The following is a 45,973-nucleotide window of genomic DNA, read 5'->3' on the forward strand; positions in this document are numbered from 1 at the left end:
TTTTTATTCATCCGGCCCCCACCGATATATACACCCGGAGCTTAACACTCTTTCCCTACCCGCCGCTCTTCCGATCTGGGGGCCCGTAACACGTCTTCGTGTACCGGGCCCCGCGGCGTTTCTCTCATGGCCGTCCAGGCGGCCTGCCTCGGTCCGTCAGGCGGACTTGCGGCTGTCGCGCGGATGTACGGCGATGTTCATGGCGCCGGACCGGAGGACCGCCAGCCTCTCGGCCAGCACCTCCTCCAGCTCTTCGCGGGTGCGCCGCTCCATGAGCATGTCCCAGTGCGTACGCGCCGGCTTGCCCTTCTTCTCCTCGGGGCCGTCCCCGTCCACCAGGAGTGCCTGGCTTCCGCAGACCTTGCACTCCCACTCCGGCGGAATCTCCGCCTCGACCGAGAAGGGCATCTCGAAACGATGCCCCTTCTCGCATGCGTACTCCACCGCCTGGCGCGGGGCCAGATCGATGCCGCGGTCGGTCTCGTAGCTGGTCACCACGAGGCGCGTGCCGCGAAGAGCTCGCTCACTCATGAATCGTGCCTCCCGGGCTTGTCGCCCACAGGACAGGTGTCGCTGTCGTCGTCATCCGGTCAACGTCCGGTCGGCGGTAAAGATTCCCGTTCCGGGTCATGCGTCGCCCGTCGTGCCGCCCCTTTTTGTACCCACCAGTGCCCGTTTTGTCACATCTGGCATGAGATGTCACTCAACGTCTTCACCAAGTCAGTACGCAGTAACGGTCCGCCTGGCAGGCCAAACGCGTACACTACCGCCCTTTCACTCCCGCGTCTAAATCCGTCTCTGAATCCGTCCCTAAATCCGGTCCGGAACGGGATTGCCCGCGGCCGCCACCGCGCGCCGTACCGGCACCCGCGCCAGGAGCGCGAAGCCGACACCGAAGAAGATCACCAGGGAGATGATGGCATCCCGATAGCTCCCGGTCAGCTGATACGCGAGACCGAACACCAATGGGCCCAGCCAGCTCAGCCCGCGGTCGCTCATCTCGTACGCCGAGAAGTACTCCGCCTCCTTGCCGCGCGGGATGAGATGCGAGAACAGCGAGCGCGACAGCGCCTGGCTGCCGCCGAGGACCAGACCGATCGCCGCCGCCAGGCAGAAGAAGAAGACCGGCGCGCCGGCCGGCAGGAAGTAGCCCGCCGCCAGGATCGCCGTCCACAGCGCGAGCGAGCCCAGGATCGTCCGCTTCGCGCCGTACGAGCGGGCCATCCGGCCCATTCCGAGCGCTCCCGCCACCGCGAGCACCTGGACGAGCAGCACCGCCGTGATGAGCGTCGTCTGGTCCAGGCCCAGCTCCTCGGAGCCGTACACCGAGGCCTGCGAGATCACCGTCTGGATGCCGTCGTTGTAGATCAGGTACGCGAGGAGGAAGGACAGCGTCAGCGGATGGCGGCGCATGTCCTTGAGCGTGGCCCGCAGCTGCTTCCAGCCGCTGCCCAGCGCGCCCTCACCGCCCTCGCCGGCGCCCTCGCCCGCACCGGCGGCGGTGCCGGCGCCCGTACGCGCGATCCGCCGGTCGCGCAGCCGCCGCAGCGGCACCACGGTGAACGCGCCCCACCACAGTCCGGCCGAGGCCAGACAGATCCGCACCGCCATGCCCTCCGAGAGGCCGAAGGAGTCGTGCGCGGAGTAGACGACCAGATTGAGGACGAGGACGAGCGCCCCGGAGGTGTAGCCGAACGCCCAGCCCCGCGAGGAGACCGCGTCCCGCTCCTCGGGCTCGGCGATCTGCGGCAGATAGGCGTTGTAGAGGACCATCGACACCGAGAGCGCCGCGTTCGCCACGATCAGCAGGAACGCGCCGAGCAGATAGCGCTCCCCGCCCAGGAAGAACATCCCGGTCGTCGCCGCCGCGCCCACGTACGCCGAGGCCGCGAGCAGCGGCTTCTTCCGGCCCGAACGGTCCGCCGCCGCGCCCACGAGGGGCATCACCAGGACCGCCACGACGATCGAGGCGGAGACGGCGTACGCGAAGAGGGAACCGGCCCGCACCGGTATGCCCAGCGGGTGGACGAAGCCCTCCGGGTCCGCCGCCGCCTTCGCGACCGAGGTCAGATACGGCCCCAGGAAGACGGTGAGGACGCTCGTCGAATAGACCGAGCAGGCGAAGTCGTAGAAGTACCAGCCGCGCTGCTCGCGGCGCCGCTCTGCCGGATCCGCCGCGCGGCCGTCCGGCTGCCCGGACCTGTCGCCGGTCGTGTCACCGCTCGTGTCGACGTCGGTCAAGGCCGCGCCCCCTCGCTCGTTCTCGGTGCTGTGGTTGTCGCCGCTGAGGTTCCCCGTGGTGGTGCGCACGCTCAGTGCCACAGACCCCGGTCGGTGAGAACGCCGCGGAGCGTCTCCAGATGATCGGTCATGATGCCGTCCACGCCAAGGTCGAGGAGGGCGTGCATGCGTTCCGGCTCGTTGATCGTCCACACGTGGACCTGGAGCCCACGCGCGTGTGCTTCGCGCAGGAAGCGGCGGTCCACCACCGGGATGCCGGACTGGCTCTCCGGGACCTGGGCGGCGACCGCGCCCGCGCGCAGCGGTACGGGAATGCCGAGGGAGCGCAGCCGAAGGGCGGCGATGCCCGTCATGCCGTACGAGGTGGCGAGCCGCGGTCCGGCGAGCTTCTGCGCCCTGGCGATCCGCGCCTCGGTGAAGGAGCTCACGCAGACCCGGTCCCAGGCGTCGGTCCGGCCGATCAGGTCGATGAGCGGGGCGAGGGCCGACTCGGCCTTCATGTCCACGTTCCAGCGGGCCTCGGGGAACTCGTCCAGGAGGTCCTCGAAGAGCGGCAGCGGCTCCTTGCCCGCCACCCGGGCCTCCGCGACCGCCGCCCACGGCAGATCGCGGATCCGGCCGCCGGCGTCGGTGACGCGGTCGAGGGTCGCGTCGTGGAAGGCGACGAGCCGCCCGTCCGCGGTGGTGTGCACATCGGTCTCGAAGTAGCGGTAACCGACCGCGGCGGCCCGCCGGAAGGCGGCCGCCGTGTTCTCCAGACCGTCCGCCGTGCCGCCGCGGTGGGCGAACGGCAGCAGCGGGGCGGGATGGTCGAGATAGGGGTGTCGTACGCGGTTCACGGGCGCAGTATGGCCTGTTCAGGTGACGCTGGGGAGTCTTGATTTCCGCCGGAAACCTGCTCAGGTGTGCTGGAGCCCTGCTCGAATGTGCCGGAATCCTGCCCGGGTACGGCGAACCGGGCGAGGAAGAACTGGGCGAGCGGGCCGATGGACAGGGCGTACAGGACGGTGCCGACCCCGAACGAACCGCCGAGGAGGAAGCCGGTGACGACCACGGCGATCTCGATGGCCGTGCGCACCAGCCGGATCGAGCGCCCGGTCAGGCGGTGCAGACCCGTCATCAGGCCGTCACGCGGGCCCGGGCCGAAGCGGGCCGCGATGTAGAGGCCGGTCGCCATGCCGTTGAGCACGATGCCGAGCACCATCAGCGCGATCCCGGCCGGCAGCCGGTCCGCCTCCGGCACCAGGGCCAGGGTGCCGTCCATCGCGAGCCCGATGACGAACACGTTGGACACCGTGCCGAGCCCCGGCTTCTGCCGGATCGGGATCCACAGCAGCAGCACCACGGCGCCCACGATGATCGACACCACGCCGATGCTCAGACCGGTCAGGTCGGCCAGGCCCTGGTGCAGCACCCCCCACGGCTCCAGACCGAGCCCGCCGCGCACGAGGAGCGCCGAGCTGATGCCGTAGAGCGCCAGACCGGCGTACAGCTGGACGAGTCGACGGGTGAGGTGCCGGCCCCGGAGACCGGAGGCGATGGACACAGGAAGGCCCCCCTGTTGTTGGTGTGTGCCGTGACATACATGCAGTCCGCCGGCAGGCCTGGGTGGTGCCGGTGGACTGACTCATGACACTCTGTGGCGGGGGAGCAAGCGCCAACCATGGCCAATTCGCGGAAGGTGGACTGATTTCCATGGCTCAGTGGACTTCGGCGGTGGGGCCCGCCCAGCTCGCCCGGCAGCTTCAGGCCCAGCAGCCCCGGCCCACCGCGCCCGGCGCCCGCAAGCCGCCCGCCTACCGCGCCCTCGCCGACGGCATCCGGCTGCTCGTCCTCGAAGGCCGGGTCCCGGTCGCCGCCCGGCTGCCCGCCGAGCGCGAGCTGGCCCTCGCCCTCACCGTCAGCCGCACCACCGTCGCCGCCGCCTACGAGGCGCTGCGCACCGAGGGCTTCCTGGAGTCCCGGCGCGGCGCCGGCAGCTGGACCGCCGTCCCGGCCGGCAACCCGCTGCCCGCCCGCGGACTGGAACCGCTGCCCCCGGAGTCCCTCGGCTCCATGATCGACCTCGGCTGCGCCGCCCTGCCCGCGCCCGAGCCCTGGCTCACCCGCTCCATCCAGGGAGCCCTGGAGGAGCTGCCGCCGTACGCCCACACCCACGGCGACTACCCGGCCGGACTGCCCGCGCTGCGGCGGATGCTCGCCGACCGCTACACCGAGCGCGGCATCCCCACCATGCCCGAGCAGATCATGGTCACCACCGGCGCGATGGGCGCCATCGACGCCATCTGCCATCTCTTCGCCGGGCGTGGCGAGCGGATCGCCGTCGAGTCCCCCTCGTACGCCAACATCCTCCAGCTGATGCGCGAGGCCGGCGCCCGGCTCGTCCCGGTCGCCATGGCCGAGGGCCTGGGCGGCTGGGACCTGCCCCGCTGGCGCCAGGTGCTGCGCGACGCCGCGCCCCGCCTCGCGTACGTCGTCGCCGACTTCCACAACCCCACCGGCGCCCTCGCCGACGAGGACCAGCGCCGGCAGCTCGTCGAGGCGGCCCGCTCGGCCGGCACGGTGCTCGTCGTCGACGAGACGATGACCGAGCTCTTCCTCGACGACGACGTGGACATGCCCCGGCGGGTCTGCGCCTTCGACCCGGCCGGCGCCACCGTCCTCACCGTCGGATCCGCCAGCAAGGCCTTCTGGGCGGGCATGCGGATCGGCTGGGTGCGCGCCGCGCCCGACGTCATCCGCGCCCTGGTCGCCGCCCGCGCCTACGCCGACCTGGGGACCCCCGTCCTGGAGCAGCTCGGCGTCAACTGGCTGATGCGCACCGGCGGCTGGGAGGAGGCCGTCACGCTGCGCCGCGCCCAGGCCCGCGAGAACCGCGACGCCCTGGTCGCCGCGGTCCGCAAGGAGCTGCCCGACTGGGAGTTCGAGGTGCCGCGCGGCGGGCTCACCCTGTGGGTGCGCACCGGCGGCCTGTCCGGCTCGCGCCTCGCGGAGGCCGGCGAACGCGTCGGCGTCCGGGTGCCGTCGGGCCCGCGCTTCGGCGTGGACGGGGCCTTCGAGGGCTATGTCCGGCTGCCGTTCACCGTCGGCGGCCCGGTCGCCGAGGAGGCTGCCGTCCGGCTCGCCGCCGCCGCGCGCCTGGTGGAGTCCGGCGCGGGGGCCGGCGCGGAGCCGCCGAGGTCGTTCGTGGCGTAGGACGTGCGGACACGCGAGGGCGGCCGCACCCGAGACGGGGTGCGGCCGCCCTCTTCGGCGTACGTACGGCTCTCGTTCAGCCCTCGGCCGGGACGGGGGAGGGGAGCGTGGCCGGGCCCGGCTCCTTGCGGAACGTGGGGGCCGTGTCGGTGTCCAGGTCCTGGCCGAGCTCGCGGGCCGGGTCCGCAGCGAGCTCCGGCTCCCGCTCCCGCTCCGGCTCCGGCTCCGGAGCCACCGGGCCGGGAGCCGAGGCCGAGGCCGAGCCCGGGACCGAGCCCGAGGCCGTACCGACCGCGGCGACGGACGCCGTGCGGCGCTCCGGCAGCAGCTCCAGGACCGCCCGGCGGTGGGCCTCGCTGGTCGCGTCGTCGTACGGGTCGGGCGTGGCCGGCACCTGGAGGCGCAGCACCGGGCCGGCGCCGAGGCGCGCGTACCCGCGGCCGGGCGGCACGTCCGGCACCGGGGTGGTGTGCGGCGGGGCGCCGAGCACGGCGGCGATCCGGTCCGGCGCGGCGGGCCCGAGCACGATCCGGGCGCGGGTGTGCGTCCGTACCGTCTCGCTCAGCGAGTCCAGGCTGTCGAACTGCTCCGCGACCACGACCGTCACCGACGCGGCCCGGCCGTGCCGCAGCGGCACCTGGAGCAGGTCCTGCGGGTCGGGGCGGCCGCCCGCGGCGGCGAGGTGGCCGAGGACGCTGGGCCGGTCGAGCAGGATCCACAGCGGCCGGCGGGTGTCCTCGGGGGTCGGCTGACCGGCCTGCCGCGCCCGGTTCGCGGCGATCAGCCGCCGCTCCGTCTCGTGCGCGGCCCACTCCAGGCTGGCCAGCGCACCCGCCAGGCCGCACTCGACGGCGAGCACGCCGTCCCGGCCGACCAGGCACGCGTACTCGCCGGTGCCGCTGCCCTCGATCACCAGGACGTCGCCGTGCGGCAGCGCCTGGAGGGCGATCGAGCGCAGCAGGGAGCTGGTGCCGCCGCCCGGCTGCCCGACGGCGAGCAGATGCGGCTCGGTGGAGCGGGGGCCGGTGCGCCAGACGACGGCCGGGGCGTCCTCGGTCCCGTCGGAGGCGCGGACCGGCACGGTGCGCTGCACCGCGTCGGCGTCGGTGAAGCCGAGCACCGTCTCGCCCGGCACGGTCACGAAGCGCTGGGCGGCGATGGTGGTGGGCAGCGCGGGCAGTACCCGCAGGGTGAGCCGGTTGCCCTCCTCGTCCCAGTCGAAGAGGTACTCGCGGCCCCGGCCCGACTTGGCGTGCAGCAGCTGCTCGATCCGGGCCCGGGCGGCCGGCTCGCCGTCGGTGAAGTACGGGGGGTAGGAGATCCGCAGGCGCGTGAGACGCCCGTCCTCGTCGAAGGCGTAGTCCCCGAAGACGGCGGCCCAGTCGCCGCCGTGGGCGAAGAGCGGCTCGGGGTCCTCCGGCAGCGAGAGATACGGCACCAGTGCCTCGTAGAGGCCCTTGAGCCGGGCGATCTCCGCGTCGTCGGGCCCGGTCTTGACGACCGGGCGCTCACGTCCCAGCCAGGCGGCCGCGCCCATCAGCACCACGAGGGCGAGGAGCGGGCCGTACGGCACGAGGGCGACGACCAGGATGCAGGCCGCGACCAGGAACAGCGTGGGACCGCGCCGCTCCTTGGGGGTCGCGGCCCACTTGGCGCGCGCGGTCGCGGCCAGCTTCCGCAGACCACGCGAGACGGTGATCAGCGGATGGAGCACGTCGGTGGCGCTGTCGGCGGCCGTTCGCGCGATCTCGCGGCTGCGCGCGAGCTGCACGCTGCCGCTGCTCAGGATGCGGGGGAGAGGGCGCCGGGCCACGTCGTACTCCTGAAGGGGTGGAAGGGGTGGAGGACGGTCAGAACTTGATCCCGCCCAAGAGGCTGGCGAGGCTCTGGCCGCCGGCGGTGATGCTCGGGGCGATGGCGGTGCCCGCCAGGTAGAAGCCGAAGAGCGCCGAGACGAGCGCGTGCGAGACCTTGAGTCCGTCCTTCTTGAAGAACAAGAAGCAGACGATGCCGAGAAGGACGACCACTGAGAAGGACAGGATCATGAGGTGTTCTCCTGGTTGAGGGGACAGTCACCTTGAGTCCTTCCAGGTTCACAGCAAGTATCTATGTGACTAAAGGTGCATATGGGTGAATCTGTGGCGTTTTCACTTGACCGGCGGACGCCGGGTGCTTCTCCGGGTGGCGAAACGTGCCGGCTGCGGTAGTGCGCCGGTCCGGCACGGACCGCGATCATCCTTGCCGCGGACGGGGCCCCTCATGTCGTGCGCCGGGCAGTACCCTGTCGATTCACTCGTACGGCCGCCGTCGCCGTGCGAGTGACGCGCAACTGGAGCAGGTCGGGCAAGGAGAGGCGGGCAGCAGGATGAGTGAGCGGGAGACCCCGGACCAGGAGACCCCGGACGCCGAGGTCGTCGAACTGGCCGGCAAGGTCTTCGGCCTGGCCAGGACCGGTGACGCGGCGGCCCTCGCCGCGTACGTCGACGCGGGCGTCCCGGCGGACCTGAGCAACGAGAACGGCGACTCGCTCGTCATGCTCGCCGCCTACCACGGGCACGCCGACGCCGTCACCGCCCTGCTCGACCGCGGTGCCGACGCCGACCGCGCCAACGACCGCGGCCAGACCCCGCTCGCCGGTGCCGTCTTCAAGGGCGAGGACGCCGTGATCCGCGCCCTGCTGGCCGGCGGCGCGAATCCGGAGGCAGGAATTCCGTCCGCGGTGGATACTGCGCGGATGTTTGGGAAGACGGAACTCCTGGAGCTGTTCGCGACCCAGGTGAACGAGGGCTGAACCCCAGGTGAGACGGCGCCGTAAATGTGGTCGCGGTGGCGAAATGGGTGGGTCATCATGACGTCGGGCCCGCAGGGGGCCACCGACGAGAGGCAGAGGAAGATGGTCACTGGCAAGCGCAGGACGACGGGCGGCCCGACATGTTGCCGCACGGCCTAGGCGAACAGCCTGCCCCGGTTCATCCCGGGATTCCCCCCGGTCGTGTCGACAGCTTGATGTGAGGCGTCTTCCATGTTCGATCCAGTCATAGCGCCGAGCGGCACCCTGCTCGGTCTGCTGCAGAGGGGCCGCGGCGACGGCACCCTCCACGCGCTCGCCGCGCCACGTGCCGAGGCCCTCGCGGCCCTCAACCACTGCGTGCTCGACGACCCCCGCCACGACTGGCGGGTCGAGAACCGCTCCCTCTACTACGCCCGGCTCTACCTCGACCTCGCCGGAGGCCTGGAGGAGATCGAGGCGCACCTCTTCGGCGCCGAGGACCACCTCGACACCGAGGAGTCCCGGACCGGGCTCGCGCTCGCCGTCCTCGGCCACCTCGCGTCGTACGGACGCCGGGACGCCCTCGCACTGCTCCGGCGGTACGCGGCGGGCGGCGCCAACTGGGCCTGGGCCCTGGACGAACTCGCGCTGCGCGACGACGACGCGGGCCTGCGCGCCCTCGCCGAACCCGTGCTCGCCCGCTTCCCGCGCACCCCCGAGGGCGAGGCCGAGCTGGCCGCCACCGTCCGCGACGCCTACGAGCCCCGGCCCTGGCGCCTGTGGGCCGAGGACCCGCGGCCCGAGGTCGGCGCGCGGCTCACGGCCGCCCGCGAGCAGGGCTCCTTCGACCGCTGGCAGCGCCAGCTGCGCCCGACCGGACCCCGGCCCGGCTGGAGCGTCCAGGCCGTCCTCGACTGGGCCCAGGAGGGCTTCGAGCGCGGGGCCGAACTGCACGGGCCCGCCGCCCGCTGCCTGGTCGCCGTCGCCGGACCCGAGGACCGGGTCACGATCCTCCTGGCCGCCCGCAGCGGCCCGGACGGCGCCCGCTGCGCCGCCCTGCACTACCTCGCCGAGGCCGGGGACCCCGCCGTCCTCGACCTGGTCGAGCACGCCGTCGCCGACGGCTCCCGCACCGTCGCCGACGCCGCCGTCGCCGCGTACGGCCGGATGTGCGGCGAAGCCGCCGTCGATCGCGCCCGCGGCTGGATCCACCGCCCCGACGAGCTCGGCGCGGCCGCCGCCGGGACGCTCGCCTGCCGCGGCGGCTCCGAGGACTCCCCCCTCGTCCTCGGCGCCCTCCGCGAGACCGTGCGCTCCCAGGGCCCCGACGCGCCCGCCCTCTATCCCCTCGTCGACGGCACCGGCCGCCTCGGCATCGCCTGCGCCGCGCCCGTGCTGCGCCACATCTACCGCGAGACCGCGTCCTCCCAGCTCCGTGGCCGCACCGCGCAGGCCCTCGCCGCCACCGACGCCGGCTTCGCGACCGGATTCGCCGTCGAGTGTCTGTGGGACTGCGAGGAGACCACCCGCGAGGTCGCCGCACAGCACGCCGAGACGGGCGACGCGCGCGTGGCCGAACGGCTGCGCCGGCTCGCCGCCGACCCCGCCGAGGAGGCGGAGGTCCAGACGGCGGTGCGCAACCGGATAGGGCCGGACCTCGACCTTCCGGTCTGAGGCGGCCGCGCTTCCGCGCTTCCGCGGTACGACGGGGGTGGCCGGTGCCGGCCACCCCCGCGCGCGTGCCGGGGCACTGCCGGCGGGGCCGGGGTGCGGGGCTTGGGGGACACAGGTCCGGGCCGCCGGGCCGCAGGTGGGCCTGGGTGGGTAGGCGCCTGGCCGGAGGTACGTGCGGCGTGCGCGCCTCGGGTGCGGGGACAGCGCGGGCGCTGGGCGGCCGGGCCGCCGGTCGCCTTGGGCGGGTGCCTGGTCCCGGCGGTACGCGACGGCGCGCCGCGCGCCGGCGGGCCGGCGGTGGTCTCGGGCCGGTGGGTGCCTGGCCGGCGGCACCGCGCGCGCCGGAGTGCGCGCCGGGCGCAGGGACGGCGCGAGGCCGCGGGCCGGTCGGGCGGCCCAGCGGGGGAAACGCTCATGGGACGTTTTCCGGACGTCCAGATCCACTTTGACGGGGACACGCCGGGTCCGACGACAACACGGGTATGCGTGTCGTCATCGTCACCGAGTCCTTCCCGCCCGATGTCAACGGTGTGCCCACACGGCCCTGCAGACCGCCCGCCACCTCGTCCGCCGCGGCCACGCCCCCCTCGTCGTCGCCCCCGCGGTCCCCGCGGCCGCCCCGGGAACGGACGCCGACGCGCCCTGCCCCGTCGTCCGCGTCCCCTCCCTGCCGCTGCCCGGCTACCCCCAGGTACGGGTCGCCCTGCCCAGCCGCCGCGTGGCCGCCGCCATCGCCGCGCACCGGGCCGACCTCGTCCACCTGGCCAGCCCCTTCGTCCTCGGCGTGCGCGGCATGACCGCCGCCACCCGGCTCGGCCTGCCCGCCGTCGCCGTCTACCAGACCGACCTGGCCGGCTACGCCCGCACCTACATGGGCGCCGGCGAGTCCGCCGCCTGGCGCCGGCTGCGCGCCGTGCACGGCGCCGCCGACCGCACCCTCGCCCCCTCCACCGCCGCCGTGCGGGACCTGGAGGCGCACGGCATCGGCCGGATACGGCTCTGGCGCCGCGGCGTCGACACCGAACGCTTCCGGCCCGGACTGCGCGACGAGGACCTGCGCCGCGAACTCGCCCCCGACGGCGCGACGATCGTCGGCTACGTGGGCAGGCTCGCCCCCGAGAAGCGCGTCGACCTGCTCGCCGGGGTGTGCGGCCTGCCCGGCGTCCGGGTCGTGGTGGTCGGCGACGGCCCCAGCGAACCAGGCCTGAGGGCCGCCCTGCCCGGCGCCCTCTTCCTCGGCCGGCGCACCGGGGCCGACCTGGCGCGGATCTACGCCTCGCTCGACGTGTTCGCCCACACCGGCCCGTACGAGACCTTCTGCCAGACCGTCCAGGAGGCCATGGCGAGCGGCGTGCCCGTGGTCGCCCCCGCGGCCGGCGGCCCCCTCGACCTGGTCGACCACGGCGCGACCGGGCTCCTCGTCCCGCCCTGCGAGCCCGACGCGCTGCGCGCCGCCGTCGCCTCGCTGACCGAGGCGCCCGCGCTCCGCGCCGCGTACGGCAGAGCCGGCCGGGCCGCCGTCGAGCTGCGCACCTGGGAGGCGATCGGCGACGAACTGATCGGCCATTACCGGGAGGTGCTGCGCGAGCGGACGGCGGTGGCGGCGTGACGGGCCACGTGCGGGAGGCCCGGGTGCCGGGCACGGGTGCCGGCGTGGACGCGGGCGGGGGCATGACCCCGGGCGTGTCCGGGGTCAGGGACGCCCACGGGCCGCGTGGGCCGGGCGACGGCCGGGAGACCACGATGCCCGGCGCGGGCGTGGGGGTGGGCGCCGACGGCGGCTCCGCCGCGGGCCGGGGCGCCGGCGGAGGGTTGCGGATCGTCCGGCTCGCCAACTTCGTCACCCCCACCTCCGGCGGCCTGCGCACCGCCCTCGACCGGCTCGGCCGCGGCTACCGGGCGGCCGGCCACGAGCCCGTCCTGGTCGTGCCCGGCGACACCGCGAGCGACATCGACACCGCCCAGGGCCGGGTGATCACCCTGCCCGGACCCGAACTCCCCGGCACCGGCGGCTACCGCGTCCTCACCGACCGGCGCCGGGTGCGCCGGCTCCTGGAGGAGCTCGCCCCCGACCGCCTGGAGGTCTCCGACCGCACCACCCTGCGCTGGACCGGCGAGTGGGCGCGCCGCGCCCGGGTGCCGTCCGTGATGGTCTCCCACGAGACCGCCGACGGAGTGCTGCGCACCTGGGGCGTGCCGGGCGCGTTCGCGGAACGGGCCGCGGACCGGCTCAACCGCCGTACCGCGTGGGCCTATTCGAGGGTCGTCTGCACCACGGAGTGGGCGGAGCGCGAGTTCGTACGGATCGGGGCCCGCAATGTCGTCCGCGCCCCGCTCGGGGTCGACCTCGACCACTGCCGGCCCGGGCGCCGGTCCGCGGCGACCCGCGCCCGCCACGCGGCGGGGGAGCGGGTCCTCCTGGTGATGTGCTCCCGTCTCTCGGTCGAGAAGCGCCCGCTGCTCGCCCTCGACGCCCTCGCCGAACTGCGCGCGCACGGCGTGCGGGCGGCGCTGGTGGTGGCGGGGGACGGGCCGTCGCGGCCCGCCATGGAGCGCCGTGCGGAGGAACTGCGCCTCCCGGTGCGCTTCCTCGGCCACGTCGCCGACCGCGACACCCTGGCCGACCTCCAGGCCGCCGCCGACGTCTGTCTGGCCCCGGGCCCCGCCGAAACGTTCGGCCTCGCCGCCCTCGAAGCCCTCGCCTGCGGCACCCCCGTCGTCTGCAGCGCCTCCTCCGCCCTCCCGGAGGTCGTCGCCGACGCCGGCACCTCCGCCGCCGACGACCCCACCTCCTTCGCCCAGGCCCTCCGCACGGTCCTGTCCCGCCCGGAGGCCGAGCGCCGCACCGCGGCCCGCACCCGCGCGGAACTGTTCTCCTGGCCCCGCGCCACCGCCGCCTTCCTGGCGGCCCACGACGCCGCGCCGACGGACGCCCCGCGAGCGGAACGGGAGAGCGCGCGATGACGACGCACCCGAACGAGACGTCGCCCGGCGGCCTGTCGGCGTCCGGTGCGGGCACGGTGCGGGCCGTCAGCCGATTCGTCGTGCTCGGGGACTCCTTCAGCGAGGGCGTGGGCGACCGGGTCGCGGCGCGGTGGCGTGGCTGGGGGGCGTTGCTCGCCGAGGGGCTGCGGAACGGCGGCGAGGCGGTCGGGTTCACCAACCTCGCGGTGAGCGGGGCGCAGAGCCACGACGTGGCCGAGACGCAGCTGGCGGCGGCGCTTGCGCTGCGGCCGGAGCTCGCGTCCGTGGTCGTCGGGGTCAACGACACCTTGCGGCGCACCTTCGACATCGGGCTGCTCGCCCGCCGCCTCGACCGGGTGTGCGCGGAGCTGGCGGGCGCCGGGGCCGTACTGCTGACGGCGTGTCTGCCCGATCCGGGGCGGATGCTCGGACTGCCCCCGCCGCTCGCCCGGCCGCTGGCGCGGCGGCAGCGGGCGGTCAACGCCGTCGTGCACGCGCTCTCCGAGCGGTACGACGCCGTGCACCTGCACCTGGACGCGCCGGTCTGGACCGAGGACCGGGCGCTGTGGAGCGCCGACCGGCTGCACCCGGGGGAGCGCGGGCACCGCGCCGTCGCCGGGGCGTTCCACCGGCTGCTGCGGGACCGCGGGCTCGCTCACGGTGCGCCGCCGTCGCCCGAGCCGGAGCAGCCCCCGCCGACCCGTACGGACGCCGTGCTCTGGCTGGCCACCGCGGGCACCGCATGGGTGGTGCGCCGGTGCGGCGACCTGCTGCCCCAGCTGCTCGCCCTCGCCGCCGCCGAGCTGCGCCACTCCGCCGCCGGCACCGGCGCGGTTCTCGACGCCCGCGCCGAGAAGGACCTGGGGCGTGCCTTGCGGGCGATGACCAGGCCCTAGGGCGTGTCCGGCGGATCAGGGCCGGGTCCGCGGCGCCTGGCACGGCACCTCGCCGCTTCCCCTCGGCCCTGGCGGGCCTGGGGAGACCCCACCCCGAAGCGCCCCGATAGCTCCGCTATCGAGACGCTCCGCCGCCTTGCGATGCTTCCCCTCGGCCCTGGCGGGCTGGGGAGACCCCATGGACCAGACGCCGCGGCCTGTCCGTCCCTGATCCACCGGACACGGCCCAGGCACGAGGGCCCGGGGTCCGGGGGGAGCCCCCACGGCGGAGCGTCTCGACGGCCGCGCCCGCCGGGGCGCTCCGGCGCCGCGCGGCGTTCCCCGCGGCGCCCCGCCGGGTCGGGGGACGCCTCGACCACCGCGGCCCTGGCGGCCCTCGCAGGCCGCCGGGCGCCTCGATCCCCTCGGCCCTGGCGGGCCGACGACGCCCCGCGCCCCTTCCCGCCCCGATCCGCAAGCCCCGCCCCCACAATGAGGGCATGACCGGACGCTGGGAGTTCTGGATCGACCGTGGCGGCACCTTCACCGACGTCGTCGGGCGGCGCCCCGACGGGCGGCTCGTCACGCGGAAACTGCTGTCGCACGACCCGGCGCGCCGCCACGACGCCGCCGTCGCCGGCATCCGGCTGCTGCTCGGGCTCGGGGCCGACGAACCCGTACCCGCCGAGCGGATCGCCGTGGTCAAGATGGGCACCACCGTCGCCACCAACGCCCTCCTGGAGCGGCGCGGCGAGCCCACCCTCCTCCTGATCACCGCCGGGTTCCGGGACGCCCTGCGCATCGCGTACCAGAACCGGCCGCGCATCTTCGACCGCCGGATCCTGCTGCCGGAGGCGGTGTACGAGCGGGTCGTCGAGGTTCCCGAACGCGTCGACGCCCAGGGCCGCGTCGTCACCCCGCTCGACGAGGACGCCGTCGCCGAGGCCCTGGCCGCCGCGTACCGCGACGGGCTGCGTTCGGCCGCCGTGGTCCTGATGCACGGCTACCGGCGGCCCGACCACGAGGCGCGGGTCGCGGAGCTCGCCCGCGCCGCCGGGTTCCCGCAGGTCAGCTGTTCGCACGAGGTCAGCCCGCTGATCAAACTGGTGCCGCGCGGGGACACCACCGTCGTCGACGCCTATCTGTCGCCGATCCTGCGCCGTTACGTCGACGAGGTCGCCCGCGAACTCGCCGGGATCCGGCTGATGTTCATGCAGTCCAACGGCGGGCTGCGGGAGGCCGAGCACTTCCGCGGGAAGGACGCGGTGCTCTCCGGCCCGGCCGGCGGGGTGGTCGGGATGGCCCGTACCTCCCGGCAGGCCGGGCACGACCGGGTCATCGGCTTCGACATGGGCGGCACGTCCACCGACGTGTCGCACTACGCGGGCGAGTTCGAGCGCGAACTCGGCACCCAGGTCGCCGGGGTGCGGATGCGCGCGCCGATGATGAGCATCCACACCGTCGCCGCGGGCGGCGGCTCCGTCCTCCACTACGACGGGCAGCGCTACCGCGTCGGCCCCGACTCGGCCGGCGCCGTGCCCGGCCCCGCCTGCTACCGCCGTGGCGGCCCGCTCACCGTCACCGACGCCAATGTGATGCTGGGCCGGATCCAGCCCGCCCACTTCCCGGCGGTGTTCGGCGAGCACGGCGACCAGCCGCTCGACGCCGACGTGGTGCGGGAACGCTTCACCGCCCTCGCCGCCGAGATCGGCGGGGGCCGTACGCCCGAGGAGGTCGCGGCCGGCTTCCTGGAGATCGCCGTCCTCAACATGGCCAACGCCGTCAAGAAGATCTCCGTGCAGCGCGGCCACGACGTCACCCGTTACGCCCTCACCTCCTTCGGCGGCGCCGGCGGGCAGCACGCCTGCGCCGTCGCCGACGCGCTCGGCGTCGACACCGTCCTCGTACCGCCGCTCGCCGGAGTCCTCTCCGCGTACGGGATCGGGCTCGCCGACGCCACCGCGATGCGCGAGCAGTCCGTCGAGGCCGAACTCGACGTGCCCGGCACGCCCGAGCGTGTCACCCGCCTGTGCGCGGAACTCGCCGACCGCACCCGGCAGGAGCTGCGCGCCGACGGACTGCCCGAGGAGGCGATCAGCACCCACGCGCGCGTGCTGCTGCGTTACGCCGGCACCGACGCGAGCCTGCCGGTACCGCTCGACACAGCGGAACGGATGAAAACCGAGTTCACAGCCGTCCATCGGGCGCGCTACGGCTTCACCATGGACCAGCCGATCGTCGCCGAGGCCGTCTCGGTCGAGGCGGTCGGCACCGCAGGACCGCACGGCCCCGTCGACGTGCCCCACGGCACGCGTGACGGCGACGCCCTCGCGCCGCGCGCAACTGTCACCACGTACAGCGGCGGCAAGCCCGTCCCCACCCCGCTGCACCGCCGCGAGGACCTGCGCCCCGGTGACGCCGTCACCGGCCCCGCGATCCTCGCCGAGGCCGACGCCACCACCGTCGTCGACCCCGGCTGGCGGGCCACGGCCACCGACACCGGCCATCTGCTGCTGCGCCGCGTCACCCCGCGCCCCGCCCGCACCGCCGCCGGAACCGACGTCGACCCGGTCCTCCTGGAGGTGTTCAACAACCTCTTCATGGCCATCGCCGAGCAGATGGGCGTGCGCCTGGAGAACACCGCCCACTCCGTCAACATCAAGGAGCGGCTCGACTTCTCCTGCGCCCTCTTCGACCCCGAGGGCAACCTCATCGCCAACGCGCCCCACATCCCCGTCCACCTCGGCTCCATGGGGGAGTCCATCAAGGAGGTGCTGCGCCGCGACAAGGGCGACCTGCGGCCCGGGGACGTCTACGCGGTCAACGACCCGTACCACGGCGGCACCCACCTGCCCGACATCACCGTCGTCACCCCCGTCTTCGACCCCGGCGGCACCGAACTGCGCTTCCTGGTCGCCTCCCGCGGCCACCACGCCGAGATCGGCGGCATCACCCCCGGCTCCATGCCCGCCTTCAGCCGCACCGTCGACGAGGAGGGCGTCCTCTTCGACAACTGGCTGCTCGTCCGCGACGGGCGGCTGCGCGAGGCGGAGACCAGGGCTCTGCTCACCGGCGCCCCGTACCCCTCGCGCGACCCCGACACCAACCTCGCCGACCTGCGCGCCCAGATCGCCGCCAACGAGAAGGGCATCGAGGAACTGGGCAAGACCGTCGACCAGTTCGGCCTCGACGTCGTGCACGCGTACATGCGGCACGTGCGCGCCAACGCCGAGGAGTCCGTCCGCCGCATCGTCGCCCGCCTGAAGGACGGTTCCTGCCGCTACGAGACCGACGGCGGCGCGGAGATCCGGGTGACCGTCACCGTGGACCGCGCGCGGCGCTCCGCCGTGCTCGACTTCACCGGCACCACGGCCCAGCTGCCGGGCAACGCCAACGCGCCCACCTCCGTGGTGATGGCGGCCGTCCTCTACGTCTTCCGCACCCTCGTCGCCGACGACATCCCGCTCAACAGCGGCTGCCTGGAACCCCTCGACGTACGCGTCCCGCCCGGCTCCATGCTCGCCCCCGCCCACCCGGCGGCCACCGTCGCCGGCAACGTCGAGACCTCGCAGGCCGTCACCGGCGCCCTGTACGCGGCGCTCGGCGTCCAGGCGGAGGGCTCCGGGACGATGAACAACCTCACCTTCGGCAACGACCGCGTGCAGTACTACGAGACGATCGCCAGCGGCTCCGGCGCGGGCGACGGCTTCGACGGCGCCGACGCCGTACAGACCCATATGACGAACTCCCGGCTCACCGACCCCGAGATCCTGGAGTGGCGCCACCCGGTCCGGATCGACGCCTTCACCGTCCGCGAGGACAGCCGCGGCCCCGGCCGCTGGCACGGTGGCGCGGGCGTCGAGCGCCGCATCCGCTTCCTCGAACCCATGACGGTCGCCCTGCTCACCGGCCACCGCAGGATCCCGCCGTACGGCATGGCCGGCGGCGCACCCGGCGCGCTCGGCGCCAACACGGTCGAGCGCGCCGACGGCACGGTCGACCGCCTGGCCGGCGTCGACACCACGGAGGTCGGCCCCGGCGACGTCCTCGTCGTCCGCACCCCGGGCGGCGGCGGATACGGCCCGCCGCCCCTGTGACGGGTGACGCGCCGGAGACGTGACGGGCGTCACAGGCCGGGCGGGCGGCGCTGGCGGAGCCGGCGGACCGGGCGAGGGCGCCCGGCTCGCAGGGCCGAGCCGGTACCCGCGCCCGCCCCGTCCGCCCGGCGCGCGGCCCCCGCCGAGGGGCGCGCACCCCCGGTCGTATAAGCGCCGTTTCGACCGTTGTCAGTGCGAGGACCTACTCTGTGCACCGTGACTTCGCCTGCCTCGACGGACCTCGTTCCGCCCCAGCTCAGCGCGGGGCCGCGGCCCGCGCAGGGTCCGGCCGCCGACGAAGGGCTCGCGCGGCGGCTTCGCGCGCTCGCGTGCACCGCTCCGCTGCACGATCTCGACGCGCGCAAGGTCAACCTGGCCGGCGAGTACTCGGTCTACGCGATGGCCGAGGTCGCCCTCGCCGCGATCGACCTGGTCACGCTCAACATGGACTTCGACACCGGCGCCGACCACGAGCAGATAATCGCCCGTCTGCTGCCCCGCGTCGCCGCCCAGGCCCCTCAGCGGCCCGCCGCCGAGCACGAGCGGGTGGCCCGCTGGGTCCTGGAGAACCTGATCAACGTCGGCAGCGTCGACCGCGGCTTCCGCGCGGTCTACGGCACGTTCGGCGCCGACGGCGTCTACACGCGTCGCGACTATGACTTCAAGCTCATCGAAGAGGTCCCCGGCTACGGGGGCGGGGTCTATCTGCGGACCACCGACGAGGCGGTCAACGTGCTCGTCGGCGCGCTCGACACCGACGTCACCAGCGCCCAGATCGCCGCCGAGGTCAAGCTGGAGGTCCTGATCAGCCGGGGCCGCCTCGCCGACGCGCAGCTCGCCGCCGAGCAGGCCCGCTACCGCACCGTGCAGTACGCGGAGACCCTCCGGAAGACCCTGGAGGCCACCCGACGCAACGTGCGCGCGGTCGACTGGCTCAACGCCGTGCCCGACATGATCGCCGAGGCGCTCGACCACGTCGCCGACCGCTACCGCCACGAGAACGCGATCCTCACCAACATCCGCAAGGCCCGCGACGAGGCCGAGGCAGCCACCGACGCCAGGACTGCCGAGCACAAGCGCCGCGCCGCCGAGCTCGTCGACATCGTCAAGGACTGCATCCGGCGCCACACCCAGCTCCAGTCCCGCCTCCTGGAGGCCGGCCCCCTGTTCCGCGCCGAACAGGACCGCCAGGCCTTCGCCGCGCCCACCTCGTACACCGGACTCGATCTCTACGGGCAGCTGGTGGCCCCGATCCTCCCGCTCCCCGTCGAGCAGGCGGGCCGGGTCACGGACGCCTTCTTCGCGCGCGGCACCGGACTGCGCACCCCCGCCGCCGTCCGCGTCGGCGACCTGGTCGACCTGCTGCTCACCCCGCCCGTGGAGCGCCAGCACCTGGGCGCCGAGATGCCCGAGCCGGACCTGATCGCCACGCCCGACGACAGCCGGTTCAGCGACGAGCAGCTGGCCGCCGCGATGCAACTGCTCGACCTGGAGCACGACGCCCCGCGCCGCCTTTCCGGGCTGCTCGCCGAGGCCCGCCGCGGCGGCGACCCCGACCTGGCCTACCTGGTCGCGCTGCTCGCCGTCCACGCCGCCAGCCCCCCGGTCGGCACCGCCTACCGCCAGGGCGAGGAGCGGCTGCTCTTCGCCGTCGACGACGGCACCCCGCTCGACGACCCCGAGTTCGGCGGCGCCGACCTCATCGTCGGTACCGCCCTCCTCGACGCCCTGGGCATGGCCGCCGACCGCACGGAGGCCTCGTGACGCCGTCGGTACCGGAGGACGACACCTCCGCCGAGCCCGTCCGCACCCCCGGGCCGCGCGTGGCCCGGGTGGTCGTCGCGCGCCCGAGCGCCGCCGCGCCGGTGGAGACGCCGCACGGGGACGGGCCGCGGGCCGCCGAGGCCGCCGAGGCCGACGCGGCGGCGGAGCCCGTGGCCGGGAACGGCTTGCGCGTCCGGGCCGTCGACGTCGGTGTCCCGGCCCCGCCCGTGACCCGGATCCACGTCCGGCCCGTACCCCTGACGCGGAACGGGCGCCCCGCGGCCGGTCCGGCCGCCACCGTGCCGGCCGTCGCCGTCACCCCCGTACGCCTCCCGCTGCCCGTCCCCCGGCCTGGGGCCCGTACGGAGCCCGAGGCCTCTGCCCCGTCCGAGCCCGAAGCCCGTACGGAGCCCGAGGTCCCCGCCCAGGCCCGGCCCGAGGCCCGTACGGAGTCCGAGGCCTCCGCCCAGGCCGGACCCGGGGCCCGTACCGAACCCGAGGCCTCCGCCCCGTCCGAGCCCGAGGCCCGTACGGAGCCCGAGGTCCCGGCCCAGGCCGGGCCAGAGGCCCGTACGGAGTCCGAGGTCCTCGCCCAGGCCGGACCCGAGGTCCGTACGGAGCCCGCCATCCCCGCCCAGGCCCGGCCCGAGGCCCGTACGGAGCCCGAAGTCCTCGCCCCGTCCGAGTCCGAAGCCGTCACCCCGACCGACCCCGCGACACCGCACCGCCGCACCGAGGAGCCCCAGCCGTGAGCGAACACCACGTCGAGCACGCCGACGCGTGGAGCGAGCCGGAGGCCCCCCGGACGCCGGCCGCGCCCGCCGCGCTGACCCCCGCCGACGCGGCCGACGCCGCGCGCCTCGTGTCCTTCGGGCTCCAGCCCAAGCTGCTGCCCGCCCGCGACCACGAGTACGCGGAGCTGCTCCGGCGCTACCGCGAGGACACCGGCTTCGCCCGGCTCGCCGACGCCGTCGCCACCGGCCTCGGCCTGGTCGTCCTGGAGGTCTCGCCGCGCGCCGGCATGGCCGTGACCGCCGGCGAGGACTCCGTCTTCGCCGTCCGCATGGGCGACTACGCCCGCCGGGCCTCCACCGACTCCGGCGACCGCTTCCTGCACGGCCTGGCCCATCTCGCAGTCGCCGCCATGGCCTTCCCGCGCCCCGAGGACCTCGCCGACGACGGCTACATCGGCCGGCTCACCGTCAACGGCGTCGACGCCTTCGTCCGCCAGGCCTGCCGCCGCCTCGAAGAGCGCGCCGAGCAGGACGGCGAGAACACCGACCCGGCCACCGACGCCCCCGGCCTGGAGGCCGCCTGGCGGATCTACGCCCGGCGCAGCGCCACCGGCGCCACCAAGGACGCCCGCCGCCTCGCCGGCTCCACCACCGGCATCGTCGGCAAGGCCGTCGCCTTCCTCACCGACTCCGGCTTCCTCCAGCGCACCGGGGACGAGTCCGGCGGCTCCTACCGCACCACCGCCCGCTACCAGCTCCAGGTCCGCGACATGGCCGGCAGCGCCGCCCTCGCCGAACTCGTGGAGCTCGGCATCGTGCCCGTCAGCGACGGCTCCGCGACCCTCCTGCCGCCGCCCGAGGGCGACGACCTGGAGATCGCCGCCGACGCCGGCCTGCCCTTCCACGCGTAACCGCCCCGCGTAACCGCCACGCGTAACCGCCCCGCGTAACCGACCACTCCCAGCACGAGAGTCCGCCGCAATGTACGAGCTGTCCCGGGTCCGCCTCTACTCCATCGGCCCGGCCGGTGCCCGCTACGCCGACACCGTCCTCGACCTGCGCGGGGTCGGTGCGCCGGTGCCCCACCCCGCGCCCACCCAGGCGGAGTTCTTCGAGGAGGAGCCGGTCGGCCCGCCGCGCCGCCCCGCCCCCGCCGGCGTGCTCTTCCTGGAGAACGGCGGCGGCAAGTCCGTCCTGCTCAAGCTGATCTTCTCGGTGATGCTCCCGGGCCACCGCAACACCCTCGGCGGCGCCAGCTCCGGCGTGCTGCGCAAGTTCCTGCTCGCCGACGACTGCGGCCATGTCGCCCTGGAGTGGCAGCACACCCTCACCGGCGAGCTGGTCGTCGTCGGCAAGGTCAGCGAGTGGCGCGGCCGCCAGGTCTCCAACGACCCGCGGAAGTTCGCCGAGGCCTGGTACTCCTTCCGCCCCGGCCCCGGCCTCAGCCTGGACAACCTGCCGGTCGCCGAGGCCACCTCCGTGCGCCCGCCCGCCGAGGGCGCCTCCGGCGCCACCGGCCGCCGCCGCACCATGAAGGGCTTCCGCGACGCGCTCACCGAGGCCGGCAAGGCCTACCCGCATCTGGAGGTGTCCTGGGAGGAGATCCACGACCGCTGGAACGAGCACCTCGGCGAGCTCGGTCTCGACCCCGAACTCTTCCGCTACCAGCGGGAGATGAACGCCGACGAGGGCGAGGCCGCCGGCCTCTTCGCGGTCAAGAAGGACTCCGACTTCACCGACCTGCTGCTGCGTGCCGTCACCGACACCCGCGACACCGACGGCCTCGCCGACCTGGTCAGCGGCTTCGGCAACAAGCTCGGCCGGCGCGCCGAACTCACCGCCGAACGCGACTTCACCGCCGGCTCCGTCGACCTCCTCGGCCGGATCGTCGAGGCCGCCGGGACCCGCGCCCGGGCCCGTGACGTGCACGCGGGCGCCGAGCGCCGCACCCGTACCCTGGCCCGCCGGCTCTCCGCCCGCGCCGCCGGGGAGCGCGGCCGCACCGCCGAGCTCGCCGAGCAGGTCACCCACGCCTCCCACGCCGTCGCCGAGGCCGAGACCGCGCGCGGCCGCAGTGCCCTCGTCGCCGCCGAACTCGCCTACCGGCACGCCTCGCTGGCGCTGACCGCCGCCGAGAAGGGCGCCGCCGCCCAGCGCCGCGAGCTCACCGACGCCCGCACCCTGCACTCCGCCTGGCAGGCCGCCGAGTCCGTGCTGCGCCACCGCGCCGCCGGCGACCGCTCCGCGCGGGTCGCCGCCGCCATCCGCGAGGCCGAGCGGGACGCCGCCCCGGCGCTCGCCGCCCGTGCCAAGGCCGCCGCCGATCTCGTACGGGCCCTGGCCTCCGCCGCAGAGGAGGGCGAGCGGCAGGCCGCCGAGGAGGAGGAGCGCTCCGCCGCCCTCCAGGAGGCGGGCGAGGCCGCGCACCGCGATGCCACCGCCGCCGCCACCGACGCCCAGCGCGCCCGCAGCGAGGCCGGCCATCTGCGCCAGCGGCTCGCCGAGGTCGAGCAGGAGACCGCCGAGGCCGTCCGGGCCGGCTGGCTCGACGACACCGCGCCCGACGCCGACCCGGCCCGCGCCGCGCTCGCCGCCAGCGACGCCGAGAAGACCACCGTCGCCGCGTGGGACGCCGCCCGTGAGGCCGCCCGCAGCGCCGGTGAGCGGGCCCGCGAGGCCGCCGCCGCCGAGTCCCGTGCCGAACTCGCCGCCGCCCGCGCCGCCGACGCGGCCGAGGCCGCCGAGAACGCCTACGACGCCGAGCGCCGTGCCGCCGAGTCGCTCGCCTCGGACCCGCGCCTCGCCGAACTGCTCAGCCTGCCGGGCGCGACGCCCGACGCGGGCGGCTCGCCGCTGCCCGGCCAGCGGGCGCGGACCTCGGGCACGGGTCGTGCCGAGGACGGCGTCGGTCGCCACGGTGCCGCCGGCGGCCCGGGTACGGGCTCCGCAGCTGCTGGCGGCCCGGCCGCCGGCGGCGTGGACGCTCCCGGCACCTCGGCCGGTGGCGCGCCCGCCCGCGGCGCGGCCTTCGGCCTCGCGGCAGGGCCCGCAGCCGGCACGGACCCGGCCGGCGTCGCCGGCTCGGCGGGGACGGCGAGCGGCAGCGCCGTGGCCGGCAGCACCGGGGCGGGCAGCGCCGGTGCCACCGGCGGCACGACGGCCGACGCCGTCGGCGGCCCGGGTACGGGCTCCGCAGCTGCCGGCGGCCGGTCCACCGGCGGTGCCGTGGACGCTCCCGGCACCTCGGCCGGTGGCGCGCCCGCCCCTGGCGCGGCCTTCGGCCTGCGCCAGGGGGCACAGGCGGCGCCCGGCGCCCCCGGCCCCCTCACCGTCACCGAGTTCGACCGCTACGCCGACGAACTGCGCGGCCTGCTCGACGGATCCATCGCCTCCGCCGAGCGCCAGCTCTTCGACCTGCGCACCGCCGCCGCCGACGACAACCGCATCCTCGGCGCCCTCGGCGACGGCGGGCTACTGCCGCCGGGCCCCGACGTCCTCGCCACCGTCGAGTACCTCGGCGAGCACGGCATCCCGGCCCTGCCCGGCTGGCGCTACCTCGCCCAGGCCGTCGACCCCGCCGACCACGCTGCCGTCCTCGCCGCCCGCCCCGAGCTGGTCGACGGCGTCGTGATCACCGATCCCGTCTCCTACACCCGCGCCCGCGAGGTGCTCGGCGGCGCCGCGCTGCTGCCCCGCTCCACCGTCGCCGTCGGCACCGCCGCCGCCCTGCTCGCCCCGGTGCCCGCGCCGGAGACCGGCCAGGAGACGGACGTCTTCCTCGTCCCGCCGAACCCGGCCATGCACGACGAGCACGCCGCTGACGAGGAGCGCCAGGCGCTGCGCCGCCGCGCCGCCGCCCGCGACGAGGAGATCCGCACCCTCGCCGCCCGGCTCACCGGTGACCGCTCGCTCGCCGCCCGGATCGGCGCCTGGCGCGCCGACTGCCCGCCCGGCATGCTCACCGAGCTCGCGTCCGTCGCCGCCTCCGCCCGTACGGCCGCCGAGGCCGCCGACGCCGCCCTCGCCGAGGCCCGTACGGTACGGGCCGAGGCCGACGAGGCCGCGGCCGACGCCACCCGGGTCCGCGACGAGCGCCAGGAGGCCGCCCAGCGCGCCCGCCGCGCGGCCGACGCCCTGGCGGGACTCGCCTTCCGGCTGCGCGAGCGCTCCGCCTGGCAGGCCAAGATGCGCGAACTCGCCGACGAGGCCACCGAGTCCGAGGCCCGCGCCCAGACCTGCCTGGAGCGCGCCCGCGCCGCCGACGAGGACCGCCGCGCCGCCCAGCGCGCCGCCGACGACGCCCACCGCACCGCCCGCGCCCTGCGCGCCGAGCGCGCCGAGATCGCCGGCGCCCCGGAGAACCTGCCGGAGGCGGACGCCGACGCCCCGCGCGTCGCACTCCCCACCCTCCGCGAGGCCTACCGGGCCGCCTCCCAGGTGTACGAGAAGGTCGGCGTCGGCGCCGACCTGCGCGCTGAGCAGGCCCGCGCCGAGAGCGACGAGTCCGCCGCCCTCGCCGAGCTCGACCGGCTCACCAACAAGGTCCGCACCCGCGCCGAGCAGCTCCTGGAATCCACCGACGGCGCCGACGGCCCGTCCCGCCAGGCCGCCGCCGCCCGCGCCGAGGCCCTGGTGCAGAAGCTGGAGACCCGCGCCTCCGAGGCCAGCGAGAAGCTGGGCCGGCTGCGCGGCGAGGCCGAGCGCCTCGCACCCGAGGACGGCGAGGCGCACACCGAACTCCCTGAGGAGCTCATCCCGGCCGACGCCGACCACGCCCAGACCCTGCTCCGTACCGCCACCGGTGAACTCGCCGCCCGCACCGACGCCCTGGAGGCCGCGCGCGCCGCGCACACCGGCCTGCTCCAGGCCCACCGGGCCGCCGAGGACGCGGCCGGCGGCTTCGACGAGACCGCGGCACTCCTGCGCGACCTGCTGCGCGACCACACGGAGGAGGAGCAGGAGCAGCCCGAGCCGTACCCGGGCCCGCTGGCCGAGGCCCGCAACTCGGCGGCCGAGGCCCGGCGTTCGCTGCGCGGCTGCGCCGCCGACCTGTCGGCCGCGGACGCCGCCGTCCGCGAGGCCGGCGACATCCTCGTACGGCACGCCAACGCGACCCGCTTCGAGCAGGTCCGCACCCCGGCCCGGCAGCAGATCCGCGAACTCCCCGCCGCCGCGCTGCCCGAGCACGCCGCCAAGTGGGCCGAGGCGTTCGCGCCGCGGCTGCGGGTGCTCACCGACGAACTGGCGCAGCTGGAGCGCAACCGCGACTCGATCGTGGACCGGCTGCGCGGCCTGGTGGAGTCGGCGCTCACCACGCTCCGCTCCGCCCAGCGCCTGTCCCGGCTGCCCGAGGGCCTGGGGGAGTGGTCGGGCCAGGAGTTCCTGCGCATCCGCTTCGAGGAGCCCGACCAGGCCACCCTCACCGAGCGGCTCGGCGAGGTCATCGACGAGGCGACCCGCGCCGCCGTCAGGAAGAACTCCGACCTGCGCCGGGACGGCATGTCCCTGCTGCTGCGCGGCGTCCAGGCCGCCCTCGAACCCAAGGGCATCGCCGTCGAGATCCTCAAGCCGGACGCGGTGCTGCGCGCCGAGCGCGTTCCCGTCGGGCAGATGGGCGACGTCTTCTCCGGCGGCCAGCTGCTCACCGCCGCCATCGCCCTCTACTGCACGATGGCCGCACTGCGCTCCAACGACCGGGGCCGGGACAAGCACCGCCACGCGGGCACACTGTTCCTCGACAACCCGATCGGGCGCGCCAACGCCACGTATCTCCTCGAACTCCAGCGGGCCGTGTCGGACGCGCTCGGCGTCCAGCTCCTCTACACGACCGGTCTGTTCGACACGACCGCGCTCGCCGAGTTCCCGCTGGTCATCCGGCTGCGCAACGACGCGGACCTGCGGGCCGGCCTGAAGTACATCAGCGTGGAGGAGCACCTGCGGCCGGGTCTGCCGCAGCCGAGCGCCGAGGGCGAGACGATCCACGGCGAGATCACGGCGACCCGGGTGTTCCGCCGTACGCCAGTGGAGACGGCGCCCGGGGCCGAGGGCTAGACGCCGAGGTCCAGTCGCCGACGACGCGGCTCCGCACATGACGGCGGCCCGGTCCTCCCTTCAAGGAGGACCGGGCCGCCGGCCGTTCGTGCACCGTTCGCGGTCCGCCGCTCAGGCGGCGTCGGTGAGCACCCGCCCCTCGGGGGCGCGCTCCTTCTCGGTACGTGCCTTCGTGCCCGAGCGGCCACGCTCCTCGCGGCGCCGCTCGCGCCGCAGCCCGCGCTCCGCGCTGCTCGGCTCCGACACGACCCCGTGGCGCTGCCGCCACACCTGGCGGGTGATCCAGACGTCGAGCACGCTCCACGTCGCCACCACCGTGCTCGCCACCGCCGCGACGGTCACCGGGAACGCGATCCACGATCCCGTGACCGAGCAGAAGAACGCGACCATCCCCAGGATCAGCGTCACCGACGTCAGCAGCACCGCGCGCACCGCGGCCCGCCGCACCGGATCGGGCATCCTGCGCAGGCCCTTCTCGTCGTCCACCCACAACTGCCGCACCGGCCGCGGCTCGTGTCCCATCGCGCCCTCACTCCCCACACGAATGTCCCCAGGGTGACTGCTGCCCGGCTTGGGCCGCTTTACGCGGACACAACCCCCCAGGTACAGGATGACGTACGCATATGGGAAAAGGTTTCGCCGGGCCCCTTTCGTAACCCTCTCGCGACCCGCCCGCGTTCCCTCACCCCCTTCCGGAACAGACAGTTCCAGCCAACTGCGCGAAGACAGAAAATGCCGCACTGTCAGGTGTCCTACGCCACACTGCCGGAACCCAACTCCCCGAATACCGGGACATCTCATGATCAAGACTCACTCGACCGGCTGAAAATCGCCCGGACACGTCTTCGAGATGGCTGTGATGCAGTAGTAGGCTCGCGCGCGGTTTGTTGAAGACGAAGGTTGACGCCGCGTGTTGACGCCGGGGCGTGACGACGTGAGACATGACGACGTGAAGAGCCCCCGCGACCACGGGGGCCGAGCTGGGGGAGGCCATGCGCTTTCGCGGGAAGTCCATCCGCAGGAAGATCGTGGCCCTGTTGCTCGTGCCGCTCGTCTCCCTCTCCGGACTGTGGGGATTCTCGACCGTCCTGACCGGGCGTGAGGCACGCCAGCTCCTCGACGTCGGCTACATCGTCGAGAAGATCGGCTACCCGATCGAGGACACCGCCCGGGTCATCCAGAAGGAACGACGCCAGTCCCTGGTCTACCTCGCCGACCCGCGCGCCGCCGACGCCCAGACCCGGCTGCGCGAGCAACGCGAGGCCACCGACCGGCAGATCGAGCTGATCCGCCGCAACGCCGCCGAACCCGGCGTACGCGGCGACATGAACCCGGTCACCGCCCAGCGGCTCGACTCGTTCCTCACCGCCCTCGACGGGCTCTCCTCGCTGCGCCGCTCCGTGGAGAACCGCGCCATCGGCCGGATGCAGGCGCTCGAGTTCTACAACCGGCTCGTCGACCCCTGTTACGGCTTCCTCATGACGCTCCACGCGCTGGAGAACGTCGAGATGGACAAGCAGGGCCGCGCCCTCGTCGGCGTCACCCGCGCCCGCGAACTCCTCGCCCGCGAGGACGCCCTGATCGCCTCCGCGCTGATCGCCGAACGCGTCACCGCCGAGGAGGCGCGCCTGGTCACCGACCTCGTCGCCGGCCGCAAACTGCTCTACGAGACCAATCTCGAGGTCCTGCCCGGCGCCGAGCGCGACCGCTTCGAGAAGTACTGGTCCGGCGCCGCCACCGCACCGCTGCGCCGGGCGGAGGAGGCCTTCATCACCGAGGGCGCCACCGACCGCCCGCACTCCGTCACCGCCGAGCGCTGGCAGGAGCAGTCCGGACCGGTCCTCGACAGCCTGGCCCGCGACAACTACGCGGCCGGCGACCGCTTCAAGGACCGCGTCCAGCCCGCCGCGTACAGCGTCCTGCTCAAGGCGGGCGTGGCCGGCGTCCTCGGCTTCGTCGCCCTCCTCGTCTCCGTCATCGTCTCCGTCCGCGTCGGCCGCAGCCTCATCCGCGACCTGCGCCGGCTGCGCAAGGAGGCCCAGGAGGTCTCCGGCGTCCGGCTGCCCAGCGTCATGCGTCGGCTCGCCGCCGGCGAACACGTCGACGTCGAGACCGAGGTGCCCCATCTGCGGTACGAGGAGGACGAGGTCGGCCAGGTCGGCCAGGCCCTCAACACCCTCCAGCGCGCCGCCGTCGAGGCCGCCGTCAAGCAGTCCGAACTGCGCCGCGGGGTCTCCGAGGTCTTTGTCAACCTGGCCCGCCGCAACCAGGTCCTGCTGCACCGCCAGCTGACCCTGCTCGACACCATGGAACGGCGCACCGAGGACACCGAGGAACTCGCCGACCTCTTCCGGCTCGACCACCTCACCACCCGTATGCGCCGGCACGCCGAGGGCCTGGTGATCCTCTCCGGCGCCGCCCCCTCCCGCCAGTGGCGCAAGCCCGTCCAGCTCATGGACGTGGTCCGCGCCGCCGTCGCCGAGGTCGAGGACTACGAGCGCATCGAAGTCCGCCGGCTGCCCCGGCTCGGCGTCGGCGGCCCCGCCGTCGCCGACCTCACCCACCTCATCGCCGAACTCCTCGAGAACGCCACCGTGTTCTCGCCGCCACACACGGCCGTGCAGGTGCTCGGCGAGCGGGTCGCCAACGGCTTCACCCTGGAGATCCACGACCGCGGCCTCGGCATGAACCCCGACGCCCTGCTCGACGCCAACCTCCGGCTCGCCGAGACCCCCGAGTTCGAGCTCTCCGACACCGACCGCCTCGGCCTGTTCGTGGTCAGCCGCCTCGCCCAGCGCCAGAACGTCCGCGTCTCGCTCCAGCCCTCCCCGTACGGCGGCACCACCGCGGTCGTCTTCCTGCCGGCCGCGCTGCTCACCGACGCCCCCGAGACCCAGGGCGCGGGCTTCCGCCTGGACCGCAAGACCCCCGACCGCACGCCCGGCGACCGCGGCGCGCTCGACCGCACCGGCCCCGACGGCCTGCCGTCCCGCCGCCCCGCCCTCACCAAGGTGCCCGACCCGGCCCTCGAACCGGCCGGGCCGCTCCTCGACGGCCCCGTCGAGCTGGAGGCCCCGCTGGGCGCCGCAGGCATCGACGGCCTGCTCGGCGGCGCGGGCGCGGCCGACCTGCTCGACTCCGACAGCGAGCGCGGCGGCCTGTTCCGGGCCCGCGAGCACCGCCGCCGCGGCGAGCAGCACCAGCCGTCCCCGGAGCACTCCGGCGGCCGCGGCGACACCGACGAGACCCCCGCCCGCCCCGTACCGCTGCCGCGCCGCCGCCCGCCGACCCTCGTCGTCGACCACGGCCGGCGCCTGGACGAGGACGGCCGCGCCCACCCGGCCGGCGGCGACACCGGCGAGGACCGGGCAGGCGCCCGGCCGGACGACACCATGGAACTGGCCCGGGTGCGGCCCACGCCCACCCTCGTGCCCGTGCCGGAGGAGGGCCCCGCCCCCTTCGCCGGGCTGCCCCGCCGGGTCCGGCAGGCCAGCCTCGCGCCGCAGCTGCGCACCACCGGCGAACGTGCCTCCGGCGAACGCGCCACCGGGGAACGCACCGACGACCGGCCGGCCGGCCAGGCCGGACCGGACGCCGCCGACGGCGGACCCGACTCCTTCGAGCGCGACGCGGAGGCGGTGCGCAGCCGCATGGCCTCGATGCAGCGCGGCTGGCAGCGCGGCCGCCGGCAGAACGCCGAGACGACAAGACCCGGAACGACAGCACCAGGAACGACACCCGAGGGGGACGGTCGATGACCGCACCGAACGCCGCAGCCCACAGCTCCGCCCACGGCAACGGGGAGCTGAACTGGCTCCTCGACGAACTGGTCCAGCGCGTCGGCTCCATCCGCAAGGCCCTGGTGCTCTCCAGCGACGGCCTGGCCACCGGCGCCTCCGGGGACCTCTCCCGCGAGGACGGCGAGCACCTCGCCGCCGTCGCCTCCGGCTTCCACAGCCTCGCCAAGGGCGTCGGCCGCCACTTCGAGGCGGGCAGGGTCCGCCAGACCGTGGTCGAGCTGGAGGACGCCTTCCTCTTCGTCACCGCCGCCGGCGACGGCAGCTGCCTGGCCGTGCTCGCCGACGCCGACTCGGACGTCGGCCAGGTCGCGTACGAGATGACCCTCATGGTCAAGCGGGTCGGCGCGCACCTCGCCACCGCGCCCCGGACCGGGCTGCCCACCGGAGGATGAGGAGAGGGGGGACGGCATGACCGACGCAGCCGCAGACCAGTCCCGCGCAGAGCAGTCCCGCGCAGACCAGTCCCGCGAGGAGCCGCTCGCCCGCTGGTTCGACGACGAGGCGGGCCCGGTGGTCCGCCCGTACGCCATGACCCGCGGCCGCACCAGCGCCGCGACCCGCCATCGGCTCGACCTGATCGCCCTGGTGGTGCTCGACCCGGCCGCCGACGACCCGGGCCGTGACCAGACACTGTCCCCCGAGCATGTGGAGATCGTCGAGCGCTGCGCCGGGCAGCCGCAGTCGATCGCCGAACTCGCCGCCGGACTCGACCTCCCCGTAGGGGTGGTACGGGTCCTGGTGGGCGATCTCGTCGACGACGAGCTCGTGCATGTGACCCGCCCCGTTCCGCCGGCCGAGCTGCCGGACGTGAGCATCCTTCGCGAGGTGATCAATGGCCTTCGGGCGCTCTAGCTCCACCCGCAACCGGCCGCCGGTCGAACCGGTCACGCTGAAGATCCTGGTCGCGGGCGGCTTCGGGGTCGGCAAGACCACCCTGGTGGGCGCGGTCAGCGAGATCCGGCCGCTGCGCACCGAGGAGATCCTGAGCGAGGCGGGCCGGCCGGTCGACGACCTGAACGGCGTGGAGGCCAAGTCGACCACCACCGTCGCCATGGACTTCGGCCGGATCACGCTCCGCGAGGACCTGGTCCTCTACCTCTTCGGGACCCCCGGCCAGGACCGCTTCTGGTTCCTGTGGGACGAGCTCGCGCAGGGCGCGCTCGGCGCGGTCGTGCTCGCCGACACCCGGCGCCTGGAGGACAGCTTCGCCGCCATCGACTACTTCGAGCGGCGGGGCATCCCGTTCACGGTCGCCGTCAACTGCTTCGAGGGCGCCCGGCGTTACGCGCCGGAGTCGGTCCGGGGCGCGCTCGACCTCGACCCGGAGGTCGAGCTGGTGATGTGCGACGCCCGCGACCGGGAGTCCGTGAAGAACGTCCTGGTCGCGGTCGTCGAGCACGCGCTGGTGCTCGCGGACGACCCGAAGGCGCTCACGCCCTGAGGGGGCGGGTGCGCTGCGCTCAGCGCACCGCCACCACCGCCGAACCGTGCCCGAACAGGCCCTGGTTGGCGGTGATCCCGGCCCGGGCGCCCGGCACCTGCCGCGCGCCCGCCTGCCCGCGCAGCTGCCGGGTCAGCTCGCAGACCTGCGCGATGGCCTGCGCCGGCACCGCCTCGCCGAAGGACGCGAGCCCACCGCTCGGATTGACCGGGATCCGGCCGCCCAGGGCGGTGGCCCCCTCCCGCAGCAGCTTGGCGCCCTCGCCGGGTGAGCACAGGCCGATGTCCTCGTACCACTCCAGCTCAAGGGCCGTGGACAGGTCGTACACCTCGGCGAGCGACAGGTCCCCGGGCCCGAGCCCGGCCTCCTCGTACGCGGCCCGGGCGATCGACGCACGGAAGCCGTGCGGCGCGGGGGAGACGGCGGCGGCCGAGTCGGTCGCGATGTCCGGCAGGTCGAGGACCGCCTTGGGGTATGTCGGGGTGACCGTCGACACCGCGCGGATCCGCACCGGATCCGGGTGCCCGTGCCGCCGCGCGAAGTCCAGGCCCGCAAGGACGAGGGCGGCCCCTCCGTCGGAGGTCGCGCAGATGTCGAGCAGCCGCAGCGGATCGGCGACGACGGCCGAGGCCGCCACCTCCGCCGCGCTCACCGGTGTGCGGTAGCGGGCCAGCGGATTGAGCGCGCCCGCCGCCGCGTTCTTCACCTTCACCTGGGCGAAGTCCTCGGGCGTGTCCCCGTACAGCGCCATCCGGCGGCGCGCGTAGAGCCCGAAGTAGGCCGGATTCGTCGCCCCGAGCACCCGGAAGCGCAGCCAGTCCGGGTCGTCCGGCCGGTCGCCGCCGGCCGGCGCGAAGAAGCCCTTCGGCGCCGCGTCCGCGCCCACCACCAGGACCGCGTCCGCGAGCCCGGCGAGGATCTGCGCCCGGGCCGCGCCGATCGCCTGCGCGCCGGACGCACAGGCCGCGTAGACACTGGTGACCCGCGCGCCCTGCCAGCCGAGCGCCTGCGCGAAGGTCGCGCCCGCCACGTAACCGGGATAGCCGCCGCGTACGGTGTCCGCGCCGACGACGGAGCCGATGTCGCGCCAGCCGAGCCCGGCGTCGGCGAGCGCGGCCCGGGCCGCCGCGACGCCGTACGAGACGAAACTCCGGCCCCACTTGCCCCAGGGGTGCATGCCGATCCCGAGGACGGCGATGTCGTTCATGCCGCACCCCCTTCGGACAGTCCGTCCGCGACGGGGCGCCAGTGCCAGGTGGTCCAGATGTGCTCGTCGTCCTCGTTGAGCACCCCCGGCACGAGCTCGACCTCGGCGCCGACCGCCAGATCGGCCGTCCGGACCCCGGGCGCCGCCTGCCCGAGCACGACCATGGCCTCCGCCTCCAGCTCCACCGCGATCAGGGTGTACGGCTCCCAGGGCGCGTCCGGGTCGGAGACGTACGGCGCGGGCGGCCGGTAGCGCCCGTCGGTGTACGACCAGATCCGGCCCCGCCGGGAGAGCGGGAGCTCGGTCAGCGCGCCGCCGCCCGGGCAGCCGGGATTGCGGCACCAGTCGTCCTGCCGGGGGAAGAACACCGAGGCGCAGGCGGTGCAGCGGGTCCCGAGGAGCCGGAACTCCTCGTCGGGGACGGGCCCGTCGGCGTCCTCGGTGAACCAGCCGGCCACCACCGGCCTGCGCGTCCGTGCCATCTCAGGTCCCCTCCCGCGATGCAGCAATCTGACGAAGCGTCAGAAGTGTGCCACGGCCACGGACCTCCGGGCCACCGGGAAGTCGAAGAAGGTCGACGGGAACGGCTCCGGCTTGAAGGTGAAGTGCCACCACTCCTCGGGCAGGTTGACGAAGCCCTGCGCGGCGAGCGCGTCCCGGAGCAGGTCCCGGTTGGCCCGCTGCACGCCCGTGATCCGCGGATCGTCGGTGTGGGAGAGCGTGTCGAAGCAGTCGAAACCCGTGCCCATGTCCAGGGAGTTGTCCGGGAAGCGCTGCTCCTGCGGTGCGAAGCACGGAACCTGGGGCTCGCCCGGCACATACGGACGGGTCGGCGCGGCCGGCAGCGGCACCACCGTCAGGTCCACCGTCGAACCCCGGCTGTGCCCCGACTTCTCCGCGATGTACCCGTCCGCGAACAGCCGGTCCTTGTCCACCAGCGGGTAGAACTCCTGCTTCATCCGCTCGTCGGCCAGGTCCTTCGCCCAGCGCACGAAGTGGTCCACGGCCCGCTGCGGGCGGTAGCAGTCGTACACCTTCAGGGTGTAGCCGCGGGCGAGCAGCCCGGTCTGCGCCCGATGCAGCGCCTCGGCGGCCGGCCGGGTCAGGATGCACAGCGGCTGGTGGTAGCCGTCGATCCGCTCGCCCACGAAGTTGTGCTCCGTGGTGTAGCGCATCTCCTGAAGGATCGTCGGGTCCACCCGGTCGAGCGCCACGAACTCCCGCGGGGCCTTCGGCTCCGGAGCGGCACTGGCCGAGGGGACGGCGGCGGTGACGGCGAGCAGCCCGGCGGCGGCGAGTGCGCCGAGGGCACGTCCGGTGCGTCGAATCAGTCGTCTCATGACTCCCGTCTCTACCAGCAACAGCAGCGCCGGGAAAGGGAGATCGCGTACGGTCGCCCTCGTGACCGACTCCCTCGTGACCGACTCCGCGCCGCACTCCCACTGCTCCTCCTGCGGTGCCCGCTACCGGGACCCCGCCGGCTGGCCCCGCACCTGCCCCGCCTGCGGCACCACCGCCTACCGCAACCCGCTTCCGGTCGCCGTCGCCCTGCTGCCCGTCACCGATGCGGACGCCGGGCGCACGGGCCTGGTCGTCATCACCCGCACCATCCCGCCCCAGGCCGGCCGGGTCGCCCTGCCCGGCGGCTTCATCGACTTCGACGAGGACTGGCAGACGGCCGTGGTCCGCGAGCTGCGCGAGGAGACCGGCATCGAGGCCTCCGCCGCCGACGTCCGCCTCGCCGACGCCCTCAGCTCCCCGGCCGGCCACCTCCTCCTCTTCGGCCTCCTCCCACCCCGCCCGGCCACCGCTCTCCCGCCCTCGACCGCCACGGACGAGACCACCGGCCACCACCTCCTCCACGCCCCGGAGGAACTGGCGTTCCCGCTGCACACGGAGGCGGTGCGGCGCTTCTTCGCGGGGGTGTACGGGTAGGGGGCGGGGGTTGTGGGGGAGGAGCGGGTACGGCGCCCGGGCGCGCCGAAGCCGGCGGCCTGCTCCGGCCGAGCGGTCGCCCCTGCCGGGGGTGACGCTCCGGCAGGCCGGCAGGGATGGCGTTGTGCTCGGGACCGCGGGGGCCCGGCCGGGAGGCCGGAGCCGCCTCGTGTCCCGGGCCGGGGCCGGGGGCCGGTCCGGGTGGGCCCGGGGCTTCCGGCCTCGGCCGTCCCGGTCTGGCCCGCCAGGCGGCCCTGACCCGCCCCACACCCCCGCCCCCTTCAGGGGGCCTACGCCCCCAGCCCCCTCACCCGCACCGGAAGCTCCGCCTCCGTCACGCCCTCGTCCGTGACCCGCTCCACCACCACCCGGCCGCCTGCGAGCCGCGACTGGTAGCGCTCGATCTCCGCGGTCGCCCAGCCGTCGCCGGTGTCGCGGACCACCAGGCCGCCGCCGGTGCGGCCCGGGGCCGGGGCCCAGACCTCCAGGACCGGCTCCTCCTCGCCGTCCTCACCCCGTACCGGGATCACCGAGCCCGCGCGGGCGAGCACCGGCACCCGGGAGAGCGGGGCGTCGAGAAGGACCTGGCCGGGGCCCTCGTACGCCTCGCCGGTCGCCGTGTCGTACCAGCGGCCGCGCGGCAGCCGTACCGCCCGCTGCTCCGCGCCCCGCGAGAGCACCGGCGCCACGAGCAGCGAGTCGCCGAGCAGGAAGGCGTCCTCGCAGTCGCGCAGCGCCCGGTCCTCCGGGGCGCCCCACCACACCGGCCGCACATAGGGCGCGCCCGTCATCCGGGCGAGCCGCGAGAGGGTCACGAAGTACGGGCGCAGCCGCTCCCGTTCGGCGAGCGCCACGCGCGCGTGCGCGAGGACCGCGGGACGGAACTCCCACGGCTCGCGCCGCCCCGCGTCGATCGTCGCGTGGGTACGGAAGAACGGCAGCCAGGCCCCCAGCTGGTACCAGCGCAGGAACAGCTCCGGCGACGGGCTCCCGTCGAACCCGCCCACGTCGGGACCCGAGTACGGCACCCCGCAAAGCCCCAGGCCGAGCACGAGCGCCAGCGAGGCCCGCAGCCCCGGCCACCCGGTCGACACGTCGCCGGACCAGGTACCGCCGTACCGCTGCATGCCCGCCCAGCCGGACCGCGAGAAGAGGAAGGGCCGCTCCTCGGGCCGCAGTCGGCGCAGCCCCTCGTACCCCGCGCGGGCCATCGTCAGGCCGTACACGTTGTGCGCCTCGCGGTGGTCGCCGCCGCGGCCCTCCAGGGAGTGCCGGGCCGAGCGCGGCAGCGTGCGGTCGCCGAAGGCGGTGAAGGACACCGGCTCGTTCATGTCGTGCCACACCCCGGAGAAGCCCTGCTTCAGCCGCTCCTCGTACAGCCCGCCCCACCAGTCCCGCGCCGCCGGATCGGTGAAGTCCGGGTAGGCGCACTCCCCGGGCCACACCACCCCGCGCACCTCCTCGCCCCGGTCGTCCCGCACGAAGGCCCCGGCGGCGCGCCCCGCGTCGTACACCGGATCGCCCGGCTCCGCCTTCACCGCCGGGTCGACGATCGACACCAGCCGCACGCCCCGCTCGCGCAGCTCGTCGGCGAGCCCCGGCAGATCGGGGAACCGCTCCCGGTCGACGGTGAACACCCGGTGCCCGTCGTAGTGGTCGATGTCCAGGTGCAGCACGGACAGCGGAAGGCCGTGCGCCCGGTAGCCGTCCACGACCCGCCGCACCTCGCGCTCGCTGCCGAAGCCCCAGCGGGCGTGCTGCGGGCCGAGCGCCCAGGACGGCGGCAGCGCGGGCGCGCCGGTGAGCGCCGCCCAGCCGTGCAGCACGCGCGCGGGGGTGCCGACCACCACCCAGCAGCGCAGCGGGCCGCCGTCCATCCGCACCTCGCTGGTGCCGGGCCGGTCGTGGCCGGAACCGGCGCCCTCCTCGCCCTCGGCGAGCAGCACGCGCCCGTCCCAGGAGTTGTCGTAGAACGCCAGATGCGTGCCCGCGTCCGCGACCACCAGCTGCACCGGCATGGTGATGTAGAGCGGGTCGTCGTCCGGCCCGAAGGCCCCCTTGGGGTCGGTGTTCCACAGCCGGTACGAGCCGTCCCGCAGCCGCGGCCCCGAGGCCCGCCCGCCGAGCCCGAAGAAGCGCGCGTCGGCCGGCGCCTCGCTGCGCTGCACCCAGCGCGCCGCTCCCGACGCCGCAGCGCCCTCGCGCACCGGCTCCCACCACCGCGGCGGCAGATCCCGGCGCAGCACCACCCCACCGGGCGTGCGCACCTCCACCGCCCCGTGCCGGGACACCGCGACCGTCACCCGCTCCGACACCACCCGCCAGCCGCCGTCGGTGTCCGGCTCCAGGACGGCCCGCGGGTCCGGCTCCGGCGGTTCGTCGGCCAGCGCGTACGAGGGCAGCGGCCCGGCCCCGTCCCAGCCCCAGAACACCGTGCCGCCCGCCGACACCGAGATCCGCAGCTCCGAACGGGCGAACCGGACGATCCCACCGCCCGGTGCCGGTTCCACCTCGCCCACCGGACCCGGCACCCGCGCCCGCTCCGCCCCCCTGCGCGGCAGCGCCCGCGCGTCCGTCCGCCGCTGCCGCCACGCCGCGCGCACCGCCCGCCACCCCTGCACCGAACCCATCACCCTCACCGAGCGCACCAGCTCACGACCGTCCATGCAGCTCAGCCTGCCATCCACGACAGCCCGCGCGCGGTTCGTTCAACTGCCGTTCACCCATGGTCAGAGCACATGTTCAGCCATCGGACCATGGGCGGGGAGGCCCAGGCACGCCCTGGACCGAAAGAGGATCACATGGCATCGTCCCTGTCAGCCGCGTCACGCGCACACCCCAGCACGTGCGCGCGACACACGCAGACCCGCGTAACGCCAGGGAGCCGATCCATGACATCGCAGACCGAGCCGCTGTGGCAGCCCGACGAGGACCGCATCGCCGCGGCCGCCGTCACCCGCTTCCAGGCCTGGGCGGCCGAGCGCCACGGCGCGCCCGCCGAGGGCGGCTACGCGGCCCTGCACCGCTGGTCCGTCGAGGACCTCGAAGCCTTCTGGGCCGCCGTCGCCGAGTGGTTCGACCTCCGCTTCGCCACCCCGTACGAGCGGGTCCTCGGCGACCGCTCGATGCCCGGCGCCGCCTGGTTCCCGGGCGCCACCCTCAACTACGCCGAGCACGCGCTGCGCGCCGCCGAGCAGCGCCCCCATGACACGGCCCTGCTCCATGTGGACGAGACACATGAGCCGCGCCCCATCAGCTGGGCCGAGCTCCGCCGCCAGGTCGGCTCGCTCGCCGCCGAGCTGCGCGGCCTCGGTGTCCGCCCCGGCGACCGGGTCAGCGGCTATCTGCCGAACATCCCCGAGGCCGTCGTCGCCCTGCTCGCCACCGCCGCCGTCGGCGCCGTGTGGACCTCCTGCGCCCCCGACTTCGGCGCCCGCAGCGTCCTCGACCGCTTCCAGCAGGTCGAGCCCGTCGTCCTGTTCACCGTCGACGGCTACCGCTACGGCGGCAAGGAGCACGACCGCCGCGACACCGTCGCCGAGCTGCGCGCCGAACTGCCCACGCTGCGCGCCGTCGTGCACATCCCGCTGCTCGGCACAGCGGCCCCCGAGGGCGCCCTGGAGTGGTCCGCGCTGACCGCCGCCGACACCGAGCCGGTCTTCGAGCACGTGCCCTTCGACCACCCGCTGTGGGTGCTCTACTCCTCCGGCACCACCGGCCTGCCCAAGGCGATCGTGCAGTCCCAGGGCGGCATCCTGATCGAGCACGTCAAGCAGCTGGGCCTGCACTGCGACCTCGGCCCCGAGGACGTGTTCTTCTGGTACACCTCCACCGGCTGGATGATGTGGAACTTCCTCGTCTCCGGCCTGCTCACCGGCACCACCGTGGTCATCTACGACGGCAGCCCGGGCTACCCGGACACCGGCGCCCAGTGGCGGGTCGCCGAGCGCACCGGCGCCACCCTGTACGGCACCTCCGCCGCGTACGTGATGGCCTGCGCCAAGGCCGGCGTGCACCCCGGCCGGGACTTCGACCTGTCGAGGGTGAAGTGCGTGGCCACCACCGGCTCGCCGCTGCCGCCCGACGGCTTCCGCTGGCTGCACGACGAGGTCCGCGAGGACCTGTGGATCGCGTCCGTCAGCGGCGGCACCGACGTCTGCTCCTGCTTCGCGGGCGCCGTCCCCACCCTCCCGGTGCACATCGGCGAGCTCCAGGCTGCCTGCCTCGGCACGGACCTGCAGTCCTGGGACCCGTCGGGCAAGCCGCTGACCGGCGAGGTCGGCGAACTCGTCGTCACCAACCCGATGCCGTCCATGCCGATCCGCTTCTGGAACGACCCCGACGGCAGCCGCTACCGCGACAGCTACTTCGAGATGTTCCCCGGCGTGTGGCGGCACGGCGACTGGATCACGATCACCGACCACGGCTCGGTCGTCATCCACGGGCGCTCCGACTCCACCCTGAACCGTCAGGGCGTCCGTATGGGGAGCGCCGATATCTATGAGGCCGTGGAGCGTCTCCCGGAGATCCGCGAGTCCCTGGTGATCGGTCTGGAGGAGCCGGACGGCGGCTACTGGATGCCGCTCTTCGTGCACCTCGCCGACGGCGCCGCCCTGGACGAGGAGCTGATCGGGCGCATCAAGAGCACGATCCGGACCGAACTCTCCCCGCGCCATGTCCCGGACGACATCATCGAGGTCCCCGGCGTCCCGCACACCCTGACCGGCAAGCGCATCGAGGTCCCGGTCAAGCGCCTCCTCCAGGGCACGCCGATGGCCAAGGCGGTCAACCCCGGCTCGGTCGACAACCTCGACCTGCTGAGCTTCTACGAGGAGCTGGCCCGCACCCGCAAGTAACCCCGGACACACCAGGAGAGGGCCCCGCACACCGTGTTCGGTGCGCGGGGCCCTCTCCTGTCCTCACTAGCCGCCGTACGTCGCCTGCGCGTCGCCGAGCACGGCGGCGAAGTCCGCCGCGAGCCGTTCCGCGTCCACCGGCGCGAGGGCGGCCGTCGTGATGCGTACGCCGGTGGGCGCCGCGATCCGGAACCGGGCACCGGCCGCCACCCACCAGCCCTGCGTCCGCAACCCGTTCACCACCGCCGACTCGTCGCGCACCGGCACCCACACGTTCATCCCGGCGCCCTCCGCACTGCGGATGCCGTACGAGCGGAGCGCATCGGTCAGCGCCCGGCGCCGCTCCGTGTACGCGGCCTCGCCGGCCGCCACCAGCCGGGCCGTCGCCGGATCGGTGAGCAGCCCGACGACCGTCTCCTGCAGGACGTGGCTGACCCAGCCTGAGGTCATCAGCATCCGCCCGTCGTGCCGGGCGATCGTCACCGGATCGCCCGCGACGCCGGCCCACCGCAGATCGACGCCGAGCCGCTTGGAGACCGTGCGCACCTGCGCCCAGCGGTCCAGGCCCGCCGCGGCCAGGGTGGGCGCGGCCGGGCCTTCGAACTCCGCCGTGTAGTCGTCCTCGACGACCAGCACCTCGGGGAACTCCCGCAGCAGCCCGGCCAGCGCGTCGCGGCGCGCGGGGGAGAGGGACGCCCCGGTGGGGTTCTGCGCGCGGGGGGTGCACACCACCGCCCGCACTCCGGCCTTCAGGGCGGCGCGCAGTGCGTCCGGGGTGATGCCCTCGCGGTCCACGGCCATCGGCACCATGCGCAGGCCCAGGGCCGGGACCAGGTCGAGGAGATGGTGGAATCCGGGGTCCTCCACCGCCACGGCGTCACCCGGCCGGAGCTCGACCGAGAGCAGCCGGGCGATGCAGTCGAGCGCCCCGTGCGCGAAGCTCACCCGCCCGGTCGGGACGCCGTCGCGGGCGTACCAGCGGCGGGTCAGCTCCTCCAGGACGGCGAGCCGGGGCGCGGCCCGGTGCGAGCCGAACACCGGGCGCACCTCGGCGGGCGGGTGGAGGACGGGCAGGAACGCGGGGTCGGGGTGCCCGCCGGCCAGGTCCACCAGGCCCTCGGGCACGCGTGGCGGCCGCCGCGAGGCCACCGAGGGCGCCTCCGCCACCACCGTGCCGCCGCGCCCGCGCGTCACCACCAGACCGCGCTGCCGGAGCTCCTTGTACGCGGTCGCCACCGTGCCCGGACTGACGCCGAGGTCGTCCGCGAGCCGCCGCACGGGAGGCAGCGCGTCGCCCGGCGCGAGCTCGCCCTCGGAGATCCCGCCCTCGACGGACGCGGCAATCCCCTTGGCCGTCGTCCCACTGATCGAATATTGTGTTGCCACGTACTGAACTATGTATCAATACATAACTCGCGTCAAGGGGGAACCGAGTGAGCCGCCCGACTCCATGGCACCGCACCGCGCTCGACCGCATACCCGGCGGCCGCGACGGCCGCCGCATGCTGATCGTCAGCATCATCGACAAGACCGGCACCGGCCTCTGGGCCGGCTGCACCGCCCTCTACTTCACCTATGTCTCCGGCCTCGGCCTCGGCCAGGTCGGCCTCCTCATGACCGTCTCCGGCGGCGTCGGCATCGCGGGCGCCCCCCTCGCCGGCCGGCTCGCCGACCGCTACCCCCTCGTCCGCGTCATCGCCGGCACCCAGCTCATGCGCGGCGCCGCCCTGCTCGCCCTCCTCACCACCGACAACTTCCTCCTCCTCACTCTCTACTCCGCCCTCGGAGCCCTCCCCGACCGCGCCGGCAGCGTCCTCATCAAGCTCTACGCCGCCCGCCTCGCCGGCCCCGAACGCGTCCGCTACCAGGCCATCCAGCGCACCACCGTCAACATCGGCTGGTCCATCGGCGGCCTCGGCGCCGCCGCCGCGCTCGCCACCGGCAGCGTCCACGCCTACCCCGTGCTCCTCGTCGGCAACGTCCTCTCCTACGGCGTCATCGCCGCCCTCACCCTCCGCTGCGCCGAACCCCCGGCCCCCGCCCGCCCCACCCCGGCCGAGGACATCACCGGCGCCCCCGCGCCACGCCGCGCCAACCCCTGGCGCGACCGCACCTTCCTCGGCTACACCGCCACGGACGCCGCCCTCTACCTCGACGACACGATCCTCCAGGTCGCCGTCCCGCTCTGGATCGTCCACGCCACCGCCGCCCCCGTCGGCCTGGCCCCGCTCCTCCTCGTCCTCAACACCGTCCTCGTCGTCCTCTTCCAGGTCCCCCTCGCCCGCTTCGGCGCCAGCACCCCCGCCGCCCGGCGCCTGCTCATCCCGCTCTCCGGCCTCTTCGTCGTCGGCACCCTGGCCCTCGCCGCCTCCGCCGCGGGCGGCCGCGCCCTCGCGATCAGCGCCCTCGTCGTCGCCGTCATCGCCCTCACCTTCGCCGAGATCATCCACGCCACCGCCTCCTGGGAACTCTCCGTCGCCCTCGCCCCCGCCGACGCCCAGGGCACCTACCTCGGCGTCCACGGACTCGCCCAGTCCACCCAGCGCTTCGCCGGACCCCTCCTCGTCACCGCCGTCATGACCGCCGGCCCCCTCGCCTGGCCCGTCCTCGGCCTCGCCCTCGTCGGCGCCGGAGCCGCCCAGCACCGCCTGATCCGCGACCGCGTCACCCGGCCCGAGCCCACCCCGGCGTCACTGTCAGTGCCCACGGCTACGGTGAGTGAGTAGTCAGTCACAACGACGGCAGCACCCAGGGGGACTCATGACCGAGAACCGCAGCACCCACCGCACCACCACCGCGGCCCTCCGCCGCGCCCTGCGCCGCGAAGTCGCCGGCACCGTCGCCCTCCTCGCCGACGAGGAGGACTTCACCGCCATGCGGCAGTACACGACCTTCGCCTTCGACGACCACGGCCGCTACCTCGCCCAGGTCGAAGCCCTGCTCAAGACCCTCGCCGCCCGGGGCGGCCCCACCGCCGTCGCCCTCTTCGACCCCGAGGACTACGCCGACCACTGCACCGCCACCGGCCTCGACCCCGACCACCCCACCAGCCGCGGCCACTACACCGCCGAACGCGCCGCCACCGGCCCCCGCGTCCCCTACACCGGACAGCCCCTCGCGGACCTCGTCCGCACCCTTGTCGACACCGCCGTCCGCCACGCCACCTGGGAGTACGCGACGATGCTCCTCACCGACGCCGGCCCCTGCGCCGACTGCGGCCAGGACATCGGCCGAGCCGCCTTCGACCGGGCCTCCCACCTCCTGCTCGGCCTCCTCGACGCCGCCGGACCCGGCACCCACCACCTCGTCTGCAGCGTCCCCGCCGAGGACGACCAGCTCATCGCGGCCCTCCACACCACCCGCGACACCACCGGACCCGCCCGCCTCGACACCTCCCAGGGCGCCGAGTTCCTCAGCGTCCTCGCCGCGGGCATCGCCCTCGGCAACCCCGGCGGCGTCGTCCTGCGCACGACCGTCCCCGGCGCACCCGACCGACTCCACGGCTGGCGCCTCCACGACGGCCGGCTCCACCCCCTCACCGAGGCCGAGGTCTTCGACGCCTACTGCACCGACGCCCGCACCGGCGAACCCATCGCCCCCGAACCCCACGTCGACTACCGCGCAGGCTTCCCCCTCACCCACCCCGACGACCCGCACCCCCACTGACGCCGAAGGGGCTTCCCCCGCCACCACGTGGCAGGGAAAGCCCCTTCGACCTCTTGGACGACTACTCGCCCGACAGCACCGCCTGCGCCGCCATCCGCGCGTCGTGCGCGGTGTCCGCGGCACGCGCCGCGGCCGCCGCACGCTCGCACTGCGCCAGCGTGTACTTCGCCAGCGTCGCCCGCACATACGGAATCGACGCCGCACCCATCGACAGGGAGGTGACACCCAGACCCGTCAGCACACACGCGAGCAGCGGATCCGACGCGGCCTCGCCGCACACACCACAGCTCTTGCCCTCGGCCTTGGCCGCCTCGGCGGACAGCGCCACCAGGTCGAGCAGCGCCGGCTGCCACGGATCCTGCAGCCGCGACACCGCGCCCACCTGACGGTCGGCCGCGAAGGTGTACTGCGCCAGGTCGTTCGTGCCGAGCGACAGGAACTCGACCTCCTGGAGGATCGAACGCGCCCGGAGTGCGGCGGACGGAATCTCCACCATCGCACCGAACTTCGCCCGCAGCCCCGCCTCACGGCACGCGTCGGCGAACGCCTTCGCATCCGTGCGGTCGGCCACCATCGGCGCCATGACCTCCAGATACACCGGCAGACCCTCGACGGCCTTCGCCAGCGCCGTCAGCTGCGTCCGCAGCACCTCCGGGTGGTCGAGCAGCGTCCGCAGACCCCGGACACCGAGCGCCGGGTTCGGCTCGTCGGCCGGCGTCAGGAAGTCCAGCGGCTTGTCCGCACCCGCGTCGAGCACCCGCACGACCACCCGGCCCTCGGGGAAGGCCTCCAGCACCTTGCGGTACGCCTCGACCTGCTTCTCCTCCGACGGCGCCTTGGCGCTGTCGTCCAGGAACAGGAACTCCGTACGGAACAGACCCACACCCTCGGCACCGGCCTCCACCGCCGCCGGCACGTCCGCGGGACCGCCGACGTTCGCGAGCAGCGGCACCTTGTGCCCGTCCGAGGTCGCGCCCGGACCGCTGGAGGCGGACAGCGCCGCCTTGCGCTCCTCGGCCGCCCGGGTCAGCTCCGCCTTCTTCTCCTCGCTCGGGTCCACGAAGATCTCGCCCGTGGAACCGTCCACCGCGATGATCGTGCCTTCGCCGAGCTCACCCGCACCCGGCAGCGCGACCACGGCCGGCACACCGAGCGCACGCGCCAGGATCGCGCTGTGGCTGGTCGGCCCGCCCTCCTCGGTCACGAAACCCAGGACGAGCGCCGGGTCGAGCAGCGCCGTGTCCGCCGGCGCCAGGTCCCGCGCGATCAGTACGTACGGCTCGTCGCTGTCCGGCACACCCGGCATCGGTACGCCGAGCAGCCGGGCCACGATCCGGTTCCGCACGTCGTCCAGGTCGGCCACCCGGCCGGCCATGTACTCACCGGCACCCGCGAGCAGCTCCCGGTAGTGCGAGAACGCGTCGTAGATACCGCGCTCCGCCGTGCTGCCGACCGCGATCCGGCGGTCCACGTCGGCGATGAGCTCCGGGTCCTGCGCGATCATCGCCTGCGCCTCGAGAACCGCCTGGGCCTCGCCACCGGCCAGGTTGCCGCGCGCAATCAGGTCCGCGGCCACAGCCTCCACAGCCTGACGGGCGCGCCCCTGTTCGCGCTCCGCCTCCTCGGTGGGAATCTGCTTGGCCGGCGGCTCCAGGACCGCCGTGCCCATGTGCCGGACCTCGCCGATCGCCACCCCATGGCTGACACCGACGCCTCGCAGCGTTGTCTCCATCTCACCGTCTCCGATAGAGCGGCGGCCGGGCCGCCGCGTTGAATGTCGCCTGCGTGCTCGTCAGAAGGACGAGCCGACGGTCAGCTCCAGGAGAAGAGCTGGTCGCCGGCCTTCACGTCCCCGTCCTCACGGACATCGGCGAGGGAGTCGACGGTGGCCTCCAGCGCCACGACGGGACAGACGGGCGACTTGCCGGCCTCTTCGACCGCGGCCGGGTTCCAGCGCACCATGGCCTGCCCGCGCGTCACGGTGTCCCCCTTGCTCACGAGGAGCTCGAAGCCCTCGCCGTTGAGCTGCACGGTGTCGATCCCGAGGTGGACCAGCACCCCGTGGCCGTCGGCGTCGACGACGACGTACGCGTGCGGGTGCAGAGAGACGACGACCCCGTCGACGGGCGAGACGGCCTCGGACGGCTCGCGGACGGGGTCGATGGCGGTACCGGGCCCGACCATCGCACCGGAGAAGACCGGGTCGGGCACTGCGGCGAGACCGATGGCGCGTCCAGCGAGTGGCGACGTCACGGATGTCATGGGAAGCCTCCCAGGGGCGGAGATATTCGGCGCCGTCACTACCTGTCCTGGACGGCGTACTGTTCAGAAGCGTATGTCATGGGTAGTCCGGGTTCTGCCCGGGACGTACCGGTTGGCAGACCTAGCGACCACCCGGAAACGGTTTGCTTCCAGTGGTGGTGGGATGTACTGTCGTACTCCCTGTTGACCCCAACGCGGCTTTGAGTCGTGGGTCGGCAGCACCTATCAAGCCAGATCCTAACCCCAGTGGTCTACACCTCTGCGTGCTCGCAGGGGGAGTGGTCAGGGGGAGCGGAAAAGCCTGGTAGTGTTTGACCCCGCCGAAGGAACCCCAGGTGAATATCTGGAAAAGGGACCGGAAAGCACCGAGGAAATCGGATCGGAAAGATCTGATAGAGTCGGAAACGCAAGAACGAAGGAAGCGCCCGGAGGAAAGCCCGC

At 74.6% G+C, this 45,973-nt stretch carries 32 protein-coding genes and 1 pseudogene; 19 read left to right on the forward strand and 14 right to left on the reverse strand.

Annotation, left to right across the window (positions count from 1 at the left end):
* Positions 1-156 precede the first annotated feature (156 nt).
* The 4 genes from AB0C73_RS33990 to AB0C73_RS34005 form a co-directional block, all read right to left on the reverse strand.
* Entirely contained in the window at positions 157-531 is a 375-nt protein-coding gene (locus AB0C73_RS33990; protein ID WP_026278069.1) for an RNA polymerase-binding protein RbpA, read from the reverse strand.
* Positions 532-810: 279 nt separating this feature from the next.
* The gene (locus AB0C73_RS33995; protein ID WP_362537440.1) at positions 811-2,241 is read right to left on the reverse strand and encodes an MFS transporter; all 1,431 of its coding nucleotides are present in this window, start codon (positions 2,239-2,241) and stop codon (positions 811-813) included.
* Positions 2,242-2,312: 71 nt separating this feature from the next.
* Complete coding sequence (locus AB0C73_RS34000) at positions 2,313-3,080, reverse strand: glycerophosphodiester phosphodiesterase (RefSeq protein ID WP_362537442.1); 768 nt, start codon at positions 3,078-3,080, stop codon at positions 2,313-2,315.
* Positions 3,077-3,787 (reverse strand): hypothetical protein, encoded by a 711-nt coding sequence (locus AB0C73_RS34005; protein ID WP_362537444.1) that lies wholly within the window; start codon positions 3,785-3,787, stop codon positions 3,077-3,079. The genes AB0C73_RS34000 and AB0C73_RS34005 overlap by 4 nt, the downstream gene beginning before the upstream one ends.
* 149 nt (positions 3,788-3,936) lie before the next feature.
* Here AB0C73_RS34005 and AB0C73_RS34010 point away from each other — a divergent pair, with 149 nt between their 5' ends.
* Positions 3,937-5,436 carry a PLP-dependent aminotransferase family protein gene (locus AB0C73_RS34010; protein ID WP_362537445.1) on the forward strand — a complete coding sequence of 500 codons (1,500 nt, stop codon included), beginning with the start codon at positions 3,937-3,939 and terminating at the stop codon, positions 5,434-5,436.
* Positions 5,437-5,512: 76 nt separating this feature from the next.
* Here AB0C73_RS34010 and AB0C73_RS34015 read toward each other — a convergent pair whose 3' ends face one another.
* Positions 5,513-7,249 carry a hypothetical protein gene (locus AB0C73_RS34015; RefSeq protein WP_362537447.1) on the reverse strand — a complete coding sequence of 579 codons (1,737 nt, stop codon included), beginning with the start codon at positions 7,247-7,249 and terminating at the stop codon, positions 5,513-5,515.
* Between the two features lie 37 nt (positions 7,250-7,286).
* Positions 7,287-7,481 carry a hypothetical protein gene (locus tag AB0C73_RS34020; RefSeq protein WP_362537449.1) on the reverse strand — a complete coding sequence of 65 codons (195 nt, stop codon included), beginning with the start codon at positions 7,479-7,481 and terminating at the stop codon, positions 7,287-7,289.
* Positions 7,482-7,801: 320 nt separating this feature from the next.
* Between AB0C73_RS34020 and AB0C73_RS34025 the strand changes: the two genes are divergently transcribed.
* From AB0C73_RS34025 to AB0C73_RS34070, 10 genes and pseudogenes are all read left to right on the forward strand, one after another.
* Entirely contained in the window at positions 7,802-8,227 is a 426-nt protein-coding gene (locus AB0C73_RS34025; RefSeq protein WP_362537451.1) for an ankyrin repeat domain-containing protein, read from the forward strand.
* Positions 8,228-8,458: 231 nt separating this feature from the next.
* Positions 8,459-9,880, forward strand: a complete 1,422-nt coding sequence (locus AB0C73_RS34030; RefSeq protein ID WP_362537453.1) for a HEAT repeat domain-containing protein — start codon at positions 8,459-8,461, stop codon at positions 9,878-9,880.
* 482 nt (positions 9,881-10,362) lie between these two features.
* Positions 10,363-11,489, forward strand: a pseudogene (locus tag AB0C73_RS34035) (glycosyltransferase family 1 protein).
* Between the two features lie 134 nt (positions 11,490-11,623).
* Positions 11,624-12,844 (forward strand): glycosyltransferase, encoded by a 1,221-nt coding sequence (locus tag AB0C73_RS34040; protein ID WP_362537496.1) that lies wholly within the window; start codon positions 11,624-11,626, stop codon positions 12,842-12,844.
* A gap of 56 nt (positions 12,845-12,900) precedes the next feature.
* Positions 12,901-13,740, forward strand: coding sequence for an SGNH/GDSL hydrolase family protein (locus tag AB0C73_RS34045; protein WP_362537498.1), 840 nt, complete (start codon positions 12,901-12,903; stop codon positions 13,738-13,740).
* A 479-nt stretch (positions 13,741-14,219) separates the two neighbouring features.
* Positions 14,220-17,816, forward strand: coding sequence for a hydantoinase B/oxoprolinase family protein (locus AB0C73_RS34050; protein ID WP_362537455.1), 3,597 nt, complete (start codon positions 14,220-14,222; stop codon positions 17,814-17,816).
* A gap of 216 nt (positions 17,817-18,032) precedes the next feature.
* Positions 18,033-19,580 (forward strand): hypothetical protein, encoded by a 1,548-nt coding sequence (locus AB0C73_RS34055; protein ID WP_362537457.1) that lies wholly within the window; start codon positions 18,033-18,035, stop codon positions 19,578-19,580.
* Positions 19,577-20,332, forward strand: a complete 756-nt coding sequence (locus AB0C73_RS34060) for a hypothetical protein (protein ID WP_362537459.1) — start codon at positions 19,577-19,579, stop codon at positions 20,330-20,332. Before AB0C73_RS34055 ends, AB0C73_RS34060 begins: the two co-directional genes overlap by 4 nt.
* Complete coding sequence (locus AB0C73_RS34065) at positions 20,329-21,225, forward strand: hypothetical protein (RefSeq protein ID WP_362537461.1); 897 nt, start codon at positions 20,329-20,331, stop codon at positions 21,223-21,225. The genes AB0C73_RS34060 and AB0C73_RS34065 overlap by 4 nt, the downstream gene beginning before the upstream one ends.
* A 70-nt stretch (positions 21,226-21,295) precedes the next feature.
* Complete coding sequence (locus AB0C73_RS34070; RefSeq protein ID WP_362537463.1) at positions 21,296-26,365, forward strand: hypothetical protein; 5,070 nt, start codon at positions 21,296-21,298, stop codon at positions 26,363-26,365.
* A gap of 111 nt (positions 26,366-26,476) precedes the next feature.
* On the opposite strand, the gene AB0C73_RS34075 is transcribed toward AB0C73_RS34070, so the two are convergent.
* Entirely contained in the window at positions 26,477-26,887 is a 411-nt protein-coding gene (locus tag AB0C73_RS34075) for a hypothetical protein (RefSeq protein ID WP_362537465.1), read from the reverse strand.
* Positions 26,888-27,357: 470 nt separating this feature from the next.
* On the opposite strand from AB0C73_RS34075, the gene AB0C73_RS34080 reads away from it, so the two are divergent.
* Genes AB0C73_RS34080 through AB0C73_RS34095 form a run of 4 tightly spaced genes read left to right on the forward strand, consistent with a single transcriptional unit; the run spans position 27,358 to position 31,606 of the window.
* The gene (locus AB0C73_RS34080) at positions 27,358-30,123 is read left to right on the forward strand and encodes a nitrate- and nitrite sensing domain-containing protein (protein WP_362537467.1); all 2,766 of its coding nucleotides are present in this window, start codon (positions 27,358-27,360) and stop codon (positions 30,121-30,123) included.
* Complete coding sequence (locus tag AB0C73_RS34085) at positions 30,120-30,557, forward strand: roadblock/LC7 domain-containing protein (RefSeq protein WP_362537469.1); 438 nt, start codon at positions 30,120-30,122, stop codon at positions 30,555-30,557. The genes AB0C73_RS34080 and AB0C73_RS34085 overlap by 4 nt, the downstream gene beginning before the upstream one ends.
* Before the next feature lie 16 nt (positions 30,558-30,573).
* Positions 30,574-31,017, forward strand: coding sequence for a DUF742 domain-containing protein (locus AB0C73_RS34090; protein WP_362537471.1), 444 nt, complete (start codon positions 30,574-30,576; stop codon positions 31,015-31,017).
* Positions 30,998-31,606 (forward strand): ATP/GTP-binding protein, encoded by a 609-nt coding sequence (locus AB0C73_RS34095; protein WP_362537473.1) that lies wholly within the window; start codon positions 30,998-31,000, stop codon positions 31,604-31,606. Before AB0C73_RS34090 ends, AB0C73_RS34095 begins: the two co-directional genes overlap by 20 nt.
* Positions 31,607-31,625: 19 nt before the next feature.
* On the opposite strand, the gene AB0C73_RS34100 is transcribed toward AB0C73_RS34095, so the two are convergent.
* From AB0C73_RS34100 to AB0C73_RS34110, 3 genes are read right to left on the reverse strand one after another with little or no spacing between them, the layout of a single operon-like run.
* Complete coding sequence (locus AB0C73_RS34100) at positions 31,626-32,813, reverse strand: lipid-transfer protein (RefSeq protein ID WP_362537474.1); 1,188 nt, start codon at positions 32,811-32,813, stop codon at positions 31,626-31,628.
* Complete coding sequence (locus AB0C73_RS34105; protein ID WP_362537476.1) at positions 32,810-33,295, reverse strand: zinc ribbon domain-containing protein; 486 nt, start codon at positions 33,293-33,295, stop codon at positions 32,810-32,812. Before AB0C73_RS34105 ends, AB0C73_RS34100 begins: the two co-directional genes overlap by 4 nt.
* A gap of 39 nt (positions 33,296-33,334) precedes the next feature.
* Positions 33,335-34,153 carry a M15 family metallopeptidase gene (locus AB0C73_RS34110; protein WP_362537478.1) on the reverse strand — a complete coding sequence of 273 codons (819 nt, stop codon included), beginning with the start codon at positions 34,151-34,153 and terminating at the stop codon, positions 33,335-33,337.
* Positions 34,154-34,214: 61 nt separating this feature from the next.
* Here AB0C73_RS34110 and AB0C73_RS34115 point away from each other — a divergent pair, with 61 nt between their 5' ends.
* A complete protein-coding gene (locus AB0C73_RS34115; RefSeq protein WP_362537480.1) occupies positions 34,215-34,748 on the forward strand; it encodes an NUDIX domain-containing protein in 534 nt (177 codons plus the stop codon).
* A 290-nt stretch (positions 34,749-35,038) separates the two neighbouring features.
* Here the strand turns inward: AB0C73_RS34115 and AB0C73_RS34120 are convergent, their stop codons facing one another.
* Positions 35,039-37,414, reverse strand: coding sequence for a glycoside hydrolase family 31 protein (locus AB0C73_RS34120; protein ID WP_362537482.1), 2,376 nt, complete (start codon positions 37,412-37,414; stop codon positions 35,039-35,041).
* A 225-nt stretch (positions 37,415-37,639) separates the two neighbouring features.
* On the opposite strand from AB0C73_RS34120, the gene AB0C73_RS34125 reads away from it, so the two are divergent.
* Positions 37,640-39,604 (forward strand): acetoacetate--CoA ligase, encoded by a 1,965-nt coding sequence (locus AB0C73_RS34125; RefSeq protein WP_362537484.1) that lies wholly within the window; start codon positions 37,640-37,642, stop codon positions 39,602-39,604.
* Positions 39,605-39,670: 66 nt separating this feature from the next.
* On the opposite strand, the gene AB0C73_RS34130 is transcribed toward AB0C73_RS34125, so the two are convergent.
* A complete protein-coding gene (locus tag AB0C73_RS34130; RefSeq protein WP_362537485.1) occupies positions 39,671-40,990 on the reverse strand; it encodes an aminotransferase class I/II-fold pyridoxal phosphate-dependent enzyme in 1,320 nt (439 codons plus the stop codon).
* A gap of 47 nt (positions 40,991-41,037) precedes the next feature.
* Between AB0C73_RS34130 and AB0C73_RS34135 the strand changes: the two genes are divergently transcribed.
* Together AB0C73_RS34135 and AB0C73_RS34140 are read left to right on the forward strand one after the other, a co-directional pair.
* Positions 41,038-42,330, forward strand: a complete 1,293-nt coding sequence (locus AB0C73_RS34135) for an MFS transporter (protein ID WP_362537487.1) — start codon at positions 41,038-41,040, stop codon at positions 42,328-42,330.
* Between the two features lie 34 nt (positions 42,331-42,364).
* On the forward strand, positions 42,365-43,270 hold the full coding sequence (locus AB0C73_RS34140; protein WP_362537489.1) for a hypothetical protein: 906 nt from the start codon (positions 42,365-42,367) through the stop codon (positions 43,268-43,270).
* A gap of 61 nt (positions 43,271-43,331) precedes the next feature.
* Here AB0C73_RS34140 and ptsP read toward each other — a convergent pair whose 3' ends face one another.
* Positions 43,332-45,002 carry a phosphoenolpyruvate--protein phosphotransferase gene (gene ptsP / locus AB0C73_RS34145; protein ID WP_362537491.1) on the reverse strand — a complete coding sequence of 557 codons (1,671 nt, stop codon included), beginning with the start codon at positions 45,000-45,002 and terminating at the stop codon, positions 43,332-43,334.
* Between the two features lie 80 nt (positions 45,003-45,082).
* On the reverse strand, positions 45,083-45,532 hold the full coding sequence (locus tag AB0C73_RS34150; protein ID WP_362537493.1) for a PTS glucose transporter subunit IIA: 450 nt from the start codon (positions 45,530-45,532) through the stop codon (positions 45,083-45,085).
* Positions 45,533-45,973 lie beyond the last annotated feature (441 nt).

The organism is Streptomyces sp. NPDC048623 (genome assembly GCF_040650755.1).
In the GTDB taxonomy this organism is placed as follows: domain Bacteria; phylum Actinomycetota; class Actinomycetes; order Streptomycetales; family Streptomycetaceae; genus Streptomyces.

Bases quoted from the DNA above. Each gene is read 5' to 3' on its own strand.
- AB0C73_RS34100 (WP_362537474.1), bottom strand. From the start codon at position 32,813: ATGAACGACATCGCCGTCCTCGGGATCGGCATGCACCCCTGGGGCAAG.
- AB0C73_RS34075 (WP_362537465.1), bottom strand. From the start codon at position 26,887: ATGGGACACGAGCCGCGGCCGGTGCGGCAGTTGTGGGTGGACGACGAG.
- AB0C73_RS34125 (WP_362537484.1), top strand. From the start codon at position 37,640: ATGACATCGCAGACCGAGCCGCTGTGGCAGCCCGACGAGGACCGCATC.
- AB0C73_RS34080 (WP_362537467.1), top strand. From the start codon at position 27,358: ATGCGCTTTCGCGGGAAGTCCATCCGCAGGAAGATCGTGGCCCTGTTG.
- AB0C73_RS34020 (WP_362537449.1), bottom strand. From the start codon at position 7,481: ATGATCCTGTCCTTCTCAGTGGTCGTCCTTCTCGGCATCGTCTGCTTC.
- AB0C73_RS34040 (WP_362537496.1), top strand. From the start codon at position 11,624: ATGCCCGGCGCGGGCGTGGGGGTGGGCGCCGACGGCGGCTCCGCCGCG.
- AB0C73_RS34140 (WP_362537489.1), top strand. From the start codon at position 42,365: ATGACCGAGAACCGCAGCACCCACCGCACCACCACCGCGGCCCTCCGC.
- AB0C73_RS34030 (WP_362537453.1), top strand. From the start codon at position 8,459: ATGTTCGATCCAGTCATAGCGCCGAGCGGCACCCTGCTCGGTCTGCTG.
- AB0C73_RS33990 (WP_026278069.1), bottom strand. From the start codon at position 531: ATGAGTGAGCGAGCTCTTCGCGGCACGCGCCTCGTGGTGACCAGCTAC.
- AB0C73_RS34105 (WP_362537476.1), bottom strand. From the start codon at position 33,295: ATGGCACGGACGCGCAGGCCGGTGGTGGCCGGCTGGTTCACCGAGGAC.
- AB0C73_RS34010 (WP_362537445.1), top strand. From the start codon at position 3,937: ATGGCTCAGTGGACTTCGGCGGTGGGGCCCGCCCAGCTCGCCCGGCAG.
- AB0C73_RS34150 (WP_362537493.1), bottom strand. From the start codon at position 45,532: ATGACATCCGTGACGTCGCCACTCGCTGGACGCGCCATCGGTCTCGCC.
- AB0C73_RS34085 (WP_362537469.1), top strand. From the start codon at position 30,120: ATGACCGCACCGAACGCCGCAGCCCACAGCTCCGCCCACGGCAACGGG.
- AB0C73_RS34110 (WP_362537478.1), bottom strand. From the start codon at position 34,153: ATGAGACGACTGATTCGACGCACCGGACGTGCCCTCGGCGCACTCGCC.
- AB0C73_RS34070 (WP_362537463.1), top strand. From the start codon at position 21,296: ATGTACGAGCTGTCCCGGGTCCGCCTCTACTCCATCGGCCCGGCCGGT.
- AB0C73_RS34025 (WP_362537451.1), top strand. From the start codon at position 7,802: ATGAGTGAGCGGGAGACCCCGGACCAGGAGACCCCGGACGCCGAGGTC.
- AB0C73_RS34090 (WP_362537471.1), top strand. From the start codon at position 30,574: ATGACCGACGCAGCCGCAGACCAGTCCCGCGCAGAGCAGTCCCGCGCA.
- AB0C73_RS34050 (WP_362537455.1), top strand. From the start codon at position 14,220: ATGACCGGACGCTGGGAGTTCTGGATCGACCGTGGCGGCACCTTCACC.
- AB0C73_RS34120 (WP_362537482.1), bottom strand. From the start codon at position 37,414: ATGGACGGTCGTGAGCTGGTGCGCTCGGTGAGGGTGATGGGTTCGGTG.
- AB0C73_RS34095 (WP_362537473.1), top strand. From the start codon at position 30,998: ATGGCCTTCGGGCGCTCTAGCTCCACCCGCAACCGGCCGCCGGTCGAA.
- ptsP (WP_362537491.1), bottom strand. From the start codon at position 45,002: ATGGAGACAACGCTGCGAGGCGTCGGTGTCAGCCATGGGGTGGCGATC.